The organism is Natronomonas sp. (assembly GCF_046483325.1).
Taxonomy (GTDB): domain Archaea; phylum Halobacteriota; class Halobacteria; order Halobacteriales; family Haloarculaceae; genus Natronomonas.
In genome coordinates this window covers 56,425-112,901 of sequence record NZ_JAWODL010000043.1, presented here as the reverse complement: position 1 = coordinate 112,901, position 56,477 = coordinate 56,425, and the positions used below count along the sequence as shown (strand labels likewise).

The 56,477-nt window shown below is 63.3% G+C and carries 55 protein-coding genes (2 of these 55 only partly in view); 25 read left to right on the top strand and 30 right to left on the bottom strand.

The genetic code is table 11. From position 1 onward, the window contains the following. Positions 1-350 carry the 5' portion of an IclR family transcriptional regulator gene (locus R6U53_RS13495; RefSeq protein ID WP_410322895.1) on the bottom strand. The gene continues 424 nt to the left of window position 1, outside the view, so the window shows 350 of its 774 coding nt (coding positions 1-350); its start codon is at positions 348-350; the stop codon falls past the left edge of the window. A gap of 113 nt (positions 351-463) precedes the next feature. Here R6U53_RS13495 and R6U53_RS13490 point away from each other — a divergent pair, with 113 nt between their 5' ends. Beyond that, complete coding sequence (locus R6U53_RS13490) at positions 464-1,024, top strand: MaoC family dehydratase (protein WP_410322894.1); 561 nt, start codon at positions 464-466, stop codon at positions 1,022-1,024. Then, positions 1,021-2,487: an acetyl-CoA hydrolase/transferase C-terminal domain-containing protein gene (locus tag R6U53_RS13485; protein ID WP_410322893.1), complete on the top strand. Its 1,467-nt coding sequence runs from the start codon at positions 1,021-1,023 to the stop codon at positions 2,485-2,487. Before R6U53_RS13490 ends, R6U53_RS13485 begins: the two co-directional genes overlap by 4 nt. 9 nt (positions 2,488-2,496) lie before the next feature. Here the strand turns inward: R6U53_RS13485 and R6U53_RS13480 are convergent, their stop codons facing one another. Both R6U53_RS13480 and R6U53_RS13475 read right to left on the bottom strand, forming a co-directional pair. After that, positions 2,497-3,438, bottom strand: coding sequence for a zinc-binding dehydrogenase (locus tag R6U53_RS13480; RefSeq protein ID WP_410322892.1), 942 nt, complete (start codon positions 3,436-3,438; stop codon positions 2,497-2,499). Next, positions 3,435-3,782: a cupin domain-containing protein gene (locus tag R6U53_RS13475; RefSeq protein WP_410322891.1), complete on the bottom strand. Its 348-nt coding sequence runs from the start codon at positions 3,780-3,782 to the stop codon at positions 3,435-3,437. The genes R6U53_RS13480 and R6U53_RS13475 overlap by 4 nt, the downstream gene beginning before the upstream one ends. 133 nt (positions 3,783-3,915) lie before the next feature. Between R6U53_RS13475 and R6U53_RS13470 the strand changes: the two genes are divergently transcribed. The 8 genes from R6U53_RS13470 to thsB all read left to right on the top strand — a co-directional run bounded on the left by R6U53_RS13470 (position 3,916) and on the right by thsB (position 13,104). Continuing rightward, on the top strand, positions 3,916-5,220 hold the full coding sequence (locus tag R6U53_RS13470) for a PotD/PotF family extracellular solute-binding protein (protein ID WP_410322890.1): 1,305 nt from the start codon (positions 3,916-3,918) through the stop codon (positions 5,218-5,220). Between the two features lie 70 nt (positions 5,221-5,290). After that, positions 5,291-6,052 (top strand): SDR family NAD(P)-dependent oxidoreductase, encoded by a 762-nt coding sequence (locus tag R6U53_RS13465; protein ID WP_410322889.1) that lies wholly within the window; start codon positions 5,291-5,293, stop codon positions 6,050-6,052. Between the two features lie 180 nt (positions 6,053-6,232). Continuing rightward, positions 6,233-7,288, top strand: a complete 1,056-nt coding sequence (locus R6U53_RS13460; RefSeq protein WP_410322888.1) for an ABC transporter ATP-binding protein — start codon at positions 6,233-6,235, stop codon at positions 7,286-7,288. Beyond that, the gene (locus R6U53_RS13455; protein ID WP_410322887.1) at positions 7,285-8,127 is read left to right on the top strand and encodes a sugar phosphate isomerase/epimerase family protein; all 843 of its coding nucleotides are present in this window, start codon (positions 7,285-7,287) and stop codon (positions 8,125-8,127) included. Before R6U53_RS13460 ends, R6U53_RS13455 begins: the two co-directional genes overlap by 4 nt. A gap of 116 nt (positions 8,128-8,243) precedes the next feature. Further along, positions 8,244-9,632, top strand: a complete 1,389-nt coding sequence (locus tag R6U53_RS13450; protein WP_410322886.1) for an MmgE/PrpD family protein — start codon at positions 8,244-8,246, stop codon at positions 9,630-9,632. A 113-nt stretch (positions 9,633-9,745) separates the two neighbouring features. Then, the gene (locus tag R6U53_RS13445; RefSeq protein WP_410322885.1) at positions 9,746-10,609 is read left to right on the top strand and encodes an ABC transporter permease; all 864 of its coding nucleotides are present in this window, start codon (positions 9,746-9,748) and stop codon (positions 10,607-10,609) included. Further along, positions 10,606-11,418 (top strand): ABC transporter permease, encoded by an 813-nt coding sequence (locus R6U53_RS13440; RefSeq protein ID WP_410322884.1) that lies wholly within the window; start codon positions 10,606-10,608, stop codon positions 11,416-11,418. Before R6U53_RS13445 ends, R6U53_RS13440 begins: the two co-directional genes overlap by 4 nt. 84 nt (positions 11,419-11,502) lie before the next feature. Then, positions 11,503-13,104: a thermosome subunit beta gene (thsB, locus tag R6U53_RS13435; RefSeq protein WP_410322883.1), complete on the top strand. Its 1,602-nt coding sequence runs from the start codon at positions 11,503-11,505 to the stop codon at positions 13,102-13,104. A 13-nt stretch (positions 13,105-13,117) separates the two neighbouring features. On the opposite strand, the gene R6U53_RS13430 is transcribed toward thsB, so the two are convergent. Next, positions 13,118-13,528, bottom strand: coding sequence for a VOC family protein (locus tag R6U53_RS13430; protein WP_410322882.1), 411 nt, complete (start codon positions 13,526-13,528; stop codon positions 13,118-13,120). Positions 13,529-13,746: 218 nt separating this feature from the next. Here R6U53_RS13430 and R6U53_RS13425 point away from each other — a divergent pair, with 218 nt between their 5' ends. Further along, entirely contained in the window at positions 13,747-14,952 is a 1,206-nt protein-coding gene (locus R6U53_RS13425; protein ID WP_410322881.1) for an acyl-CoA dehydrogenase family protein, read from the top strand. 12 nt (positions 14,953-14,964) lie between these two features. On the opposite strand, the gene R6U53_RS13420 is transcribed toward R6U53_RS13425, so the two are convergent. Next, the gene (locus R6U53_RS13420) at positions 14,965-15,954 is read right to left on the bottom strand and encodes an aminopeptidase (RefSeq protein WP_410322880.1); all 990 of its coding nucleotides are present in this window, start codon (positions 15,952-15,954) and stop codon (positions 14,965-14,967) included. A 37-nt stretch (positions 15,955-15,991) separates the two neighbouring features. Next, a complete protein-coding gene (locus tag R6U53_RS13415; protein ID WP_410322879.1) occupies positions 15,992-17,500 on the bottom strand; it encodes an amidase family protein in 1,509 nt (502 codons plus the stop codon). Positions 17,501-17,583: 83 nt separating this feature from the next. Between R6U53_RS13415 and R6U53_RS13410 the strand changes: the two genes are divergently transcribed. Then, complete coding sequence (locus R6U53_RS13410) at positions 17,584-18,939, top strand: MmgE/PrpD family protein (protein WP_410322878.1); 1,356 nt, start codon at positions 17,584-17,586, stop codon at positions 18,937-18,939. Between the two features lie 2 nt (positions 18,940-18,941). Here the strand turns inward: R6U53_RS13410 and R6U53_RS13405 are convergent, their stop codons facing one another. Both R6U53_RS13405 and R6U53_RS13400 read right to left on the bottom strand, forming a co-directional pair. Next, complete coding sequence (locus R6U53_RS13405) at positions 18,942-19,676, bottom strand: hypothetical protein (RefSeq protein ID WP_410322877.1); 735 nt, start codon at positions 19,674-19,676, stop codon at positions 18,942-18,944. 85 nt (positions 19,677-19,761) lie between these two features. Continuing rightward, positions 19,762-20,955, bottom strand: a complete 1,194-nt coding sequence (locus R6U53_RS13400) for an MFS transporter (protein ID WP_410322876.1) — start codon at positions 20,953-20,955, stop codon at positions 19,762-19,764. A gap of 125 nt (positions 20,956-21,080) precedes the next feature. Here R6U53_RS13400 and R6U53_RS13395 point away from each other — a divergent pair, with 125 nt between their 5' ends. The 4 genes from R6U53_RS13395 (at position 21,081) to R6U53_RS13380 (ending at position 23,713) form a co-directional block, all read left to right on the top strand. Beyond that, positions 21,081-21,494 (top strand): hypothetical protein, encoded by a 414-nt coding sequence (locus tag R6U53_RS13395; protein ID WP_410322875.1) that lies wholly within the window; start codon positions 21,081-21,083, stop codon positions 21,492-21,494. After that, positions 21,491-22,255, top strand: coding sequence for an SDR family NAD(P)-dependent oxidoreductase (locus tag R6U53_RS13390; RefSeq protein ID WP_410322874.1), 765 nt, complete (start codon positions 21,491-21,493; stop codon positions 22,253-22,255). The genes R6U53_RS13395 and R6U53_RS13390 overlap by 4 nt, the downstream gene beginning before the upstream one ends. A 303-nt stretch (positions 22,256-22,558) precedes the next feature. Further along, positions 22,559-22,732 carry a rubredoxin-like domain-containing protein gene (locus R6U53_RS13385; RefSeq protein ID WP_410322873.1) on the top strand — a complete coding sequence of 58 codons (174 nt, stop codon included), beginning with the start codon at positions 22,559-22,561 and terminating at the stop codon, positions 22,730-22,732. A gap of 84 nt (positions 22,733-22,816) precedes the next feature. Continuing rightward, on the top strand, positions 22,817-23,713 hold the full coding sequence (locus R6U53_RS13380) for a ketopantoate reductase family protein (protein WP_410322872.1): 897 nt from the start codon (positions 22,817-22,819) through the stop codon (positions 23,711-23,713). A gap of 7 nt (positions 23,714-23,720) precedes the next feature. Here R6U53_RS13380 and R6U53_RS13375 read toward each other — a convergent pair whose 3' ends face one another. The 6 genes from R6U53_RS13375 to R6U53_RS13350 form a co-directional block, all read right to left on the bottom strand. Beyond that, a complete protein-coding gene (locus tag R6U53_RS13375; RefSeq protein WP_410322871.1) occupies positions 23,721-25,394 on the bottom strand; it encodes a GMC family oxidoreductase in 1,674 nt (557 codons plus the stop codon). Then, a complete protein-coding gene (locus R6U53_RS13370; protein ID WP_410322870.1) occupies positions 25,391-25,996 on the bottom strand; it encodes a hypothetical protein in 606 nt (201 codons plus the stop codon). Before R6U53_RS13370 ends, R6U53_RS13375 begins: the two co-directional genes overlap by 4 nt. Next, positions 25,989-26,909: a hypothetical protein gene (locus R6U53_RS13365; RefSeq protein WP_410322869.1), complete on the bottom strand. Its 921-nt coding sequence runs from the start codon at positions 26,907-26,909 to the stop codon at positions 25,989-25,991. Before R6U53_RS13365 ends, R6U53_RS13370 begins: the two co-directional genes overlap by 8 nt. Before the next feature lie 139 nt (positions 26,910-27,048). Then, positions 27,049-28,500 (bottom strand): aldehyde dehydrogenase family protein, encoded by a 1,452-nt coding sequence (locus R6U53_RS13360; protein ID WP_410322868.1) that lies wholly within the window; start codon positions 28,498-28,500, stop codon positions 27,049-27,051. A gap of 69 nt (positions 28,501-28,569) precedes the next feature. Further along, entirely contained in the window at positions 28,570-29,733 is a 1,164-nt protein-coding gene (locus R6U53_RS13355; RefSeq protein ID WP_410322867.1) for an acyl-CoA dehydrogenase family protein, read from the bottom strand. Positions 29,734-29,804: 71 nt separating this feature from the next. After that, positions 29,805-30,218 (bottom strand): PaaI family thioesterase, encoded by a 414-nt coding sequence (locus R6U53_RS13350; protein WP_410322866.1) that lies wholly within the window; start codon positions 30,216-30,218, stop codon positions 29,805-29,807. Between the two features lie 108 nt (positions 30,219-30,326). On the opposite strand from R6U53_RS13350, the gene R6U53_RS13345 reads away from it, so the two are divergent. Then, the gene (locus tag R6U53_RS13345) at positions 30,327-31,085 is read left to right on the top strand and encodes an enoyl-CoA hydratase/isomerase family protein (RefSeq protein WP_410322865.1); all 759 of its coding nucleotides are present in this window, start codon (positions 30,327-30,329) and stop codon (positions 31,083-31,085) included. Between the two features lie 71 nt (positions 31,086-31,156). Continuing rightward, positions 31,157-31,558 (top strand): acyl-CoA thioesterase, encoded by a 402-nt coding sequence (locus R6U53_RS13340; protein WP_410322864.1) that lies wholly within the window; start codon positions 31,157-31,159, stop codon positions 31,556-31,558. Positions 31,559-31,575: 17 nt separating this feature from the next. Here the strand turns inward: R6U53_RS13340 and R6U53_RS13335 are convergent, their stop codons facing one another. Then, positions 31,576-32,505 (bottom strand): MaoC family dehydratase N-terminal domain-containing protein, encoded by a 930-nt coding sequence (locus R6U53_RS13335; protein WP_410322863.1) that lies wholly within the window; start codon positions 32,503-32,505, stop codon positions 31,576-31,578. Positions 32,506-32,529: 24 nt separating this feature from the next. Continuing rightward, positions 32,530-33,369 (bottom strand): MBL fold metallo-hydrolase, encoded by an 840-nt coding sequence (locus R6U53_RS13330; protein ID WP_410322862.1) that lies wholly within the window; start codon positions 33,367-33,369, stop codon positions 32,530-32,532. Between the two features lie 93 nt (positions 33,370-33,462). Here R6U53_RS13330 and R6U53_RS13325 point away from each other — a divergent pair, with 93 nt between their 5' ends. The 4 genes from R6U53_RS13325 to R6U53_RS13310 all read left to right on the top strand — a co-directional run bounded on the left by R6U53_RS13325 (position 33,463) and on the right by R6U53_RS13310 (position 37,097). Then, entirely contained in the window at positions 33,463-33,819 is a 357-nt protein-coding gene (locus R6U53_RS13325) for a nuclear transport factor 2 family protein (protein WP_410322861.1), read from the top strand. A 65-nt stretch (positions 33,820-33,884) separates the two neighbouring features. Next, positions 33,885-34,880, top strand: coding sequence for a TIGR03617 family F420-dependent LLM class oxidoreductase (locus R6U53_RS13320; RefSeq protein ID WP_410322860.1), 996 nt, complete (start codon positions 33,885-33,887; stop codon positions 34,878-34,880). A gap of 60 nt (positions 34,881-34,940) precedes the next feature. Further along, positions 34,941-35,336, top strand: coding sequence for a PaaI family thioesterase (locus tag R6U53_RS13315; RefSeq protein ID WP_410322859.1), 396 nt, complete (start codon positions 34,941-34,943; stop codon positions 35,334-35,336). Between the two features lie 87 nt (positions 35,337-35,423). After that, positions 35,424-37,097 (top strand): aldehyde ferredoxin oxidoreductase family protein, encoded by a 1,674-nt coding sequence (locus R6U53_RS13310; RefSeq protein WP_410322858.1) that lies wholly within the window; start codon positions 35,424-35,426, stop codon positions 37,095-37,097. Positions 37,098-37,110: 13 nt separating this feature from the next. On the opposite strand, the gene R6U53_RS13305 is transcribed toward R6U53_RS13310, so the two are convergent. Beyond that, entirely contained in the window at positions 37,111-38,244 is a 1,134-nt protein-coding gene (locus tag R6U53_RS13305; RefSeq protein WP_410322857.1) for an acyl-CoA dehydrogenase family protein, read from the bottom strand. 271 nt (positions 38,245-38,515) lie between these two features. Then, positions 38,516-39,919 (bottom strand): FAD-dependent tricarballylate dehydrogenase TcuA, encoded by a 1,404-nt coding sequence (tcuA, locus tag R6U53_RS13300; protein WP_410322856.1) that lies wholly within the window; start codon positions 39,917-39,919, stop codon positions 38,516-38,518. Positions 39,920-40,148: 229 nt separating this feature from the next. On the opposite strand from tcuA, the gene R6U53_RS13295 reads away from it, so the two are divergent. Beyond that, entirely contained in the window at positions 40,149-41,942 is a 1,794-nt protein-coding gene (locus R6U53_RS13295) for a hydantoinase B/oxoprolinase family protein (protein WP_410322855.1), read from the top strand. Then, positions 41,939-44,002 (top strand): hydantoinase/oxoprolinase family protein, encoded by a 2,064-nt coding sequence (locus R6U53_RS13290; protein ID WP_410322854.1) that lies wholly within the window; start codon positions 41,939-41,941, stop codon positions 44,000-44,002. The genes R6U53_RS13295 and R6U53_RS13290 overlap by 4 nt, the downstream gene beginning before the upstream one ends. Before the next feature lie 86 nt (positions 44,003-44,088). On the opposite strand, the gene R6U53_RS13285 is transcribed toward R6U53_RS13290, so the two are convergent. The 5 genes from R6U53_RS13285 to R6U53_RS13265 form a co-directional block, all read right to left on the bottom strand. After that, positions 44,089-44,982 (bottom strand): alpha/beta fold hydrolase, encoded by an 894-nt coding sequence (locus R6U53_RS13285; protein WP_410322853.1) that lies wholly within the window; start codon positions 44,980-44,982, stop codon positions 44,089-44,091. Continuing rightward, the gene (locus R6U53_RS13280) at positions 44,979-45,362 is read right to left on the bottom strand and encodes a hypothetical protein (protein ID WP_410322852.1); all 384 of its coding nucleotides are present in this window, start codon (positions 45,360-45,362) and stop codon (positions 44,979-44,981) included. The genes R6U53_RS13285 and R6U53_RS13280 overlap by 4 nt, the downstream gene beginning before the upstream one ends. Before the next feature lie 79 nt (positions 45,363-45,441). After that, a complete protein-coding gene (locus tag R6U53_RS13275; RefSeq protein ID WP_410322851.1) occupies positions 45,442-45,900 on the bottom strand; it encodes a MaoC family dehydratase in 459 nt (152 codons plus the stop codon). Positions 45,901-45,949: 49 nt separating this feature from the next. Continuing rightward, positions 45,950-46,732 (bottom strand): SDR family NAD(P)-dependent oxidoreductase, encoded by a 783-nt coding sequence (locus tag R6U53_RS13270; RefSeq protein WP_410322850.1) that lies wholly within the window; start codon positions 46,730-46,732, stop codon positions 45,950-45,952. Positions 46,733-47,154: 422 nt separating this feature from the next. Next, positions 47,155-48,249, bottom strand: a complete 1,095-nt coding sequence (locus tag R6U53_RS13265) for a zinc-binding dehydrogenase (protein ID WP_410322849.1) — start codon at positions 48,247-48,249, stop codon at positions 47,155-47,157. A 124-nt stretch (positions 48,250-48,373) separates the two neighbouring features. Between R6U53_RS13265 and R6U53_RS13260 the strand changes: the two genes are divergently transcribed. Beyond that, a complete protein-coding gene (locus R6U53_RS13260; RefSeq protein ID WP_410322848.1) occupies positions 48,374-49,810 on the top strand; it encodes an FAD-dependent oxidoreductase in 1,437 nt (478 codons plus the stop codon). A gap of 6 nt (positions 49,811-49,816) precedes the next feature. Here R6U53_RS13260 and R6U53_RS13255 read toward each other — a convergent pair whose 3' ends face one another. The 7 genes from R6U53_RS13255 to R6U53_RS13225 all read right to left on the bottom strand — a co-directional run. Then, positions 49,817-50,584 carry an MBL fold metallo-hydrolase gene (locus R6U53_RS13255; RefSeq protein ID WP_410322847.1) on the bottom strand — a complete coding sequence of 256 codons (768 nt, stop codon included), beginning with the start codon at positions 50,582-50,584 and terminating at the stop codon, positions 49,817-49,819. 50 nt (positions 50,585-50,634) lie between these two features. Further along, positions 50,635-51,795: an NAD(P)/FAD-dependent oxidoreductase gene (locus R6U53_RS13250; protein WP_410322846.1), complete on the bottom strand. Its 1,161-nt coding sequence runs from the start codon at positions 51,793-51,795 to the stop codon at positions 50,635-50,637. Between the two features lie 7 nt (positions 51,796-51,802). Next, entirely contained in the window at positions 51,803-52,933 is a 1,131-nt protein-coding gene (locus R6U53_RS13245) for an NAD(P)/FAD-dependent oxidoreductase (protein ID WP_410322845.1), read from the bottom strand. A gap of 49 nt (positions 52,934-52,982) precedes the next feature. Continuing rightward, on the bottom strand, positions 52,983-53,720 hold the full coding sequence (locus tag R6U53_RS13240) for a polysaccharide deacetylase family protein (RefSeq protein WP_410322844.1): 738 nt from the start codon (positions 53,718-53,720) through the stop codon (positions 52,983-52,985). Between the two features lie 84 nt (positions 53,721-53,804). Continuing rightward, positions 53,805-54,788 (bottom strand): LLM class flavin-dependent oxidoreductase, encoded by a 984-nt coding sequence (locus R6U53_RS13235; protein ID WP_410322843.1) that lies wholly within the window; start codon positions 54,786-54,788, stop codon positions 53,805-53,807. Positions 54,789-55,009: 221 nt separating this feature from the next. Beyond that, complete coding sequence (locus R6U53_RS13230) at positions 55,010-55,780, bottom strand: IclR family transcriptional regulator (RefSeq protein WP_410322842.1); 771 nt, start codon at positions 55,778-55,780, stop codon at positions 55,010-55,012. A gap of 403 nt (positions 55,781-56,183) precedes the next feature. After that, positions 56,184-56,477, bottom strand: partial view of a MaoC family dehydratase gene (locus R6U53_RS13225; protein ID WP_410322841.1) — the 3' portion only. It continues 261 nt past the right edge of the window; 294 of the gene's 555 nt are visible here — the last part of the coding sequence; its start codon lies beyond the right edge, outside the window; the stop codon is at positions 56,184-56,186.

Genomic DNA, 56,477 nt, shown 5'->3' with positions numbered 1-56,477 from the left:
TACACGCCCCGTCCGTGCTCCTCGACGATGAACTGCGAGCGCTCCTCGGTCTCCTCGGCGAGTTCGCGGACCTTTCGCTGGCTGATCTTGTACTCCGTCTTCCTGGATTTGGCGAACTCGCCCAACTCGAGAAACTTGAGACTGACGTGGTATTGATCGCCCTCACGGACGAGATACTCACAGCTTTCGAGGGTGTTCAGGTGAGCGTGTATCGAACTCTTGGCCATCCCGAGACGGGTGGCGATTTCGGAGACACCGCCACCGTCGAGTTGGTAAACGGCTTCGATCACGGAGAATACGGTCCGTGCGGATTTCACCTGCTTGGTACTCGGTTCCTCGTTTGCGTCCATGCTCGCCGATAACATCCCATCGATATTTAAAGTTCGCCCTTACCGAACAATCTGCGACCGAGCGACTCGGCCAAAGATTTATACACGCTCTCATCCCCAGTTCGGGCACCGATATGAGTAGCACACGTACTGAACGGCGGTTAGTCGGCGGGTGGCAAGGACGGTTCTACGAGGACTTCGAGGTCGGGGACGTGTACAAACACCCGTACGGTCGGACGATGACCGAGACGGACGACGTTTGGTTGACTAACCTGACGATGAACCTCAATCCGATGCATTTCAACGAGCCGTACGCGGCGGAGACGGAGTTCGGCGAGCGACTCGTCAACGGACTCGTTGTCATCGCGTTGGCGGTCGGGATGAGCGTCATCGATATCTCGCAGAACGCGACGGCGAACCTCGGCTACGACGACGTTCGCCATCACGCGCCGGTGTATCACGGCGACACGATCTTCGCCGAGAGCGAGGTGCTCGAAAAGCGCGAGAGCGGCTCCCGCGATCACGTCGGCATCGTCACTACTGGCCTCACCGCGTACAATCAAGAGGGCACAAAAGTGCTGTCTTTGAAGCGGACCAACATGATGCTCAAGCGAGCCGAGACGGACGTTTCGGCCGCGAGGCCGCCCGGATGGCCGGCGGGGGTCGGGACGCAGCCCGAGGACCTGGAGCCATGACCGCAGTTGCGGAGCGAGAACACGGCGATCTTCCGATCGTTTCCGCAGAAACCGCGTCCGAACACGTCCCTGATGACGGTATCGTCGTCGTAAGCGGCTTTGGTAGCGTCGGCTATCCGAAGTCGGTTCCACTGGCGCTGGCCGAATCCGACCGCGATCTCTCGTTGACGGTCATCAGCGGCGGCAGCGTCGGCGAGGAGATCGACGAGACGCTCGCGGACGCGGACGCGATCGCCCGACGGTTCCCGTATCAGGCCCGTTCCGGCACGCGAACGCGAATCAACGGCGGGGAGATGGCGTTTGCGGACGCCCACATCGCGAGTTTCGGGGATCGGGTCCGGGTTGGGGAGTTCGGAACCCCGGACGTTGCGATCGTCGAAGCGATCGCTGCTGGCCCCGACTGGCTCATACCGTCGACCTCGATCGGCCACACGCCCGCGTACGTCGCCGCCGCAGATCGGATCATCGTCGAACTCAACGAGGTACAGCCGCTATCGTTGCAGCATTTTCACGACGTGTACGTCCCAGATCCGCCACCGCACCGTGAGCCGATACAGCTTCGGCATCCGGCTGAACGGATCGGTTCACCGACGGTTTCGTTCGATTCGAAGAAACTCGTCGCCGCCGTCCGGACCGCTCGCCCCGACACGCCGTACACGTTTCGCGAGACGACTCCGGACGACGAATCCATCGCGGCGAAGCTGATCGGGTTCGTCGAGGGCGAACTGGAGCGAAACCCGTATCTCGACGAACGTCTCTGTCTCCAGTTCGGCGTCGGAAGCCTCGGTAACGCCCTCATGGGCGGGTTTGAAGATCTCGACGTTGGCGATCGAGATCTCATCTACTTCGGTGAGGTGATTCAGGACGGACTTCTCGACATGCTCGGTGCCGGTAAACTCGAAAGTGCCAGCGCCGCCTCGCTCGCGCTGTCGAAATCGCACCTCGAACGGTTGTTCGAGAATCCCGACGATTATGCTGACAACATCGTCGTTCGCAACGCCGACGTCTCGAACAACCCCGCGCTCATCGATCGTTTCGGGGTGATCGCTGTCAACAGCGCCCTCGAAATCGACCTCTACGGAAACGTCAACTCGACGCATATCGGTGGAAAACACCTGCAGAACGGCATCGGCGGTGGCGGCGACTTCAACCGAAACGCGCTGATAAGTATCACCGCGCTTTCCTCGGTCGCCTCCGGCGGAGAGATCCCGCGAATTGTTCCGATGGTCCCCCACGTCGATCACACGGAACACGACGTATCGGTCGTCATCACCGAACAGGGCGTCGCCGATCTTCGGGGTCTCTCGCCGCGCGAGCGGGCCGACGAACTCATCGAGAACTGCGCTCACCCTTCATATCGACCGGCGTTGCGGTCGTATCTCGATCGATCGGATCGGTCCGGCGGCCACGTCCCTCACGATCTCGACGAAGCGTTCTCGTCGCTGGAGAGACGCGAGTCCTGAGCGTCGACCCTACTCGACGGTCAACACTATTTTGCCGGTGACACCGCCGGCCTCAAGTTGTTCGTGTGCCTTCGCGACTTCCGAAAGCGAGTATTCCGAGTCGATCACCGGGACGATTTCGCCGCGCTCGATCAGCCGCCTGACTGCGGTTATCGTTTCGGTGGTCCGTTCGAGTGCCATGAACTCGACGCCGACGTTGTTCAGTTTCGCTTGCGGACCGATGTTTCCGGGATCGCCGACGATGTCGACCATTCGACCACCCGGGCGAATGACGGGCAGTGACTCCTCCAGCGTTCCGGCGCCGACTGTGTCGACAACGAGGTCGACACCGTCACCGGTCTCCGCATCGATCACGTCGACGAATGAATCCGAGCGATAGTCGATCGCTCGTTCGGCCCCGAGCGCTTCGGCCTGTTCGAGCGTCTCGGGACTCGCCGTCGCGTACACCTCCGCACCTGCGGCCGCCGCGACTTGGACGACTTGCTGGCCGACGCCGCCCGCGCCGTGTACGAGCACTCGGTCCCCGAGTTCGAGTCCACCGCGCTTTATCAGCGCGGCCCACGCAGTCGCGGCGACGACGGGCATCGCGGCGGCCTCCCCGTGTGACAGTTCGGGCGGCTTGTCGGCGACGATCTCCGCCGACACGACGTTGTACTCCGCGTAACACCCCTGAACGAACAGCTCCGGCGTGTAGAACACTTCGTCATCGATCTCGAACGAGTCGACGCCCGGGCCGACCGCATCGACCACGCCGGACGCATCGTAGCCGACCACGATCGGCGTCGCGATCCCCATCGAATCGCCCTCGCGCCTGACGCGACAATCCAGCGGATTGACCGATGTGGCGTGGACTCGAACCCTGAGCTCCCCCGGCCCCGGTTCGGGGACGGGGAGGTCGCGTTCCTCGAGCACGTCCGGGTCGCCGAACTCCGGGATAACCATGGCTCTCATTGCTCGTCCTCCGCGAAGGGCGCCGCGCCGCGCGGGGGACTAAACACGTCGATACCGATCACGACGTCGTCACCGCGATTTTCTAGCTGATGCGGTTCGTCCCCCGGAAGCCGGTAGGCGTCTCCCGCTTTCAGGATCCGGGTCTCACCGTCGGCAGTGAACGTCGCCTCGCCGCTGACTATGTAGCCGATCTGTTCGTGTGGATGGCTGTGCTCCGGTACGTGGCCGTTCGGTTCGATTCTAAACCGGAGTAGGTTGGTCTGTTCTCCCGTCAGCACCGCCGTATTGTGGACGCCGGAGACGACCTCCCGCTCTTCGAGATCGTCCGTGGATACTGTGTCCATGACAATTAATAACAGCCATCTAACCTATAGGTTGTGCTTTTCGTGGTGCCGAGCGGGCGTTTGTGGCACTCCGATTCCGAAAAGCTACACGAAATCATTTTATACTACTACACCCATGTTGGATTGTGGTAGCATGAAACAAAGCGACAAGATTCGGCGATATTCGGAGTACATGAGCCGTCGGCAGATGATGAAATACGGCGCCGCCGGTGGACTCGCGGCGATGCTCGCCGGCTGTACCGGTGATCCGGCGAACCCGGACGGTAACGGGAACGGTGGCAACGGTGGCGGCAACGGGAACGGCAACGGGAACGGCAACGGCGATGGAAACGGCGACGGCGACCGACCCGAACTCAGCCTCGCCGCACCCGTCATCGGCTTCCCCGACGAGGAACCGATCGGACAGAGCTACATGGACGAGTACGATGTAGAGCTTTCCCATCGAAATATCTCCGCGCAGCCGACGGAACTGATACAGCTCTTCGTTGCCGGCGACGGACAGGGCGAATTCGACGGAGTCTGGGCGAACGGTGGCGGGATGGAGGATCTCATGTACGGCGAGGACATCATCGTCCCGATCGACTCGGACGAGATCGACAACTGGGACAACGCCCGCGAGGAGTACACCGAGGGCGGCGTATATCGGGACACGCTCGAAAGCGACGGCGAACTCGTCGGCTCGCCGAGCAGCCAGAACTGCGATTCGGTCGCCCATAACCTCGACGAAGTCGAGGACGTCGACAGCTGGGGCGTCGTCTACGACGAGGAATGGGAGGGCCGAACCGCGGTCCTCGACGACTACGCGAACACACCCCACCACACGGCGATGTACCTCGACCAGAACAACATGGCGGACATCGAGGGATACACGTCCGATCCGACGCCGTACTCCGATCTGCGCCCCGAGGAACTCGAGGCGGTGATCGATTTCCTCATCGATAAAAAAGAGGCCGGACAGTTCCAGACGATCTGGTCGTCGTTCGGCAACATCGTCGAACAGCTCGTTAGCGGTGAAATCGTCGCCACCTACGCCTACGAACCCTCGGTCATCCAGGCTCGCAATCAGGGCGGGAACATCGGCTACCCGCCCCTCCGTGAGGGGAACTGGGAATGGAACGACCACTGGTTCATGACACAGGGAGCCACCGACCGTGGCCGCCAAGAGCAGTTCTACCAGCTCTGTGAATGGGCGCTTACTCCCGAAGTCGGTGCTCGCCTCCACGACACCCGGGGCTACGAATCCGGTTGCGACCGCGATACCGTCGTCGAATACATGGAGGACAACTGGGACGAAGAGCGCGTCCAGGACAACCTCGATTCGATGGAGGCGCGCCAAGAGCGCTACGACGCCAACGGCGACGTCATGGCGTGGAACAACCCGAATCCGACGGAACTCGATCTCTACTTGGACGAGTGGAACCGGTTCCTGAGCGCGTAAGTCCCACTATGGCACGATTTTTCTGTACGACGTGTCGGATAGCACCTCGGTTCGACGCGGTCGATCGTCTATGAACCTCGACGGTCGCGTCGCGTTCGTTACCGGGGGGAGTTCCGGAATCGGAAACGCGATTACGGCGACGCTTGGTCGAAGCGGTGCGGCGGTGGTCGTTGCCGATGTCCGCCGAGAACCCAAACTCGACGACGAGCGTTCGGTGTTCGACGCGCTCGACGAGGCCGGCGTCGATCACCTGTTCGTCGAAACGGACGTGAGCGATCCGGACGCCGTCGAGGAGGCGATCTCCGAAACCGTCGAGACGTTCGGCGGTCTGGATATTCTCGTGAACAACGCGGGCGTGTTTAGCCAGTACATGGCTCACGAAACGCCGATCGAGGCGTGGGATACGATGCTCGACGTGAACCTCCGCGGAACCTTTCTGTGCTGTCGGGAAGCGATCCCGCACCTCCGCGAGAGCGACAACGGGAAGATCGTCAACCTCTCGTCGGTCTCGGGATTGAAAGGGAGTAACAACAGCGCGGCCTACTGCGCGTCGAAGGGTGGTATTACCAATCTGACCCGTCAACTGGCGGTCGATTACGCCGCGGACGAAATCAATGTCAACGCCATCGCGCCGGGCGTCATCGAGACGGCCCAGAACGCTCACTGGCGAGCCACCGACGACGAACAGGTTCGACGATGGGAGCAGGAGACGCCGTGGCCGCGGTTCGGCAAGCCACAGGACGTCGGTGACGCGGCCCTGTTTCTCGCGAGCGATCGGAGCGATTTCGTCACGGGCCACATCCTGGTGGTCGACGGCGGGCGGTTCGCGTGATCGGTTCGCTCTCCCGGTCGCACCCATCCCGTTCGAGTCCTTTGGGTCCGTGTTCTACCTCCTCGAACTCCCGTCTACCGTTCGTCCCGTGACCGATATCCAGCGACGGGATGGCGGGGTCGAATCCCCGTCCCGTCGTAGACGATACAATTATATACCAATGTGTTCATCTCGATTACAATGCTAGAGATTGTGGATCTTACGAAGCGCTACGGGGACGTTATCGGCTGCGCCGACGTATCTTTGACCATCGAGGACGGCGAACTGTTCTCTATCGTCGGTCCCAGCGGATCCGGTAAGTCGACGCTTCTCCGCTGTATCGGCGGCCTCGAGGTTCCACAGAAGGGTCAGATCGTGATCGACGGCGAGGACATCACGGAGTCGAAGCCCTACCAACGCGATACCTCGATGGTGTTTCAGGATCTCGCGCTGTTTCCACACATGACCGTTCGCGAGAACATCGACTACGGGATGAAACGGCAGGAAGTTGCCAAGGACGTACGCAACGAACGGATCTCCGAGAACCTCTCGCTCGTCAGTCTCGACGGATACGCGGACCGAAAGATCAGCCAGCTCTCGGGCGGCGAACAACAGCGCGTTGCACTCGCCCGATCGCTCGCCGTCCAACCGACGATTCTCCTGCTTGACGAGCCGCTCGCCTCACTGGACCAACAGCTCCGTGTCGTCCTTCAGAACGAACTCTACGAACTGCAGCGTCGGCTCGGACAGACGATGGTCTACGTCACTCACGACCAGAACGTCGCGCTGTCGATCTCCGACCGTGTTGCGGTGATGAACGATGCGCACGTCGAGCAGGTCGGAACGCCGAGGGAGCTGTATCAGGACCCACAGACGCTCTTCGTCGCGAGCTTCATCGGCGATTCGAACATCTTCGACGGAACGGTCACTGCGGTCGACGGGCACCAAGCGAAAGTGAACTCCGGCGAGCACGACATCTGGGGACAGCAAATCGACGAGGTCAACGATAGCCAATCCGTGCGGATGGCGATCAAATCCGAGCGGCTGCGACTCAACGAGGGCGGCAACCACCGAAACGAGTTCGACGGCACGGTCGACCGCGTGGAGTATCGCGGCAACAACTCCAAGGTCCGAGTCGAGACGGAGTCCGGACTCAAACTCGAGGTCGTCACCGAGGATGCGAGCCTCTACGACATCGACGAGGACGTCGTCGTCAGCTGGGCCGAGGACGACTGCCGGATCTACGCGTCGGAATGAAGTACGGTATCTGCCACGAGCACTTCGCCGATCAGCCGTTCGATACCGCGATCGAACTCTTCGCTGATCTCGGCTACGATGGTGTGGAAATAACACCGTGGTCGGTCGTCGATGCAGTCGATTCGGCGGCAGACGACGAGCTCGCGGCGATACGTGAGGGGGTCGAGTCGGCTGGACTCGACGTTATCGGCGTCCCCAGAGTGTTCTCGGCGTCGGATACGGAGTACCACATCGGCCATCTCGACCCGGACGTGCGCGAGCGAACCGTCGCGTATCTCCGGGACGTGGTCGAGTTCTGCGCAGCCATCGGCGGCGGCCTCGTACTCTATGGCTCCCCCGTTCAACGCAACGTTCCCGACGGCGTTTCCCACGATCGGATCTACGAGAACACGCTCGACTCGTTCCGCGATCCGGCGCTTTTGGAACTGCTCGAATCGACCGACGTCGTCCTCTGCATGGAACCGATATCGCCGGGCTATTCGAACTTCATCACGAACACGGCGGCGGCGGTCGAGTTCGTCGAACGCGTCGAGCACCCCAAGGTCGGCGTCGCGCTCGATGGGTTTCACCTCGCCCGCGAGAACCGGTCCCCCTCCGACTGTCTTCGTGAGGCCGAGCCGTATCTGGCACACGTCCACAGCGACGGGGATACCGGACGTGGCGCCGCGGACGGCACGCTCGAGTACGGGCCGATCTTGGAGACGCTCTCGGAGATCGGATACGACGGGTATCTCTCCCTCGAGATCCACGAGTGCATCTTCGATGAGGTCTCCGAACCGCTCGACCCCGCACTCGTCGCCGAGGAAAGTCTGGAGTATCTGCGATCGCTTGCCGGATAAATTCGACCGCTCATCGTTGCGGATTCGCCTGCTTTTGTCGACGACACAGAGTGGTCGACGTCTGTCTAGGCGGTACGCTGGGGTATGTTTAAATAGGTCTCAACTGACTGTCGTGTATGGAGCTTTCGAGCACGCTTCTCGCCGAGTACGCGAACGAGATCGACTACGACGACCTGCCGCCGGACGTGATCGAAATGACCGAGCGACTCGTGTTGGATTCGCTCGGCTGCTGTATCGGCGCGTACACGTCGGAGCCGAGCAAGATCCTCCGGGAAGTCTACGGGGACCGATCGCCGGCTCCGGACGAGGCCGGCGCGACCGTCCTGTGTGACGGCTCGACGGTACCGGTCGAGTACGCCGCCTTGATAAACGGCCTGCTGGTCCGGTATCTCGATTACAACGATTGTTACATCAGCAGCACCTCCGTTTGTCATCCGAGCGACCACATCCCACCCCTGTTGGCGGTCGCAGAGGCCGAGGGTTCGACCGGTGAGGAACTCATCGAGGCGATCGTCCTCGCCTACGAGATCCAGTGTCGCGGCGTCGACACCGGCGTCGTCTGGAACAACGGCTTCGACTACGTCACCTGGGGGTTGTACTCGACGGCGGCGGCGGCGGGGAAACTCATGGGGCTCTCCGAGTCCGAACTCGTCAGCGCGATCGGAGTCGCGGGAACCTCGACGAACGGCCTGCTTCCGTCGCGACTCGGCGAGGTCTCTATGTGGAAGGGTGTCGCTCATCCCTACGTCTGTCACAGCGCGATTCAGGCGTGTCAGATGGCCCGGGCCGGATTGACTGGACCACCGGCCGTCTTCGAGGGCGAGGGCGGGTTCTTCGATACCGTCGCGGGCGGTCCGGTCGAGATCGACGAACTCGGCGGCCGCGACGGGGCTGACTATCGGGTCACCCGGACGAACATCAAACCGTTCGCCTGTGGGTACTTCATGCAATCGCCGATTACGGGTGTTCAGGAGATCGTCGAAGAACACGACATCGACCCGGAGACGATCACGGACATCGAGATCCGGACGTTCGATCAGGCGGTACAGGTACTCGCGAGCCCCGAAAAGTGGGATACCGAGAAACTCAACCGCGAGACTGCCGACCACAGCATCCCGTACGCCATCGCCGCCGCCATCGTCTTCGGCGACGTCTCTCCCCGCGAGTTTGCCCCCGACTGCCTGGCCGACGAGCGCGTTCACGAACTCATGGCGACGGTCTCGGTCGAGGCCGACGACGAACTGAACGAGTTCCGAGCAGAAAACGCCGGGTCGATCCCGTCGACGGCCCACGTAACCGCGAGCGGCGAGACTTACGGCGTTCGAACCGACTATCCGATCGGTCACGCCGAGCGCCCGATGTCGGACGAACGGCTCGAGCAAAAAGCGAGCGCCCAGGCCGACCCGTATCTGACTCGCGGGGCGATCGAGTCCGTGTTCGAGGATTGCTACGGACTGTCGGACCTGTCCGATCTGTCGGCGCTCGCGGATCGGACGCTCGTCTGATCGTCGCGTCCCGCAGCCCTCATCGAGTTCCCGCCTCGGACGACAAGTATATATGCCAACCCCGGAAAACGTGTGTACATGGTACCCACGTCGCAAGCTAGGGGGAGAGACACATGAACGAGACACGACTCAGAGAACTCGCCGGGTTCGCCGCCTACCGGGCCCCCGTGGTCGCGATTTCGCTTCTGTTCTACGTTCCGATCCTCGCGATCGTCGTCTTCAGCTTCTGGACCCGATCCGGGTTGTGGATGGAGCCGGCGCTCTCGCTCGATGCGTATCGGACGCTCTTTTCCGTGCAGGGCGCACAGCTCGTCCAATCGTTCCAGATCGGCATCCTCGTCGGCGTCATCGCGCTGGTGATGGCGTTCCCGATCGCGTATCTCGTCACGTTCGTCGCGTCGGATTTCCACCGGATGATCATCCTGAGCATCTTCGCGATCCCGTTTTTCGTGAGCATCTTCGTCAGGAACATCATGTGGATCCCGATCCTGGGCCGAAACGGTGTGGTCAACTCGACGCTCATAACGCTGGGTCTCATCGACGAGCCGCTCGGGTTTCTTCTGTTCTCCAACACGTCGCTCGTCATCGGCGCGCTGGCGGCGTTCATGCCGTTCGTTATCTTCACCGGCTGGTTGGCGATGCAGATGATCGACGAGGAGTTACTGCACGCCGCGTCCGACCTCGGTGCACGGCCGCTGACCGTGATCCGGACTATCGTCGTCCCCCTCTCCCTCGCCGGTCTGTCCGTCGGAGTGCTCTTCGTCATCGCCGCGTCGATGGGCGAGTCGATCTTCCCGCTCGTGCTCGGCGGTGCCGATGCGATCTCGATCGGACTCATGACTCAGCGGTCGTTCAGCCAGCTCAACGTCCCGCTCGCTGCCGCGGCGAACGTCATCTCGATCGGCGTTTACGTCCTCGCGCTCATCGCCGTCACGCGGTTCGTCGATCTCTCCGAACTGTTCGAGGTGCAACAATGAGCTCCTCGGCGTTCGGACGGCTGAACGACGTGTTCTCCGGTCCCGGCGCAGCCCAGCGGTTCAGACACCGCCTGCTGTATCTGTACCTGCTCTTGATTTTCGTGTTGGTGTTGGCTCCGGTCGCGATGATCCTGCCGATCGCGTTCGTCGCCGACTTCCAGATCCTCTTTCGGGAACAGTACATCAACGGAATCACCAACTCGTTCATTCTCGGGTTCACCGTGGCGATCCTCGCGACGGTCCTCTCGACCGCTGCCGCACGCTACTACCGACAGGTGAAGAACAAGAACGCGTACATACTCTTCATGTCGCTGCCGCTTTTCATTCCCGCCGATACGCACGCGGTGGCCGTCGCGGCGACGGCGCGCGAACTCGGAATCGGCCTGGGCTTTTGGACCCTCGTCGGCGCCCACCTGACGTACGTGTTCCCCTACGCGTTCTTGATGGTGCTGGCGACGATGGCCGGGCTCCCGAAGTCGCTCCTTGCGGCGGCCCAAGACCTCGGTGCGACCGGATTTAGGGCGTTCCGGGACGTCGAACTCCCCCTCGTCGCCGACGGCGTCATCTCGGCGTTCCTCGTCTCGTTCCTGCTGTCGTTCAACGAGGCGCCGCGGGCGCTGATACTCGGCGGTGCGGGCTTCGAGACGCTCTCGAGTCTGGTGTTGGCCTACTACGATTCGATCGGAATCACCATCGCACTGTACGGGATCAACGTCGTGATGACGCTGTTCGCGATCGTCGTGGTCGTGGGGATTTTGACTCTGGTTCTGTTGAAATCCCGACAGCGCGCCGCTGCCGCCGCCAACTGACCGGGATCGGTTCTCGATCGCCCCGTCGGTGGGCGATCGATCGTTCCCATCATGTTTATACAGCCGCACGCTCACGTGTTGATAATGACTCCCAATCGTGCTGGGGATCGCCGTCTTCATATAGCAAGCGGCGACTCATCCAGTCTCTCGGACCGGAGCGCCCGGCAGTACAACGTCATGGCTGCCCGCGCGATCACGCTGGCGGTCGGGACGACGCTCGGTCCGGGCGGACTCGACAAGATGCTCTCCGACAGTACCGGCGAGATCGTCGTGACAAACGACGGGGAAACGATTCTGAATTCGATGGAGGTCAGCAACCCGGCCGGTCGGCTCCTGATCGACATCGCTCAAGCGCAAGCGGAGGCGGTCGGTGATGGGACGACGACCGCGATCGTTCTTGGGGGTGTGCTCCTCGATAACGCCGACGAACTCATCGAGCGAGGGCTCCACCCCCGGTCCGTGATCGAGGGATACGAACGTGCGCGGGCACTCGCGGTCGATCGACTCGAGGAACTCGGCCGCGGGGTTGATCCAGATGACACACAGACGCTCCAAGCAGTCGCTGAAACGGCGCTGACGGGGAGTCTGGGCGACGATGACCGCGAACGGCTGGCCCGATTGCTCGTATCGGCAGTTCAGCGGACGGCAACCGACGGTCGGGTCTACCTCGACCGGATCGACACCGAACTCGAAGTCGGGCCATCGGTCGCGGAATCGGAGCTTTTCGATGGAGGAATATACGACCGTGAACTGCTTCACTCCGGCATGCCGGCGGAACTCTCCGAGGCTCGCGTTCTCTTGATGAAGGGTGAGGCAACGCTCGAACCGGACATCCCCGGTGATCGGCGATACACGTCGTTCCAGGTCGAAACACCGGGCGATCTTGACGCCGTCCACGCGATGGAAGACGAACACAGAGACGACAAGGTCGCTCGGATCATCGACGCCGGGGTCAACTGCGTGTTCTGTGAAAAGGGGATCGACGACGGATCGCAGGACCGCCTTGCCGAGGCCGGCATCCTCGCACTTCGACGGATCGACCCGTCGGATCTCCGATTCCTCCGCCACGTGTTGGGTGGATCGGTGTTGACGCACCTCGACGACATTCGCGAGACGGACATCGGGCGCGGGTCGATCGAACGCGCCACCGACGGTGAGCGGCTGTACGTCACCGGCGAGAACGGCGACGCGATGACCCTCTTCTTGCGGGCCCCGACAGGGATCTTAGCGGAGGAACTCGAACGGGGTGTCGACGATGCGCTTCGGTCGATCGAACGGACGGTCGTGGACGGTGCCGTCGTTCCCGGGGCCGGGGCGACGGAGATCGAACTGGCGCGGGCGCTCCGTGCGGGGGTTGCCGAGGCGGATGGTCGAGCGCAACTCGCCATCGAGGCGGCAGCCGACGCGGTCGAAATATTGCCGAGAACGATCGTAAAAAACGCGGGCGGAAACACGATCGACATCGTCGCCTCGCTTCGAGTCGAACACGACCGAGGATCGGCGTGGGCCGGCTGGGACGCCACGAACGGTCGAATCGTCGATACCGGTGACGAGGGTATCGTAGATGCGCTCTCGGTCAAGCGGCAGGCGATCAATTCGGCGATCGAAGCCGCCACGCTCATCCTCCGGATAGACGATATCATCACGGCAGGCGATCTCGAAGCGGTCCCCGACGACGAGGCGTAATCGTACGGGCCGCTCACTCGGCCGGCATACCGTTTCGCTCGACGAGTTCGACCTGGAGGCCGGCCGTGTGCCGCTCTTCGACAAAAATGACGCGAGCGTTCCCGATGCCGTCGATCGGTTCGTCGCTCTGGAAGGTGATTCCGTCCGCCCGCAGGCTCGCGACGGCTGAATCGATGTCGGAGACGCGATACGCAATGTGCTGATAGCCGTTACCGTGGCGTTCGAGGAACTCCTTCGACGGGCCGTCGCCGGTCGGTTCGAGAAACTCGAGATACACGCCGTCGAAGCCGATGAACACGGCGTGAATCCCGTACTCGTCGATGGTCTGTTCGAACGCCACCGGTATCCCTGCGGCCTCGTAGAACGCCGCGGCGGCGTCCGCGTTCCACGTCGGTGCGCCGATATGGTCGATCCCCTCGAACATCAGACCTCCCCCGTCGCCGCGTCGTTCGTGCGATTGCGTCGGTCACCGTCTCCGATCGGATTTGCCATCGGTACACTCATGTGTTCCTCTATCACACCCTTGGACGATTTGATATATAAAATAATGCACTAGATACGTGGTAGCTCCGCGGTCCTCGATGGAGACGGCCAGGGGCGCCCCTATAGCTTTATCCCGTCGCCTCCCCAACCAACGAACTGATGGTGTCCGTCGATACTGATACGGTACGGTTATCCGAGGAGCAGCGACTCGTCCAGCGGAGTATCCGGCAGATCTGCGACGACTTCGGCTCGGAGTACTGGCGCGAGAAGGATATCGAAGGCGAGTATCCACAGGAGTTCGTCGATGTCCTCTCCGAGGAGGGGTGGATGGGTGCGCTCGTCCCCGAGGAGTACGATGGCGCGGCCATGACCACGAAGGAGGTCGTCGTCATGATGGACGAGATCGCGGCCTCGGGCGGTGGATTCAGCGCCGCCCAGGCGATCCACGGGGGGATATACAACACGCCCCCGATAGTCAACTACGGCAGCGAGGAGATGAAATCCGAACTGCTCCCGAAGGTCGCCCGCGGCGAGGTGTCGATCCAGTCATTTGCGCTCACGGAGCCGAACGCGGGATCCGATTCGACGTCGATCGAAACGTTCGCCGAGAAAGACGGCGACGAATACGTTATCAACGGCCAGAAGATCTGGACCTCCCGCGTCGATGCGACCGACTACATCGTCGTCGTCGCCCGTACGACGCCGAAATCCGACGTCGAAAAGCGGACCCGCGGTATCTCGATGTTCCTCGTCGACAAGGAGGATGCCTTCGACCAGGGGGGTCTCGAAACGTCGGCGATTCCCAAGACCGCCAGCGGCTGTGTACACTCCTATGAGATGTGGTTCAAAGATCTCCGGATTCCGGAGGGGAACCTCATCGGCGAGGAGGGTAACGGATTCTATCAGGTGCTCGACGGACTCAACGAGGAGCGTCTCGTCATCGCGGCCGAGTGTGTCGGCCTGGGCGAAGCGGCGATCGAACGCGGCGTCGAGTACGCCAACGAGCGCGAGGTGTTCGGCAATCCGATCGGCGCGAACCAGGCCATCCAACATCCCCTCGCCGAAGCGTACGCCCGCGTCCAAGCGGCAAAGCAGATGACATTCGACGGCGCGGAGGCCGCCGAGGACGCCGAGAGCCAGGAAGTCGGTGCTCGCGCTAACATGGCGAAGTACCTCGCCTCGGAAGCCGCATTCAAGGCGGCCGACGCCGCAGTCCAGACCCACGGCGGGTTCGGCATCGCGACCGAGTACGACGTCGAGCGATATCTGCGCGAGGCGCGGCTGACGCGACTGGTTCCGATCACCCAGCAACTAATCCTGAACTACCTCGGAGAAACGGTGCTCGGGATGCCCCGTTCGTACTGAATTCCGAACGGGTTACCGGAGCTCCGTAGCGAGTTCGTGGATCGATTCGAGATCGACCGATCCGGCGTCGATTATCGTCTCGCCGTCGAGCGTGACGGTCGGATCGAGGACGACGCCGTCGAGGTGGATGTCGGATTGAACCGTCCCGCCGAGGCTCTCGTTGTCTCCGACCGCGAAGTGGACCGTGCCGAGGCGCTTTTTGTCCTCCGCGAGATTCCCGACGAGTCGTGCATCGGGATTCGTTCCGATGGCGAACTCGGCCATGTTCCCGGCGTTTTCGACGCCGTCGAGTCGTTCTCGGAGGTTCGCAGCCTCTGCCCCACCGCTGATCGACTGGACGACGCCGTGTTCGAACGTCAACTCGATCGGCCCGTCGAGAACGCCGATGCTGTCCATCGAGTAATCGATGACGACCGTTCCCTCCGCGCTTCCTTCGAGCGGCGAGGTCGGCGCTTCTCCCGGCGGGAGCGCGGAGAATCCGTAATCGTGGAAGAAGCCGTCGAGCGAGAACGCCGGACGACCGGTCAGATCCATCGTCACGTCGGTTCCCGTCGGGCTCTCGACGTGGGCGGATTCGGCGGCGTCGAGCACGTCGCGGACGGCTCCCGTCGTCTCCGCGAGCCACTCGTAGTCGGTGTTGATCCCGCCGTCGAGCATCAGGTCCTCCGTGACGCCGCGGACGATGACGATTCGGGCCCCCGCCTCTGCCGCCGCGAGCCGAGAGCGCGTGTGGGTGATCGAGTGGGTCGTGACGGTGAACACCACGTCGGCGGCCTTCATCGCCTCGGTTGCGGTCTCCGTCGGCTCGTTGCCGTGTGAGTCGGTCTTCGGCATGAATAGGAGATGGGCGTCAGCTCCGATCGCACGAGCGGCGGTGGCAAACGAGCGTGCGACGGAGTCCTTCTCGGCGTCCGCGAGCACCAGTACTTCCTCGTCCGCTTCGACCGTCGCCAGCTGTGAGACGATCCGCTGTGCGACGTTGCTGAGTTCTAGCTCTATCATCGGCCGCGAGAACGGGTTGATGGTACAAATAAGTTGGCTACGCGTCGGCGATTCGGCCCTCGAGGCCCGCCGCCTGCCGGAACAGGTGGCGTTCCCCGAATCGCTCGCCGAGCAACTGGAGGCCGACCGATAGCCCCCCGACCGTGCCGCAGGGGACGGTCATTGCGGGTAGTTTCGTGACGTTCGCGATCCGGGTGTTGGTGGTGATGCCGAATCCGGGATCGTCCGCGTCCTCGTGTTTCGGTGCGACGCCCGGCACCGTCGGCGAGACGATCGCATCGAGCTCCCCCGACGCGAACTGCGATTCGACGCGGTTTCTGAGCGCCGTTCGCGCGGCGAGCCCGCGACTGTAGTGGCGGCCGTCGTGTTCGGTGAGCAGTTGCGCCCCCGCGATGATCCGGCCGCGGTAAAACGAGTTCAACTCGCCGCTCGCGGCTTCGGCACGTCGCGCGAAGCCGACCTGATCGCGCGTCTCACCGCCGCCGCGACGAAGCGGAACGCCGCCGTCGCGCCAGTACTGGGCCAACTCCGGGTACGTGATGCAGTTTTTGATCGTGTCTACGAGGTCGGCTTCGGGGAGCGAAATATCGACGACGGTCGCGCCGGCCGCATCGAGGTCGTCGAGCGTTGCGGAGACGTGGTCGAGGACCGCCGTTTCGCCGTCCTCGAATGATTCGACAAGTCTACCGAGCGTCAGGTCAGCCGGGTCGATCGGATCGGCGGCGGCGTCCGCGTAGCCGCCGATCGTGTACTCGTCGTGACCTGCCGCAGCCATGCTCCCCGGATCGCGTTCGTGTTTCCCGGCGAGGGCGTCCAGACACGCCGCCGCCTCGGAGACGGTCCGCGCCAGAACGCCGACGTGATCGAGCGAGTACGTGTTCTCGATGACGCCCGCGATGGGGACGAGACCGTAGGTCGCCTTGGCGCCGACGAGTCCGCAGACGGCGGCTGGGGCCCGCACCGATCCGCCGGTGTCGGTTCCAAGGGCGATGTCGACTTGCCCGGCCGCCACCGCGGCCGCGCTCCCGCCAGACGATCCAGCGGGGTATCGGTCTGGGTCCATGGGATGGCGGATCTGTCCGTCGGCGGCCATCCCCCGGCCGCCACCGGCGAACTCGTCGAGGTTCGTCTTCGCGGTGATCGTCGCTCCCGCTTCAAGAAGCCGCGTGACGACGGGTGCGTCCTCGACCGGCGTGAACCCCTCCATGACCGCCGATCCACACTGCATCGGCACGCCCGCGACGGCGATGTTGTCCTTTATACCAACCGTCAGTCCCGAAAGCGCCCCGTCGTCGGTCGGCTCGATTTCGCACGCGGTCACGACCGCGTTGTAGGGGTCGAACTCCGCAGTCGGCTTCGACCAGCGCCGGTCGCCGGGAACGTCCGGGGCGTCGATCGGTATCTCGTACACCTCATCGAGTCCGTCGAGTCGGCGGTTCACCCGCCGTTTCAGGTCATCGAGCTCGCTGTCGCCAACGTCGATGCCGAACGCGGTCGCCAGTTCGGCGATCTCCGACGTCGATAGATCTCTCGTCGTCCGTCTCATGTGAACAGTGGTCGTCGACCCGAGTATTAAATCCCCCCGGGAACGGCGGTACTTCTAAGCCGCTCTGCGTGGTGGGGGTATGCATGTCCGAACAACTCAATCGCCCGCCGAACCCGTCCGAATCGATCGCGTCGTTCGTTTCGACGCTGTCCTTCGAAGACGTCCCCGAGGACGCCGTCCGGCTCGCCGAGCGGTGCTTCGTCGACACCGTCGGGGTGACGCTCGCCGGGGCGCGCGTCGGCGCGGGTGCGGCCGCGGCGGCCATCGCAGAACCGGGCGGGACGACCGTCCTCGGCCGGGACGAAACCGCCACGATGGCCGACGCGGCACTCGCCAACGGGACGGCGGGCCACGGCCTCGATTTCGACGATGTCTCGTGGGGGATGGACGGCCACCCGAGCGTCGCGTTGGTCGCGCCGGCGCTGGCTGTCGGCGAGCGACTGGACGCGACCGGCCGCGAACTGGTGACCGCGTTCGTCGCCGGCTTCGAAACCGAGTGTGCGATCGCCGCGCCGATCAGCCCGAGCCACTACGAGCACGGCTGGCACCCCACGTCGACGTTCGGCGTGTTCGGCGCCGCGGCAGTCTCGGCTTCGCTTTTGGGCTGCTCCGCCGAGGAGACCCATCACGCGTTGCACATCGCCGCGTCGATGGCGTCGGGACTCAAGCGGAACTTCGGATCGATGACGAAGCCGCTGCACGCCGGCCAGGCGGTTCGGTCCGGAATTACGGCAGCCCAACTCGCTGACGGCGGCTTCACCGCCGATTCGGCTGCGATCGCCGGTGACGACGGCTTCTGGGACATCTACGCCGGCGAAGATGGCGTCGATCCGGATGCCGGCCACGAGTTGGGATCGGAGTGGGCGATCCTCACCGAAGGCGTCCATATAAAAAAGTACCCGTGCTGTTATTTCACTCACACGAGCATCGCGAACGTGATCGATCTCGTCACCGAACACGACGTCGCGCCCGAGTCGGTCGAGTCGATCACGGTCCACGCCGCGGGTGGCGCGCTCGACGCGCTCGCACACGACGACCCGAGTACGGGTCTCGAAGCCAAGTTCTCGATGCCCTATACCGTCGCCTACGGCGTGGTCAATCGGCGCGTCGGCCTCGCCGCCTTCGAGGACGAACACGTCGACGACCCCGCAGTGCAGGCGGTCCGCGAGCGCGTCACCCTCGAATTGGACCCCGATCTCCACTACGACTCCCACGGGAGCCGGCTTCGACTCGAAACGACAGACGGCACTGTGTACGAGCAAACGAGGGAGAACCCCCCTGGGACCCACGAGAACCCGCTATCGATCCCCGAACTCCGAAAGAAGTACGAGATGTGCGCCGAGCGCGCGCTCTCGGAGACGGACGTGCAGGCGAGTCGGGAGGCGCTCGAGTCGCTCCGTGAACAGGATTCGACGCGAACGCTGCTCGCTCACCTGTAAGCTCAGACGGGGATATCCTGCTCGTCGCGGTCGATCCCGGTTATCCGTTTGCTCCCGATCGCTTCGATCGTCGCCGCAACGGCCGATAAAACGGGATGAGTGGTTTCGAGATCGCGGTAGAGGTACGCATCGAACAGGAGTGGATCGTCGAACGGCTTCGACGGCCGCTCCTCGAAGAGATATCGTTGGCGCTCTGTCGCGATCGATCCGCAGTTCGCCTCGAGACCATCGAGCGCTCGCCAGCCGTCGATCACGCGATCGATCGGCTGCTCGTGCGTCGAGCAACCGGGTGTCTCGACTAGTCGTTCGTGGATCCGGCGGAGGTCGCGCCGCGCCGTTTCGATCGACGAGCGCTCGCCGTCGAGAACGACGAGGAGGCCCTCCCGACGATTTCGAGCTTCCTCGGCAGCCGACAGCAGGTCGCGCTTCAGCCGTCCGGTCAACGCCTCGGTTTTTTCGAGTCGTTTGGCGAGCACCTCGCCGAGCTCGTTCGAGAGGTGCTCCTCGAGCGTCTCGTCGTAGGCACGTTCGCGCGCCACGGTCGCCATCACCGTGTCGTCGTAAGTCTCGACGACCGTCGTCGGATCCACGCGTTCGCCTCCCGCCGTTCGCGAGGCGATCGGCAGCGGGCGGAGTCGAGTTTCGAACCGATCGAACGCACCGCGTTCGCGCTCGATCGATTCGCGTTCGCGCTCGATGCGTTCGAGTGCACGGTCGATGGTTCTGAGATCGGACATGGTTGGTACTTTTCACTCCGCGATGGCTCACCTCGCCGAGCACAATCGTGTCACGGTTCCCCGTGAATACACTTAACAGTACCTCTCATATGGGTCGATTCCCGAGTCGTATAATTCGGACGAACACCGCCATGGAAACGAGAAAGCACACGCCAAGGCCCGCATACGCCGTGACGAACGAGGTCCACCCAGCGACGACGCCGACGTACGTCGGCCCGAGGCTCCCTGTCGCGTAGAAGATCGCCCGTGTGAGCCCGTAGTCCGCCCCCATCGTCTCGTCGGCGAGGACGCCGATCAGATCGGTCGTCATCACCGGCCAGAACGCGACCATCCCGAGCGCGAACAGTCCCGTCCCGAGCGCGAGTCCGACCACGCTCCGGACGCCGAGGAGGAGCGCGAGCCCCACCAGCCCGACGATGGGGGTGAACAGCCCGATGCGTCGGTGTCCGATTCGGTCGCCGAGCACCCCCACGACCGGACTGATGAGCAACCCGATCGCGAAGATGGACGCGAACGCGATGGTCGCTCCGGTCGGCGGGACGCCCAACTCGGTCTGCAGGAGCGTCGGAAAGAAACTGATGGTTCCCTGCCACAACAGCATGTTGAAACAAAAGAGCACGAGCAGATACCTGAGTTCGGTCGTAATGAAGACGCGACGGAACGATTCGATCGGCGCGAGTCGAACCCGCGTCACGGCGTACTCCGCGGACAACAGCCGGTGTAACAGCCACCCGGCGGCGAGCAAGCCAGCGATGGCGGGGATGAACGCCGAACGCCAGTTTCCGAGCGAAAGCGCAGCGATAGCGAGCCCCGCAGCCACCGCGCTGCCGACGTTGTAGGAGGCCGAAACGACGCCGTACGCGCGTCCTCGACCGGCGGCGAACAGATCCGCGACCGTCGCCATGCTCGTCGGCTCGTACAGCCCGATCCCGACCCCGATGAGCGCCAACGCGACGACGAACGCCGGGAAGGTCGGCGCGATCGCGGCCAGCCCGAGCCCGATCGACGCGGTGATCATCGCGGCCACCAACACCGGCCGCCGGCCGAGGCTATCGGAGAGTCGGCCGCCGGGATACATCGAGAGCGCAGCGCAGGCCCACATCGTGGTCAGCGCCGATCCTGCCGCCCCCGACGTGATCCCGTATTCGTCGATGATCGTCGGCAACAGCGGCGACACGATGAGTTGTCCCGCCAACAGCGCGACGGTGCCGAACGCGAGCGTCGCCAGCGCTCGACTCCGGTGTTCGTCCGCACTTCTATTCGCGTGGATCCCGGACACGACCACTGCTACGAACAACCCCCTGTTGAATGAACAGATACCGGCAACCCCGCCACCCCCCTGATTCGGATCTTCGAACTATCACGTGGGTAACGTTCATGCGGTGCGGATGAGTACCACTCGACATGCGAACGAAGCCGATCACCGACGAGGATAGAGAACTGATCGCCGAGGCCGAAGCACTGCTGAAGAAGCTCCACGTCCCCGGACGTCACCGCTGTAGTGCGGCTGTCAGGGCGTCGTCCGGGGAAATATACACAGGTATAAATTTGATCACGGGCGGACAGGCGGACGTTCACTCCGAACCCGTCGCGCTCGGGCGGGCGGTGATGGCAGGCGACGACGAGATCGAGACCAGCGTCGCGGTCATTTACCGTGACGACGATTCGAGTAATCCGATGGAGGTCGTCTCCGCGTGCGGTGTCTGTCGAGAGCTGTACGACACTTTCGCACCTGACGTCGATGTCGTCGTGCCGGGCGACGACGGACCGATCAAAGCGCCGCTGTCGGAGCTACTCCCGGCGAAGGGGACGCTGTGATCGACCTCGCCGACCGGACCGCCGTCGTGACCGGTGGCTCCTCGGGGATCGGCCGAGCGATCGCGATCGAACTCGCGTCGGCGGGCGCGACCGTCGTCGTCGCCGACATTCGCGAAACCCCACGATCCGGCCGCGACCCGACCGAATCGCGGATCGAGGAGACCGACGGGACGTACGCATTCGTCGAGACCGACGTCTCCGACCCCGACGCGGTGTCGACGCTCGTCGAGGCCACCGTCGATTCGTTCGGCGGCCTCGACGTGCTCGTCAACAACGCTGCCGTCCCGCCGCACGAGAACGACATCGAGTCGCTCTCTTTGGACGCGTGGCAGCGCATCCTCGATGTGAACCTCACCGGGGTGTATCTCTGCTCTCGGGCGGCTCTCCCGCACCTCCGCGAGAGCGAGGCACCGCGAATCATCAACGTCGCCTCACAGCTCGGGTTCGTCGGCATCGCGGGGCGGCCCGCCTACTGTGCGGCCAAGGCCGCGGTAATCAATCTCACCCGCCAGTTGGCGATCGAGTACGCCGACGTGCCGATCCTCGCGAACGCGATCTGTCCGGGGCTGATCGAGACCGCTCGGACGTGCGGGTTCCGGGACGACCCCGAGACGCGCGCACACTTCGATTCGGCGGTCCCGCTTCCGTACTTCGGGACGCCCGAGGACGTCGGACCGCTCGCCGCCTTCCTCGCGTCGGACCACGCCCGGTATATAAACGGCGAGTCGATCGTCGTGGACGGCGGCTATCTCGCGAAATGACTTAAAATTATACATAATCGCTGAATTATACTTTATATGATGGTATAATTTTATTTCGGCGGCTGAGGCGTCGGCGAGCATAATTTAAATAGTCTATAGAATAATCTTCTGATCCTTAACAATAACTTATATATTGATATCTTTATTTGCTTTTCAAATTCTTTGACCCAGTCTGAGACCAGTATGTATTCTTTCCTTCTATATTCATAATATATTATTGATATAGCTTTTGCGCTTGCATCTCCGCGCCGTCGCCACGAATCCTCCGACAAGGATATGCTCTGATACGACGTATCCACGCGTATGATCGCACCACCAATGACGAAAACGTCGCGAGCCGAGGACCGCTCCGGGGAGAAGACGCTCCTGTGGCGCTGTGGCGTCTGCGGCGAACTCGGTTCCCTCGAAAGCGTCCCGCCCGCCTGCCCGTCCTGTGGGGCTCCCGGCGAGGAGATCGGATACGTCGAGGAGGACTGATCGGACACACCGTAGCTCGCTCCTGTGAGTGGTGCGCTTCGGTCGAGTGGACAGCGTTTTGATCGACGGCGTCTTGGATCTCACATGGAGATCGTCGTCTTCGGCGCCGGAAGCCTCGGGAGCCTCCTCGGCGGGCTGCTCGAACGCGAACACGACGTGACGCTCGTCGGCCGGGATCAGCACGTGCGAGCTATCGACGAGCGCGGGCTTCGAATCTCCGGTACGATCGAAGCGACCGTCCGCCCGGCGGCGCGGTTTGCCCCACCCGAAGCGGCCGATCTCGCGATCGTGTGTGTGAAATCGTTCGACACCGCCGCCGCCGCGACCGCGCTCGCAGATTGCGATCTCGACGCTTGCCTCTCAGTCCAGAACGGGATGGGGAACGAACGGATACTCGCAGATCAACTCGACGCCCCCGTTCTCGCCGGCACCTGTTCGTACGGTGCCTTCCGGCCTTCTCCCGGAGAGGTACGCTGTACGGGCGTCGGGGAGGTCGCCCTTGGGCCGCGAACAGGTGGTTCGTCCGCGCTCGCCGACCGCGTCGGGGCGGCGTTCGAGCGCGCCGGGATCGTCACGTCGGTCGACGAGGACATGCCGGCGCGGCTCTGGGAGAAACTCGCGGTCAACGCGGGGATCAACGCGACGACCGCGCTGGCCCGGATCGACAACGGATCGGTGCTCGACGGCGACGCGTGGTCGATCGCGTCGGCGGCCGCCCGGGAGACCGCCGCGGTTGCCCGGCTCGAGGGTATCGACTTGCCGGATTCGGCGGCCGAACGGGCGGTTCGGACGGTGGCCGAGGCGACCGCGGAGAACACCTCCTCGATGCAGCAGGACGTGCTCGCCGACCGCCGGACCGAGATCGACGCGATCAACGGCTTCGTCGTCGACCGGGCGGGCGAACGGGGGGTCGAGGTTCCGGTTAACGGGACGCTCACCCGGTTGATTCGGACGTGGGAGATAGGTCGGGGCGTTCGGTAGCCGGGGGTCACAGCTTGGCGTCGATGTGGTCGGCCGTCTTGAGCGCGAGTGCAGCGATGGTCAGCGTCGGGTTGTTCGCCCCGCCGGTCGTGAACACGCTGGAGGAGGCGACCCAGAGGTTCCGGAGATCGTGCGTTCGACACTCGGCGTTCACGACGCTCGTCGAGGGGTCGGTCCCCATCCGAGTCGTCCCCATGTGGTGAGTGCTCATGCTTCTGTCGTCCAGCGTCGACTCGCCCGTTATCGCGGCTCCGAGTTCGTCCATGATCGACCGCTGTACGTCGAGGCAGTACTCCATGGTCCGCTTCGCGTGCGTTCCCTCGGAGAGATCGATCGACGGAACCGGCTGTCCGTAGCTGTCCGTCTTCGAGCGGTCCAGCGTCACCCGGTTGTCAGCCCGCGGGAGCATCTCGCCGGCGCCTCGGATCGAGATCGGATACGGGGGGCCAGCGGTCGTCGGCAGCGCCAACTCGTCGCCCAACCGGGTTTCATTGAACGGGTCGCCGGCCGTCTCGAAGAGCGTGTCCGCCGTTGGATTCCCCGCCACCTCGAGGAGCCTGCTCATCGTCGGCTTCTTGCTTTGCGCTCCGCCCCGGACACGCTTTGCGGTGTTCCCGAACGTGAGATGGAAGCTCCCGGGCGTCGGTTCGTCGTGGTCGTAAAACTGGTCCGATCGGCTGGACACCCACCCGATGTTGTTCTGCCGCGTGGGTTCGTCGAGCTCCGCGGACACGCTGACGTTCGGGTGATCCATGAGGTATCGGCCGACGGCACCGCTGGAGTTAGCCAGTCCGTCGGGGTGTTCCTTCGACTCCGACAGCAACAGCAGACGCGGCGTTTCGATTCCACCGCACGCGATGACGAACTCGTCGGCCGTCTGTCGGTGGCGCTCTCCGTCCGGCGTGGCGTACACGACCGCGTCGACGTGCTCGCCGGTCCGGTCGTGCTCTATCGAGAGTGCGGGTGCGCGATCAATGATCCGCGCGCCTTCGGTCTCCGCCTTCCGAACGTGCACGTCAGCGCTGTACCTCGCGCCGGTCGGACAGGCGTTACAGACTCCGTACCCCCGACATTCGGCCCGCTCGTCGTACGGCTCTGAATTGATCGCCTTCGGCTGTGAACTCATCGCGATCCCGAGTTCCTCACACGCCTCGGCGAACAGCGCATCCGAGTAGCTCGGCGGAAACGCCGCCTGCGGATACGGTTCCTCCCGCGGCGGTCCAAACGGGTTGTCGTCAGCCCCCGAGACGCCCATCTCACGCTCGGCGCGGGCGTAATACGGTCGGAGATCGGAGTAATCGATCGGCCAGTCGCTCGCCAGCCCGTACCGGGTGTCCATCTCGAAGTCCTTTTGATGAAGCCGTGGCGTATTCGCATCCCAGTGGAGCGACGTGCCACCGACCGCTTTCACCCGCGTCTCGTTCAATCGCGCGTATATATCGCCCGTCGAACTGTACCGATCCCGCGGCTCCTCGTGCCAAAACTCCATGCGATCGAAATCGGGACGCAGCCACTGTTCGAGTCGTCTTCGGTGATCCTCGAGGCTCAACCGTTTTCCGGCGTCGACATCGACGACGTCGTGGCCTTTCCGCGCGAGTGAGTAGGCTGTAAACGCGCCCGCTGGGCCGGAGCCGACGACGCAGACGTCCGCGTCCGACGGTCGCCGATCGATCTCGCTCATCGGCTCTCACCGCCGTCCGGCGCTCGTCGATACGCCCCACGCCCGCCGGGATACCCCGGGGGATTCTCGATCCCCGTCAGATCGCCGCTCACCGGCGAGGTCAAAAGCGCAAAGAGCAGATCGTTCAGGAGGTAAAATCGAATGCGCTCCGCCGCCGTCCCGTTCGGATTCGGATGTGCCTCGGTCACGCCCATCGAGCGCAGTACGTGCCTGCGTCGTTCGGGTGGGTGCGCCGAAATCCGGCTTCCGAACCGTGCCACCGCGTACCCGTCCACCGTTTCGATCGCAGATCGGACTCCGTCCATGTGTCCCGGCCGTGGTTCCGTGCGGCCGAACACGTGGTCTTCGATGAACGCTCGGTCGACCGACGCGGATGTCGGGTACACGGCCTCCGCGATCGCTCTCGCCGCCTCGACGTGTCGATCGGTCGTCGAGCCGTCGTGCGTCGCCCACTGCGATGCGTCCCCCGCAGATGGTTGGATTCCGTAGCCGTACCCCGCTGCCCCCACAGTCACGCCGCCGAGCGTCAGGAGCATCTCCCGTCTCGTCCGTGCTTCGGGGTTCCCCTCGCGCCCGCTCGAACCGTCGGCGTTTTCACTCATCGTATCGCCCCCGCTCGATCGACGTCCACGTGCTCCGATGGCCGGTGTACCACCACACCGCGAGGACGGCGATCGGTGCCGAAAGCAGCACCGCCAGTTCGCCGTATCGATAGACGCCGGCGAAGGCGGCGACGGCGACCGTCGAGAGCAACGAATCGGTACCCACGATTCCGACGACGTACTCGCCGAGTTGCTGTTCGGAGCCGAACAGTCCCAGATCGCGAGCGAGAATATCGAGCACCGTGATCCCGCCGAGCCATGCGGCACCGATCGCGAACAGTCCGGCCGCGGTCACCGTTGTCGGGTCGACCCGCAACAGTGCCCCGCCATCCGTCTCGGGACGGTCGGCGCTCTTCGACCGATCGGTGCCGACGAGGGACGTCCAGTCAAGCAGTTCGAACGCGAGCAGCATCACCGATCCGACCGCGACCGCGATCGCGACGCCGGGGAGCAACCTCCCGGTAGCGATGTAGACCGGCATCCCGTCTAGAGCCGTCGCGAGCCACGCCGTCACCCCTGTCGCGTATACGCCAGCGGTGACCATGATAAAGACGTACGAGAGTATCGACCGAGCCGTCCGACGCTGCCGGCTCATGAGCGGATATCGCGATTCCGGCGAGAGCCACGCGATCGACCCCGCGTACGCGACGATCCACGCCGAGACGATCAGTGTCCAGTATCCTGCGGCACCGTAGAACAGATCGTGGACGAGTACGCCGACTGCGCCACCGATCGCGATCGATACTACTCCGAGACCAGCGGCCATCGCGACTACGATCGCCGCCGCGTATCCCATCGGCACCGTCGTGTTCGCTGCGCCGGCCGCGAGGGCGAATCCCAACCCTACGTACAGTAACATCGACTCGGCGGCTATCCCCGGAACGACCGACTTCCCCCGGATGTACTCCCACATACATTCACGATAGCGCGATAGTTACATATCGTTAAATGTTTTATACCAGCCGGGGATACGGGCTTAATCGGCCGTTTAACGACTGATTATCGGCTTTCAGTTGGCACGTCTTCCGAGGATCCCAGCGAACGAACAGCGTTCACTCGATCCGGGCACAGACGTTCTTGATCTGGGTGTACTCCTCCAGCGCGGCGAGCCCCTTCGCCCGTCCGAGGCCGCTGTTCTTGTAGCCGCCGAACGGCGCTTCGATCCCGCTCGAGAACCACTCGTTGATATAGACGCCGCCGGCGTCGATATCCCGGGCGAACCGATGCGCTCGCCCGATGTCGTTCGTGAAGATACCGGAGACGAGGCCGTACTCGACGTCGTTCGCCAACTCGATCGCCTCCTGTTCGTCCGAGAACGTCAGCACCGACAGCACCGGTCCGAAGATCTCCTCGCGGGCGATTCGCATGTCCATCCCGACGCCGTCGAAGATCGTCGGCTCGATGAAGTAGCCCGTCCGGTCGACCGCTTCGCCGCCGATGAGCGGCTCACCCGCCTCTTCGCGCCCGATCTGGATGTATTCGAGGATGGACTCGTACTGTTCTTTCGACGTGATCGCCGCGATGTCCGGATCCTCGACGCCGGAGGCGATCGACAGCTCGTCGACGGCAGTGTGGAGCCGATCGAGGAATTCGTCGTGGACGTCCTCGTGCAACAGGAGCCGCGACCCCGACGAACAGACCTGCCCGGCGTTTCGACTGAAGATCGATTTGACCGTGCTCTCGACTGCACGATCGAGATCCGCGTCGGGATAGACGACGTTGGGATTCTTTCCGCCGAGTTCGAGATGCACCGGCTTCAGCCCCTCGAGGGCGGCTTTCCCGACCAGTCGACCGGTCGGGACTGATCCGGTGAACGTCACCTGCGCGACGTCGTCGTGCGCGACGAGCGGTTCGCCCGCGTCGGGCCCGAAGCCAGGAAGGACGTTGAAGACGCCCGCGGGTAGTCCGGCCTCGACTGCGAGTGCGCCGATCTCCAGCGCCGACAGCGGCGTCTGCTCGGCGGGTTTGGCGATGACCGTGTTCCCGGCGGCGAGGGCGGGCGCGAGCCCGCGTCCGAGGATGCCAACCGGGAAGTTCCAGGGAATGATGTGGGCGGTGACGCCGAGCGGTTCGTGGACGGTGTAGTCCACGTATTCATCGGAACGGGGAATGCTCTCGCCTTCGAGCTTGTCGGCCATCCCCGCGTAGTACGCGAAGTACTCCGCACACCGAAGCACGTCCGTTTTCGCCTGCGAAAGCGGCTTTCCGTTGTCGACGGTTTCGATCCACGCGAGCCGGTCCGCGTCCTCGCGGATCGCGTCAGCGATGTCCAACAGAATGCGCCCCCGTTCTCTCGCGGGGATGGACTGCCACTCGTCGAGTGCCGCTTTCGAGTTCGAGACGGCGGCGTCGACGTCTTCGGCGCCCGCCGCTGCGACCGTCGCGATTACCTCCTCGGTGGCCGGATCGATCGTCCCGAACGTCTCGGCGCCCGACGCCGCTACCCATTCGCCGTCGATGAACAACTCGTACTCGTCGGGAACCTGTTGGGGGGTTTCTGACATGGATCGTACAATCGGTCGAGGACATATCAATATTGGCGCCAGCTACGGATTCTGCGCCGCGATCACCGTTCACCCGTAGAGGTGATTGAGGATGACCTGTCGGTTGATCTCGTTCGTCCCCTCGTATATTTGGGTCCCTTTCGCCTCGCGCATGAAGCGTTCGACGGGGTAATCCGTCGAGTAGCCGACGCCGCCGTGTACCTGCACCGCTTCGGTCGTCACGTCCATCGCTACGTCGGTCGCGTACGTCTTGGCCTTCGCCGCTTCGAAACTCGCCTGTCGGCGCTCGCCTCGGTCCATCGTTCCGGCGGCTTGCATCGTCAACAGCCGCGCCGCGTCGATGTCCATACACATGTCGGCGATCTTGAAGCCCACCCCCTGGAAGGTCCGAATGGGGCGGTCGAACTGCTCGCGTTCGTCGGCGTATTGGCGGGCCGCCTCATAGGCACCCTGTGCCAGCCCGACGCCCTGGGCGGCGGTCCCGATCCGTCCGAGATCCAGCGCCGCCATCGCGTATTTGAACCCTTCGTCGAGTTCGCCGATCAAGTTCTCCTCCGGAAGACGGAGGCCGTGGTACTGGATCTCGCTTTCGACGCCGTAGTCACCCGCCATGCTCGGAATGTCGCGGACGAACTCGACGCCGTCGCGCTCGCCCGGCGTCTCCATCGGAATACCGAACAGGCTCAGATCGTGGCCGCCGTCGCCGGTCTTCGCGAGGACGACGATGAGGTCCGCGACCTCGCCGTAGGAGGTCCAGTGTTTGTGGCCGTCGATGACCCACTCGTCGCCGTCGCGCTCGGCCGTGGTTGTCGCGCGGGTCACGTCGCTCCCCGCGTCGGGTTCGGTCATCGAGAGCGCGCCGAGCAACTCGCCGGTCAAAAGCCCCGTCAACCACTCCTCGCGCTGCCGCTCCGTGCCCTGCTCGTAGATCGGGTTGCCGACGAGCGCCCACGAGACGTTCAACACGCCGGCCGGGTACTTCCAGACGCGCGAGAGTTCCTCTTGGATGACGGCCATCGCGCGGGCGTCGAGTTCCTCGCCCGTGCCGCCGTACTGTTCGGGGTACGGATATCCGTAATAACCGGCGTCGGCGATCGAATCGAGCACGTCGTGGGGAAACTCACCGGACTCGCGATAGCGTTCGATCTCGGGTTTAATCCGCTCCTCGGTGAACGCTCGAACCCCTTCGCGCAGCTTCTCGTGTTCGTCGGTTAACGCAAATTCGCGGTTCATGCGGTCGTGATCACTCACTCGAACACTCGTGACACGTCATGATAGACCCAGCGATCAGCCCCGTCTCCGCGCTATCCTCGGTCGAGATACAGCGAGACGCGCCCGACGGCGATCTCCTTTACCCCCTTCGGCGTCTCGGCGGTCACGTCGACGCGAACGACCCCGCGCGTTCGCCCCGACCGCACGACCGTCGCTTCGGCGGTCAAGTCGGCGGTCGCAGGCCGCAGATAGCTCACGTTCAACTCGGTCGAGGCGTGCGTCGTCTCCCGCGGGTTCTCGAGGGTCGTCCGAATCGCCGCGCCGCCGCCGTGGTCGATCAGCGTGGCGACGATGCCGCCCTGCATGACGCCGGTTCCCGGGTTCGCCAGCGATTCGTCGTACGGCAGTGAGAGTCTGACGTATCCTTCGCGCTGTGACTCCAGCGTGATGCCGAGATCCCGCAGGTGATCGTGGTTTTCGAGGAACCACTCGTTCGCGTCGGTCATGGGAGCCGTTCGGCGGGGCGATATTTGTGTTGCCCGATCGTTCGGGCGCGTCGACCCCGCTCCGACGCCGGGCGGAACACCGAAGTGGGTACCACCGAAACGGTCGTCATGGCATCCGACAACGTCCTCGTCGACCGGACCGACGGCCGCGTCGACATCACGCTGAACCGGCCGGGAAAATCGAACGCCATGACCGGCGGTATGTACGTCCGTCTCGGCGAGATATTCGATGAACTGGCCGACGAGGAGGTGTCCGTCGTCACGATTCGCGGCACCGAGGGGAACTTCTCCGCGGGCGTGGACATGTCCGACGTTCCCGAGTGGGCCGAGATGAATCCCCTCGACGTTCGCGATCTGCTCGAACCGGTCCACGAGGCGCTCCGAACCATCGAGTCGCTCGATGCGCCAGTCGTCGCCGCACTCGAAGGCCACGTTCTCGGCGGCGGGCTCGAACTCTCGGTGGCGTGTGACGTCCGCATCGCCGACACGACCGCGCAGTTCGGCCTTCCCGAGTCGACGATGGGCCTCGCGATGGACCTCGGCGGGGCGCAGAAACTCCCCGGTATGATCGGCGAGGGGATGACGAAGTACCTGATCATGACCGGCGAGTCGATCGACGCCGAGCGGGCCCACGAGGTCGGGCTGATCGAGGAACTCCACGAACCGGACGCCTTCGACGACGCCGTCGACGCCCTCGCCGAAACGCTGGCTTCGAAACCCGCCTACATTCACGGGCTCGCCAAACGGCAGGTCCACTCCGTCCGACCGCCGAACCTCGACGAGTCGATGCGGCAGGCGATCCACCACGCCATCGCGGCGTACCAAGAACCCGAGACGAAACGCCGCGTCGAGGAGTTCTTCGAGTAGCGCGATCGGCGGTTCCCGTCTTGATGACATTGGGGAGCAACACTAAGGTTCTCCCTCCGGCTACCGAACGTATGGTCTACGAGTTCGACTGGAAACTCCGAGCCGCCGACACGGATTTTTCGCGGCGTGTATACACCCCGGCGGTGCTCGATTACACGGTTCGCGCGATAAACCAACTCATGGAGGACATCGACCACTCCGCCTACCAGATTCAACAGCAGGACGGCCTGTTGTACCCGATCGCGCACGCCGAGGTCGAGTACCTCGAAGCGATACTGGTCGGCGATCTGGTCACGATCTCGCTTTCGCACACGATCGGCGGCTCTTCGATTACGTTCGAGGCGGTCGGTCGTCGTGACGGAGTGGACGTCTTCGAGGCGGAGGTGGTCGTCGTCTTCGTCGACGACTCCGACGGCAGTTCCGTTCCGGTTCCCGAGGAGGTCCGAACTCGGCTGGACTCCGGTGACTTCTAACCGCGGATCGACGCCCGTTATCGCTCCGGGTCGGCAACTGCGGTCGCGCTCCCCGAGAGGACGCGCCGCCCCTCCCGCGTCGTGGCGACGAGATCGATATCGACGAGCGGCGTCCCGCCGTCGGATCGCTCCTTCGCAATCGCCCCTGACACGACGACGGCTTCGCCCGGATTGACGATGTCATCGAACCGAGCCCGGTACTGTCGGATCGATCCGACGCCGAACCGATCGGTGAGAGGCCGCGAGGCGATGCCGGCGGTCAACATCCCCTGGGCGAACACCGTCTCGAAGCCGCACGATCGGGTGTACGGCTCGTCGAAGTGAAGCGGCGTGAAATCGCCGCTCGCGCCCGCGTATCTGACGAAATCCCGTCGGTCGAGGTCCTTCGAGACGAGTCTCAGATCCCCATCAGCGTCCGGCGTTTCGGTCTCCGGTGAATCGCTCGACTCGGCCAACACGTCCGCCCCCTCCGTCTCGATGTACGTGCTCCGAACCGTGACGATCGGTCGCCCCGATCGATCCTCGAAGACCTCTTCGATCTCTGCGAACGTCATCTCGCCGCCCCGTTCGCCCTCGTGGCGGCGCACGTCGGTGAGCGTGGCCGTCGCCGAGAGCACGTCGCCGACGACGGCCGGGGCGTGATACTCGTAGGCCTCCTCGCCGTGCAGCGTCGTCGTCGGATCCAATTCGAGCCCGAATCCGCGTGGCTCGACGAACTCCGGTGGCCGATAGCGTGGGAACTCCGCGATGCGGGTGAAGGTGAGCGGTGCCGGAACGTTCTCGAAGCCCCGTTCGCGAGCGATTTCCGCGTCCCGGTAGATCGGATTGTCGTCGCCGATCGCGGCCGCGAACTCCGCGACCTTTCCGGCTTCGATTCGTAGCCCCTCGGCGGTCCGAACGGACGTTCCGATCATCGATTCGCGCTCGTCGAACGTCTTTTTTGCCATGGTGTTCGGTCCCGTCACGCGAATTTAAATCGTCGTTTTCGTGAGCACTTCGGAGTCGCCGATCTCGTAGGAGCGAGCCTCCCCCCAGTCGGTCTCGACGATCTCGTACTCGCGCTCGCCCGCCGCGATCTCTCGAAGCCCGTCGAGTAACTCGTCTACGATCCCGAGGTCGTCCCCGGAAATCGGCTCGTTGTGGCTCGTCGCGAGGACGTCGAACGCGCCGTCGTCGCGCAGTTCCTTGAGGCGCGCCATCGAGTCGACGTAGGCTTCGAGATCGCAGTCCTCGAACATGATGTAGAGGTTGTGATCGAAGTGAATCACGTCGCCGCCGTAGAGGGTCTTCGTCGCCGGATCGAGGAGGCCGAAGTGGCCGGGCGCGTGGCCCGAAAATTCGATCACCTCGAGTGAGCGATCGCCGAGGTCGATCAGTCCGTCGGCGGGAAGCGGGTCGGCGTCGGCGGGGTCGATCGTGTGTTCGTCCGGGGCGAGATCGCCGGGGAGTTCGTTGCCGGCGTCGACCCACCGGTTCGTGAACTGCGTCGGGCGGTGGACGAACTCGTCGGAGAGGCTGTCGATTCGGATTCGGCCGTCCGGCGGGAGTTCGAGCGGGCTCACGAGCACGTCGTCGAACTGGCTGGCCGCGCCGATGTGGTCCCAGTGCGTGTGCGTGACGACGAGCGTTATCGGCGTGTCGACGAGGTCCGTGACCAATCCGCGGAGGTCCCCGACGCCCGCGCCGGCGTCGACGAGCACTGCCCGGTCCTCCCCTTCGATGAGAAACATTCCGTAATCGTCGGCTTCGAGTATGGAATAGCTTTTATCGGTGATTCGTGACACGTCGTACCACTCGTCGGTCGCATTCATACCGGACGTTCTCGATGGGGGATAAAAAAAGGGAACGTATGCGTTCCTCAACACACGGTTCATTTTAAGCCGCTGCGCGAAGATCGCTCTACCATGCCGACCGACACCAGAAACGAGCTGATCGACGCGTACTTCGCCGCACTGGACGAGACGGATCCCGAACTCGCCCGCCCGGCGCTTTCGGACGACTTCGTCTACGAATCGTTGGCCGGCCCGCTGGAGGGGTTCGACGGTCTGGCGGCCTACATCACCGACCACCGGTCCGTGACGGATTCGACCCACGACGTGCAGCGACGGATCCACGACGACGACGTTTCCGTGACCGCCGGCGTGGTGACGGGTACGGGTCCGGACGGCGACCCGGCAGAGGCGGCGTTCTGTGACGTGTTCGAGTTCGACGACGCCGACGAGGCGATCGAGCGGATCACCGTCTACATCAACGACTCATAGGTCGACCGGGTCGATTCGACGGCTTCCACGCCAACCTATTTTACACCACCGGCGGTACCACGTGTATGCGAATCGACGCGTACACGCCGTCGCCGGAGATCACGGAGATCGGTGACATCGCTGCCGCCGCCGAGCGAATGGGATTCGACGGCTTCTGGGTCACGGAGACGAAGCGCTCGCCCTACACGCTGTTGACGGCCGCCGGCTCACGAACCGACGACATCGATATCGGATCGGCCATCGCCGTGGCGTTCCCGCGAAGCCCGATGGTGACCGCCTACACCGCGAGGGACATCCAACAGCTCACCGGCGGTCGCTTGCTTCTCGGTCTCGGCGCACAGGTCAAAGGCCACATGGAGCGGCGCTTCTCGGTCGAGTTCGAGTGGGAGAAACCGGGCCCGCGCCTTCGTGAGTACGTCCAGGTGCTCAAACACCTGTGGGACGTCTGGGAATCGGGCGGGGAGGTCGACTTCCGCGGCGACTTCTACGAGATCACGCTCTGCCCGGAGGATTTCCGGCCGGAGCCGTCCGGCGACGCCCCGCCGGAGATCTACGTCGCCGGCGTCAACCCGTTCAACCTCAAACTCGCGGGCGATCTCTGTGACGGATTGCACATTCACCCGATCAACTCCCCCGAGTACATCGAGGAGGTCGTCGTTCCGAACGTCGAGAAGGGGGCGGCGATCGGCGATCGCGACCCCGACGAGGTGACGCTGTCCGCACAGACGTTCGCCATCACCGGACGGGGGGAGGAACGCGAGAAGGCCCGAGAAGCGGTCCGCCAGCAGATCGGCTTCTACGGCTCGACGCGGACGTATCGAACGATCTTCGACGTTCACGGCTGGGGCGACGTCTCCGATACGCTCCACGACCTCTCGACCGCGGGACGGTGGGACGAACTCGGCGAGCACGTCACAGACGAGATGCTCGAGGCGTTCAGCGTCGAAGCCGACTGGCCGGATCTCCGGGCGGCGCTGGAGGAGCGCTACGAGCACGTCGACCGCGTCTCGCTGTACACCCCGTTCGACGGCGGGGATCGGTGGCGACACCTCCTCGAGTGATCGATCTCCAGCCGGGGCGACGGAAACGATTTAACGTCCCGGGACGGGAGTTCGATACCGATGCCATCGAACCCGCCGGAGTTCATCAACGGAATGCCCATGACCGAGTTTCTCGGCATGGAGATCACCGACGCCGAAGACGGTCACGCGAGAGCCCGGCTTCCCTTTCGAGAGGAACTCACGTTCAACACCGGTCGATTCGTCACGATGCACGGTGCGGCGAGTTTCGCGCTCGCCGACAACGTGGGTGCCGCAGCCGTAATGTCGCAGTTCGAGGAAACACGCCCGGCGTTCACGATCGACCTGCGGATCGACTACCTCGCCGCGGCGACGAGCGATCTGACCGCCGAGGCGGAAGTGCTTCGATTCGGCGGCTCAGTCGCTGTCGCCGACATCATCGTCGAGGACGAGGAGGGTGAAGCGGTCGCCGTCGCACGGGGTAGCTTTCGGACCTGATAGACCGCGATCGGGGCGGCCACAGGGCGCCTACTGGATCTCGCCGTCGTATCAACATTTATCGGGTCGCGGAACGGAACCCCGTGTATGCTACACAATCCGAGCCCGCTGTTGACGGTCGACCTGGAGGGGTCGACGACCGTGGAGACGGATATCGAGGACGCTTCGAAGCGATACATCGGGGGACGTGGGCTCGCCACGAAGCTCGCTCACGACCGCACGCCCTTCGATGCCGACCCGCTCGGCCCGGAGAATCGGCTGATATTCACCACCGGTCCGATGCAGACCGCGACGATGAGCTTCACCGGCCGGATGAACTGTACGGCCGTTTCGCCGCTCACGGACGGGCTCGTCTCCTCGAACGCCGGTGGCTTCATGTCGCGGAACTTCGCCGACACGGGCTACGGCGCGATCGAGTTCACCGGTCGCGCCGACGAACTCACGATCGTCCACGTCACCGACGAGGCCGTCGAGTTCGAAGCGGTGCCCGACCTCGAGGGTGCGACCGTTCCCGAGACGGCCGCATACCTCGAATCCGAACACGGGATCGAGAGCGACAAGACGGCGATCGTCGGCCCGGCCGGCGAAAACGAGGTCCGGTTCGCCTCCATCATGACGACAGAGGAGCGCGCGTTCGGTCGCGGCGGGCTGGGCGCTGTCATGGGCTCGAAGAATCTCAAGGCGCTCACCGTCGAGGGCGACTCCCGCCCGGAGATCGAGATTCCAGCCACGCAAATGGAGATTCACCGCGAGGCGGCCACGGACGACCACATCATGAAACGCCAAGGGACCGTCGCCGTGATGGATCTCGCGAACGAAATCGACGGCCTCCCGTCGTACTACTTCTCCGAGCAGTCTTTCGAGGGCGTCGAGGGGATCAACGGCGACGCCGTAGAGATGAAAAAGTACAAGAAGGGGACCTGTTCGTCCTGTGCGTTCGCCTGCAAACTCCCGACGCGCGACGAGGAGCGCGGCGTCGAGACTGAGGGGCCCGAATTCGAGGTGGCGATGGCCTTCGGCTCCAACAGCGGCGTCGACGACATCGTCGACGTGATGATCTCGAACGAACTCTGCGACCGCTACGGGCTCGATTCGATCTCGGCCGGCAACACGATCGCCGCCTACCTCGACAGCGAGGACGAGTTCGGGAACACCGAACTCATCCACGATCTCGTCGAGAAGATCGCCCACCGCGATGGGATCGGCGACACGCTCGCGGAGGGGATCGATCGGGCGCACGAGGAGCTGGGCGTCGGGAACTGGTCGGTCAAGGGGATGGACTTCGCAGCCCACGAGGGCCGCGTCCTCCATGGGCAGGCGCTCTCATATGCCGTCGCGAATCGCGGTGCCGACCACATGTACGCGACCTTCTACTCAGTCGAGTACCCGCTCGTCGAGGCCAGCGAAGCGATGGAGCCGACGGGCATGGACGGCAAGGCCGAACGCCTCATCGAACGGGAGAACCTGATGGCGCTCAACGACAGCGGTATCGTCTGTAAGTTCTCCCGCGACTATATGAACCAAGAGCGATACGAGACGCTCTTCGGCGCGGACTTCGAGGACCTGCTCGACGTCGGCGCGCGGACCGTCACGCTCGAACGACACTTCAACAACCGGCGTGGCTTCGACGATTCGGACGATGTGCTTCCGTACGAGGTCCCCGAACTGGACCGCGGGATCGAGGAGTACTACGAGCTCCGGGGGTGGGACGACGGCGTCGTTCCCGACGAGGCACTGCCGGACGATCCGGTCGCGGCGTAGGATCCGAAAGCGGCTATTTCTCCCCGTAGACGGCATCAGCGAGCGTGTTTCGGTGCAGTTCGTTCGGCCCGCCGGCGATAGTCAACAGCCGCGCGTCCCGAAGGTACCGCTCGATGTCCTTCGAAGCCGTGTAGCCGACGCCGCCGTGGAGCTGGAGCGCCTCGTTCGTGACCTCGACGGCAGTTTCCGTCGCGTCTATCTTCGCCATCGCGAGTTCGCGTTTCGAGTCGCCGCCGCGATCGGCCAGATCAGCGGCCCGCAGCGTCAGCAATCGCGCGACATCGACGTTTCCGGCCATCTCCGCGACCCGCCATCGGACGCCCTGAAAGTCCCCGACCGACCGGCCGAACTGCTCGCGGTCGGCCGTGTACTCGATCGTATCCTCGAGGGCGGCCCTGGCGATCCCCACCGCTCTGGCGGGGACGTTGACGCCGTTGTAGACCGTTCCGCGCTCGATCGCGGCCGATCCGACCTCGCCGACGCGACGCTCGTCGGGCACTCGCACGTTCGAGAGCGTGACCCGCGGTGATTTGAGCGCTCGCGCGCCGAGGGTGTCCCAGACGTGGTCGACCTCGAACTCGTCGGACGGAACGAGAAAGGCGCTCACGTTTCGGGGCGCGTCGGCGTCGGGTCCGGTCTTCGCGTACGTGAGGACGTAGTCCGCGTCGAAGAAGTTCGTCACCCAGCGCTTGTGGCCGTCGATGACCCACTCGTCGCCGTCGTGCTCGGCGGTCGTCTCCATCCGGCTCTTGTCGCTGCCGGCGTCGTCCTCGGAGTAGCCGAGCGCGCCGACGGTGTCGTAGCTCGCCATCTCGGCGAGCAGTTCGTCTTTCAGTCCGTCGGTGCCGAACCGTTCGACGACCGTGGCGACCCCCAGATGCAACGCGAGCGCGCTCGCGACCGGCATCATGGCCGTCGAGAGCTCTTCGATCGCGATGACGAGTTCGACGAGCCCCGCCCCTTCCCCGCCGTACTCCTCGGGGAGAGTCAGCCCCGTCAATCCCATCTCGCCCAGGTCGTCGAGCACGCCGTCGGGGAACTCGCCGGTGCGGTCGCATTCGGCCGCGATCGGAGCGATCTCCTCGGCCGCGAACGACCGCACTTCCTCGCGCAGCGCCCGTTGAACGTCCGTCGGTTCGAATCGCATGTCGAGGGCTTCGCCGCCGCCCATGAAAAACGTGCGGGCGGATACGCTGGCCCCCGGCGACGCTGATCGTGACGACCGACCCCGATTCCGGGACGACGCTCGGGGAGGCCATCGAGCCCATGCGGACGACCCCCCCGACGCGGCGTCCGATGAGACGTATCCCTCCGAGGTCGATCGATCTGTCGTAATCGTGAAGCGGGTTATTCGACGACTCCCGACCTCCATGACGTCAGTAACGAGGGAAGAACGGAACCGCTCTCGGATCGATGTGTCAGTTCCGACGATCGTCAACCGCGTTTTCGGCGGCGATTTTCCCGAATACGGCGGCGTTCGTGAGGCCGGTCCCACCGGGGTAGTTCCCGTAGAACAGCCCGCCGGTCGCATTGCCCGCGCCGTACAGCCCCGGAATCGGATCGTCGCGGGTGTCGAGCACCTCGGCGTCCGTGTTGGTCGCGACGCCGCCGAAGGCGAACGTCATGCCGCCCGTGACCGGGTAGCCGGTGTACGGCGGCTCGTCGAGCGGGAGCGCCCAGTTCGACTTCGGGAGATCGAGCCCGTCGGTGGCGTTGCCGTCGAGGCTGTTCGCGTCGTAGCTGTCTGCGGCGTCCGGATCGCAGGCCGCGTTGTACGCCTCGACCGTCTCGACGGTCTTGTCGACCCTCTCGATCCCGAGGCGGTTCGCGAGCGATTCGATCGAATCGCCGGTGATAGCCCGCGAGGGCCCCATGTGTGCGACGTCGTCAACGACCTTCGAGTCGACGACGATGAACGCTTCGTGGTAGGGCTGTTCGAAGATCCGGCGGCCGAACTTCGCGTAAGTGTGCGCCCGAGAGTCCTGTCCCTCGTCGACGAACCGCTCGCCGTCGTGATTGATGATGAGCCCGTACTGGTAGCCGTCGATGCGGGTGATCCCGCCCTCGACGTCCGGCGACCCGGCGTCGATGAGCGCCATGTGCGCATCGCCCCACTCGCCGTCGGACTTCGCGCCGACGTCCATCGCGGCCTCGATCGCCTCGCCGGTGTTGTACCGGCTGCCGCGGACCTTCATGTTCCCGTAGCCGGGGCCGTAGTACCGGGTTCGTTTCTCCTTGCTGGACCCGTAGTCACCGGCGGCGAGAATGACGGCGTCGCCCTCGAAGCGCGTCGCCTCGCACCCGACCCTTGCGTCGACGCCGACGACGCGGCCGGCGTCGTTTCGGACGATCGAGCGGGCTTCGGCCTCGTAGAAGAACTCGCCGCCCTCGTCTTCGACCAACTCGACCAGCTCGTCGACGAACTGCTCGCCGTCGAGCCAGACGCGGCCCGCGGTGTAGCCGGGATGCGGCGCTTGATACTCCCAGTCGATGCCGTGCTCGGTCATCCACTCGAAGGTCTCCGCGGAGCCGTTCGCGACCTTGTCGGCGAGATCCGGGTCGGCCCGATAGTCGGTGACGTTCATGATGTCGGTGTAGAAGTCCGAACTCGTGTAATCGGGGACGTTGAACTCCACGTCGAGATCGATGTCCGCCGCGGGGATGCGGAACGATTCGGTGAATCGCGTGTGTCCGCCGCGGTGTTTCTTCGGCGACTTCTCGAGGATGCACACCGACGCGCCCAGTTCCGACGCCCGAAGCCCGGCCGTGAGTCCGGCGACGCCACAGCCGACGATGACGATGTCGTAGCGTTCTTCGTTCATGATCTCTTCCACCGCCGTTTGCGACGGATCGATATTGGGGATGTCACGTTGGGTATTGGACGCACCTCGCACACTTAACGGCTTCGTAGCCGGTGGACGTCGTCCCCCGACCGGCTCCACCAGCCGTGTAGTGTCGACGGCGTTGTCTCGGTGTATCGGATCCCGAACCTCCACCGGTAGACTGCGGTAAACAAAAGGATAAATACGACTATTGCTATCGTTCAGCAAGATGAACGCCGAACGAGGACCGAATGTAGATTATGGAATCGATCCGTTCGAAATGAGCGTGCTCTCGAAAAAATTCGAGATGGCCACCCGTGAAGTCTCACAGGTGCTGAAAAAGTCTGCCCGATCGGGCGTCATCGCACAGGCGAGAGACTTCTCGTCCGGCTTCACCCTCTTCGATGGACGCCAGTTCATGATCGATGAAGGACTCCCCGTGCACGCTGCGAATCTGCATTTAACGCCGGAATATATCCTTGAGCATTTCGACCATATCTCTCCCGGTGATTGTTTTCTCACCAATTCGCCGTACGCCGGCTCAACACACCACGCCGACTATACGCTATCCGTCCCGGTGTTTTATCAGGACGAACCGCTGTTTTGGGTGATAAACCGAGCCCACCAGGCCGATGTCGGTGCACCGGAACCAACGACGTACCCGGCCAAAGCAGAGAACATCTACCAAGAGGGTCCTCACTTCCCGGCTGTTCGTATTCAAGAAGACTTCGAGGATCGTACGGATATCGTCCGAATGATAGCACTCAACGTCCGTCTCGGTGAAACGCAGTGGCTCGGTGACTACCGGGGACAAGTTGCCGCAGTACGCAAAGGAGAAACGCGTCTCGAAGAGATCTGTGAGGAGTATGGCGTCGACCGAATCCGAGATTTCGTCGATGCGTGGCTCGAATACGGAAATCGAATGATGCGAAAGCACATCGCCGACCTTCCCGAACGGGATCTCGAATACTCGGCGTATCACGATCCGATCCCGGGCGCTCCAGATGGGGTCGAGGTTCGGGTGAAATTATCCATCGATCCGGACGCGGAACAAATATCGGTCGATCTCACGGAAAATATGGAAGCGGTTCCGTCGGGATTCAATCTCTCCGAAGCGACAACGACGGCCGCCGTGTATGCGGGTATTTTCAATAACCTCGACACGGATATCCCACACAATCACGGTGCCATCGAACCGATTCAGATCGAGATGGACGAGGGGAAAATAATCGGCAAACAGACGTATCCTGCCGGAACCGCGGTCGCGACCACCGAGGTCTGTCACGTGCTGATCAATGCGGTGCAGGCTGCCTTCGGTGAGCTCGGGGAGCCACACGGACTGAGCGAGGCGACGACCGGTATCCTCGACTATCCCGTGATTTCGGGGGTGGACTTTCGCCGCGACGACGAAGAGTATATCAATCAGATATTTCTCACTGCTGGCGGCGGACCGGCTGGCTTCGAGTACGACGGGTGGTTGACTTACACGTCGCCAGGCGGCGGTGCAGTTCCGAACCGCGACAGTATCGAACTCGACGAGGGGAAATTCCCGATCCTCGTCAGGAGGAGTGAACTTCGCCCCGATTCGGAAGGGGCAGGCAAGTGGCGCGGAGCCCCCGGATCGATCAACGTGATAGAACCTCGACAACGCTCGATGAACCTGGCGTACACGGGAAACCACCGCGATTCTCCCGCTCGCGGAATCCTCGGTGGCGGCGAGGCTGCGTTCTCACGGCTTCGGAAAATCACGGGCGACGGACGCGAAATCGACCTCCCGTATTTCGGCGTCGAGGCGATCGGGCCGAATGAGACGGTTGTAATCGAAGACTCCGGATCCGGTGGATACGGCGATCCGTTTTCCCGGGACCGCCGTCGAGTGCTGGCGGATGTCAAGAATGGGTTGATTAGCCCCGAACGAGCGCGTACGGCGTATGGCGTTGCGATTTCCGAAACCGAGACTCGATTCGAAATAGACGAGGAAACGACACGCTTGCTTCGCGACGAGCAGAGGGAAACGCGATGACGTATCGAATCTGCGTCGACGTAGGTGGAACGTTTACCGACCTGTATATCCGGAGCGACTCCGGTAACGCGGACTCGTTCAAGACGTCGACAACGCCGGAGGACTTTACTCGGGGGATCATCGACAGCGTCGAAAAAGTAGCAGACAGCTACGACGTGACTGTTCGGGAGCTACTCGCAGACACGGAGCAGTTCGTTCACGGAACGACGGTTTCGACCAACGCGATTATCGAGGGGACCACCCAGGAGACGGCGCTGATTACGACGGCGGGCTTCCGTGATATCCTCTGGCTTCGCCCTGAAATCGAAAAAAACACCTACGAGTGGCGTCCGTTTCCGGACCCGTTCGTGGCCAGGGAGTCGACGTACGGCGTTACCGAGCGAACGACTGCCGAGGGCGATATCGAAACGAAACTCGATGAAACACAGCTTCAGGATATCATCGAACAGATCCGCGACGACGACGTTACCGCCGTCGCAGTCTCGCTGTTGTGGTCGCATACGAACCCCGCTCACGAGAAACGGATCGGGGAACTGCTGGACGATCTCGCACCAGATGTACACTACGCGCTCAGTCACGAAGTCAATCCCACGATCCGGGAACACCGACGAACGTCTTCGACCGCGCTAGACGCCGCGGTGTACGAGCTGGTGAACTCCTATCTGTCACGTCTTTCGAACGAACTCCGGTCCCGAGGGTTCGAGGGCGATCCACTCATCATCACCGCAAACGGTGGGGTGATGGGAAGCGAGGAGGTCGCCGACAGGCCGATCTGGACCGTCGACGCTGGCCCCACGATGCTTCCCGTCGCCACCCGGCAATTGGCGACGAACGAACTCCATTCGAACGATGTTATCGCGCTCGATATGGGCGGCACCAGTCTGGATATGTGTGTCGTCACCGATGGATCGATCCCCCGTAGTACGGATGCGGTCGTCGGTGACCACTACATGCTCGGGATCGATAAAGTCGGGATAAAGAGTATCGGTTCCGGCGGCGGCTCTATCGCGTGGGTTGACGACGGGAATCTCCTTCGAGTCGGACCTGAAAGCGCCGGTGCCGATCCCGGGCCGGTGTGTTATCGCCACGGGAACGAATCGCCCACAGTCACCGATGCCGCACTCGTTCTCGGCTATTTGAACCCCGACTATTTTCTGGGTGGCGAGATGAAACTCGACCGACGAGAAGCCGAGCGAGCTATTCGAGAGCGCATCGGATCCAGACTGGGTCTGACCGCACTCGAAGCTGCTTACTCTATCTACGGAACCACGATCCAAGACATGGTAAACGGTATCAAAACCGTGACCATAGAACAGGGAATCGATCCACGGAACTACGTCCTCAGCGGAGGCGGCGGTGCGCTCGGAACGTTCGTGGTCGAACTTGCCCGTCAACTACAGATCGACGATATCGCGCTTCCGAAGGACGCTGGCGTCGTCAGTTCGATCGGTGGACTGTCCTCGGACATTCGCCGGGACTTCGTTTCGAGTGTCTTCACCGACAGCGAGCACTTCGACCACGACGGGGTCAACGGCACGCTCACCGAGCTCGAATCGGACGCTCGAGATTTCTTCGATCGGGCCGGAATCAAACAAGCGGAGCAGTCGCTGTCGTTTTACGCTGATGCTCGATATCCACAACAGATGGACGAACTTCAGATCGAGCTCCCGGCTTCACGGATCCGGACCGATGACGAACAGCGGCTTGTCGAGCGGTTCCACGACCGACACGATTCCACGTTCGGATACGCCATGCCCGAGGAGAGTGTCGAGTTTCTCAAATGGCGAGTCGATGCGAGGGGATCGACCGACGGTGGAGAATCGCTCTCAACGCCCGTTTCGTCGATGTCCGACGCCTCCGGTCCGGCACTATACTCCAAACGGGAGGCATACTTCGGACGGTCCTTGCTAGCCTGTCCCGCCTATCGCTCTGAGCGACTCACGACCGGTCGTTCGATCGAAGGCCCGGCGTTCATCGACGATCAAAACACCACGATAGTACTTCCACCGGATAGTGAGGCAACGATAACCGACGCAGGCAACTATCTCATCCGGACATAACGCCTTTGTTCTCGGTCAGTCTGAGGATCTCTTTCCCTCGGTTGGCCACTGCAATTTTCGCCTCGATCAACGTGCGGATCGGTTCGTTATTTCTCGACGATCTCGTCGGCGATCGGATACAGGTACTCGCGGAACGCCTCGGGATTTTCGACCGGCGGAAAGTGGCCCATCCCGTCCATGATCTCGATCGTCGCGCCGTCGATCCGCTCGGCCACGCGTTCTGTGTCCTCAGGTCGGCCGGAGAAGTCGTACTCGCCTGTCAGCAGGTACACGCCGCACTCGTCGGTGTCGATCTCCTCGACCCGCTCTCTGGCGTCCCACTCGCGGGCGTAAAAGTCGATGTCGCCGGCGTAGACGCCGTGGCCGGCCTGACTGTAGATCCACCACGTCTCGCGTTTGTTGTGCTCGGGACTTTGCGGGGCCTGCAACCCGAGGATCCACTCCGGTCTGAACACCTCCTGGTCGACCTTCGGGTGCGTGAGGATGTCCTGTAAGTCGTCGATGTAGCCCCGATCGCTCGGGACGAAGTCGGTCGTCTCGAGGCCGATCACCGCCCGCACCTCCTCGGCGTACGTGCTCGCCAACTCGAGGATGATCTCACCGCCCATCGAACAGCCCATCACGACCGGGTCCTCGAGTTCGAGCGTCCGCGCGAGGTGAACGATGAACCCCGCGTAGAAGTCCGTGGTGAGTTGATAATCGCGCTCCCACCACCGATCCGCCAGCGGCGGATAGCTCCGCCCGTGCCACGGCATGTCGAACGCGTAGATGGTGAACTGCTCGCGGAGCCGCTCGTCGCAGAGCAGGTGGCGGTACTCCCTCGAATCCGCACCCGCGGTGTGGAGTACGAGCAGCGGGATGTCGCCGTCTCCGGCGATCTCGTAGAACGTTCGGTAGGTCTCGTCGTCGTATTCGAGCCACACGTATCGTCCCTCGATCGGGTCGTGGTGGCCGTTCTCGACGTCCTCGCCGAGCGTCATCGGCGCACCTCACCGAACACGGCGACGAGATACTTCAGGGGTCGCCAGTGTTGGATCGCAGTCAACACGTCGCCCTCGATGGTCATGTCATGTTGGGTCCAGACGCTCCGGAGGTCGTTGTAGAACGGCGGCGGCGATTCCGAGAGGAACGTCTCCCAGGTGTCCATCGGGGCCCGCACGGCGACATCCCAACGCGAAAACGCCGTCGCGTCCCGGACCGATCGAACAGTTCCACCGCCGAGTTCGAACGCGTACGCGTCCTCGCCGAAATCGAAGCGAACGGTCGCATCGAACTCCCGGGCTATCCGCGCGAACTCCGCGTCGTCGTTCACCGTCGCCGCTACCGCCTGTGCCCATCCGTCGCTTGGAAACTCGGCCATGCTCGTCCCGTTCGAAACCGGTGGTAATAGTTCTCAGGGTCAGTCGTGACCGTCGCCCGATCGACGGCCGCCCCCGAGATCACTCGGCAGCCGATCGCCGCCGAACGATGTTGTAAGATCGCACTGTCATCACCTCGGTGTCGCCGGTGTAGATGTGTCGCTCGAACTCGACGTAGCCGCGGTTGTCGTGGCTCTCCGACAGCGTTTTTTCAATCACTTCGACCTCGACGCGGAGCGTCTCGCCCGGGCGAACCGGCTCGTGCCATCGGAGATCGTCCATCCCGATTCCGCCCATGTTCGCCAAGCCGTCGTCGCAGTTGACGAAATCGGTGACGAACAGCCGAACCGACAGACACAGCGTGTGGAGCCCGCTCGCGACGAGTTCGCCGAACACAGACTCCTTCGCGGCGTCTTCGTCGGTGTGAAACGGCTGTGGGTCGAACTGCTCGGCGAAGGTGATGATTTCGTCTTTCGTGACCGTGTACTCGCCCACCTCGTACCGGTCCCCGATCGACAGATCCTCGAAATATATCGTCATTGTCCGTCGTAGCGCCGTTCGAATATTGGTTCTTGGGGTCCCTTCCCGCTCAGATGATCTGGTAGCCGCCGTCGACGTAGAGTTGTTCGCCGGTCACGTAGGAGGCCGCGCCGCTACACAAAAACAGGGCAGCCGAGGCGATCTCCTCGGGTTCGGCGGCACGACCGAGCGGGACCGGCTTCATGATCTCTCCCGATTCGACGGCCTCCCGGACGCCTTCCGGCCCCGACGCCGAAAGCTGCGTCGCGGTGAATCCGGGCGCGATCGCGTTCACGCGAATGCCGTGCTCGGCGAGATCGAGGGCGGCCGTCCGGGTGATCATCCGAACCGCGCCCTTCGATGCGTCGTAGCTGATGTGGTCGTGCAGCGAGTGTTCGGAACTTATCGAGGCGGTGTTGAGAATCGCGCCTTCGACCTCCCGGTCGATCATGTCCGCGGCGGCGTACTGGCAACCCAAGAGGACGGCTCGTGCGTTGATCGCCTGAACGCGATCGTACTCCTCGGGCGTCGCTTCCAACAGCCCCTTACGGGCGATAATCCCGGCGTTGTTGACCATCACGTCTACCCCGCCGTAGTCGCGCGCCGCCTCGACGACCGACGCGATTCGGTCGGGATCGGAAACGTCCGTCTCGACGAACGCCGCGGTTCCGCCCGCGTCCTCGATCGCGACGTGGGTCGGATCGGAGCCACCTCCCGGTTCCGAGTCGACATCCGCGATCAGTACCGTCGCCCCGGCGTCCCCGAAGTCCCGTGCGATCCGCCGCCCGATGCCCGAGGTCCCGCCCGTGACGATCACGGTGTCCCCGTCGAAATCGTACGCTACCTTTGACATGTTCGGTGGGTCGTCGACGGGCGTATTAAACCTGCCTCCGCTTCCGACATCGACTATCCTGGCATCGGCCCGCCGGTATAATGAGCATCGTGTCCGAATATCTCGAACACGATGGTGAGGAAGTCGGACCGCACCCATAGGTTCGCTCCTCGGGCCGAGGCCGGACGGGTCTATGCCAACGAGCGACTCACAGGCGGCGTCGAAATCCTCTCTGACGGGTACGAACGGGCCCGTTTCGGCCTCGAGAACGTTTCGAGGTGATCGAGGGATACCCACGACGAAGGTCGTCCGTTCAAAAAATCGGTCGTTGGAACGGGCCTTACCGTCGTTTCCCGGGATTTCGTATCTCCGGGTATCCCGGACGATCCGCGCACTCGCGCGAACCGTTCACTGAGGCGAAACGCGTATCGCGTATCGCCCCCTCAGTGTGGCAGCAGCGTCGCCCGAGTGACCTCGCGGCTCTCGGAGCGTTCTAGCGCCTCCGAGACGTCGAGGAGGTCGAATTCCGTGTCGATCAGCCGGTCGTACGGGTAGTCCTCGGCGTGCTCGTCGAGGAACTCGAGGGCGAGTCGCAGATACCACGGATCGTACCGAACGACGGGCTGGATCTCGATCGCCCGCCGCGTGAGCAATCCGGGGTCGAACTCAGTGGTGTGGCCCGGGCTGACGTTACCGACCTCGAGGTACCGGCCGCCCCTTCTGACGAGGTGGATTCCCTCCGAAAAGGCCGGAGGCACGCCCGCGACCTCGATACCGACGTCGGCACCGACGCCGTCGGTCAGCTCCTTGACTCGATCGGCGCGCGCCTCGACGGTTTCGTACTCCCGGAAGTCGATCGTGTGATCGGCGCCGAACGCCTCGGCGCGCTCCAGTCGGCGATCGATCCCCTCGATCACGACCACGTTCGCGCCGCGCTCTTTCGCCACGGCGATGGCGTTGAGTCCGAGCCCGCCGGCCCCCTGAACGACGACCGTCTCGCCTTGGGAGAGATCGACCTTGTCGATCCCGAAGATCATCTGCGACAGCGCGCAGTTCGCGCCCGCGGCGACGTTCTCGTCCAACCCGTCGGGTATCTTGTAGAAGTACTGGTCGGGGTTGATGTAGTAGTGCGTCCCGAAGGTACCGTGGAAGTGCGGCGGCTCTTCGGGCGACTTAGACCAGTGTTTGTACGCGTTTTCACAGAGGTTGAACTGCCCGTTCTGACAGGCCGGACACTTTCGACACGTAATGAAGTACGCCGGGGCGACCAGATCGCCCGGTTCGATCGGATTTCCTGCGTAATCCGTCTCGACGCCCTCACCTATCTCTTCGACTCGACAGAGCGCCTCGTGCCCGAGCGCGCCGTCTTTGACCTCCGGGTGATGTCCCTTCCAGATGTGGAGTTCGGACCCGCAGACGTTCGCCCGCTCGACCTCCGTGAGCACCGCCCCGGGCTCCGGATCGGGGACGGGATACTCCTTGATCTGTACGTTCTCCGGCTCCACCATGTACGCCAACTTTCCGGTTCGTTCTGCCATGGTTCCCCGCTCGTAGCGTTCCCTATTCAACCTACTGCCGGCGGTCGGTGGCAGTCGATCTTGAGGATCGAACCGCTCGCGAGTCCGGGGCTACAGCTAAGTGTACTCGATGGATTGATGCGATATGACCCATCCGGATGCAGCGGAAACGACTGACGTGATCGTCGTCGGCGGCGGCGGAGCCGGACTCGCCGCCGCGCTGTCGGCGCGCGAACTCGGAGCCGACGTGCTCCTTCTCGAGCGCACCGGCGACCTCGGCGGTGCGACCGCGATGTCGATCGGGAGCTACTCGGCGACCGGAACCGAACTGCAGGCCGACGCAGGCATCAGAGATTCCGTCGACGCACACGTCGAGGACATCGGGAAGTTCGTCCGCCAAGCGATCGAGTCGCCGCGCCACCTGAACCTCGATCGACAGGGTGCTCTCCTGGAAAAAGACGACCTCGCTCTCCGTCGGGCGATGGTCGAACGCGGCGCCGAGACGTTCGAGTGGCTTCGCCAGCGGGGGTTGCGGTTCGACGGTCCCTACCCCGAACCGCCACACCGCGTCCCGCGAATGCACAACGTCCAACCCGATACGGAGGCGTACGCCGAGGTGCTGGGCGAGGCCGTCCGGGAGGCGGGCGTCGACGTTCGAACCGACACGACGGTCTCCGGTCTGTTGACCGATGGCGGCGAGGTCGCCGGTGTTCGAACGGAGGACGGCACCGAATTCGGATCTCTCGGCGGCGTCGTTCTCACAACTGGCGGATTCGTGGCCGACCGAGAACTCAGGCGGACGTTCACGACGGATCACCATGCGCCACAGGTCAGCGAGCACGGCTCCGGTGCGGGCCATCGGATGGCGAGAAACGTCGGTGCGAAACTCCGAAATATGGACCTGCAGTGGCTGTCGTTTCGGGTCGGCGAGCCGCTGTGGACGGAGCCGAGCGTCCCCGCGTTGACCGACGCCGGGGCGATCCTCACGGATGGAAACGGCCATCGGTACGTGAACGAACTCTCGGACTACGACCAGCTGTTCTCGTCGACCCACATGGTGATCGACGGTGCCTGCTATCTCGTCTTCGACGCCGACGTCGCCGACTCGTTCTCGTCGTGGCCCGACTACGTTTCGACCTTCCCGGGATCGGCGTACGCCTACGTCGACGACTACGCCGAAACCGAGTATCTGGTTTCGGCGGCCGATCCGGCTGCGCTGGCCGACGCGGCCGGGATGGTTCCCGAGACGCTCGTGGCGACGATCGATCGGTACAACGATGCGGCGACCGGCGAACGGGTCGATCGATACGGCCGGCCGGAGTTTTCGGCCCCGCTCGACTCGTCGTCTTACTACGCGCTCGGTCCGATCCGTCCCTACTCGCTCATCACCGACGGTGGGGTCGCAGTGAACACGCGCTCGGAAGCGCTCGACGCGGAAGGGTCGTCGATCGACGGGCTGTACGCTGCGGGCGACACGGCGGCCGGCCCGCTCCGGCTCGGTCACGGCCACCACCACCTGTGGCTGTTCACCTCCGGCCGGACGGCCGGCCGCGAGGCGGCAGAGCGTCTCGACGGCGCCTGATCGACGCTATTCGAAGGACTGTTTGGAGCCGATCCCGCGGACCCCGTCCGGGAGCGCTCGGACGTCCGCTCGATCGCTCCGGATGCCGACGTGCGTCTCGCTGTCCGCGCCGAGTTGAAGCCGAACCGTGAGATCGACGTCGCCGCAGGGGGCCGCTTCGCCCGAGTCGGTAACGTAGAACGGAACGTCGTGGCCGGGGACGACGAAATCGAGGCGTTCGGCCAGCATGTCCAGCGTCTCGCGACCGATTCCGTCGTCGTAGATCGTGAACGGGTTTCGCGTCTCGAACTCGCGGACGTTCTTCACCGCGTCGCCGGTCAGCCCGTAGGTCATCCCATCGTCGATGAGATACGAGACGTGGTGCTCGACGTGGCCGGGGGTGTGGACCGCGTCGATCCCGTCTAGCACCTCGCCCTCGGTGAATCTGACGACGTCGCGTCCATCCAGCAGCCCCGTGACCGACCGGGATGTCGCCCAGTCGAACTCGCCGTTCTCGACGCGGGCGATCTCCGGTTCGTAGACGTGTATCGTCGCGTTCGAGAACAGGTCGACGTTGTCGGCGTGATCGAAGTGGAGATGCGTCAACAACACGTCCGTGACGTCTGCCGGATCGACACCCGCGGTCTCGAGTGCGTCCGTGAGCATCGGTCGGCGTGCGAGTGAGCCCGTATCGACGACCGTCTCGCCGTCGATCAGAGCGACCGACGACTGCCCGAGGTAGCCCTCGTCCGTGCGCCCCGGTATTCCGCCCAAGAGGAGATCGATCGTGACCATACTCGACCGTCGGGCGGATTCTACAAATAACTTCGTGGCCGGTCGGAGCACTACCGTGCGCCGTGAGAGTCCGCGTACCCGTCGAACCGACCGATCGAAACGTCCGCGTAATACCCCGTTGGGTCGTCGTCGATGAGTTGTCTGGTGACGATATCACCGATCGCGGGCGCGTACTGAATCCCCCGCGAGTGCAGCGCCGCGATCGTGAATCCGGGCCTCTCGGTCCAGCCGATGATCGGGTTCCCATCGGGCGTCCGGGAGGTGTGGGCAACGTCCTCGTGAACCACTTCGGCGCCCGAGAGGACCGGCATAACTGTCTCTACCGATTCGAGCATCGAACATTTGATCGATTCGGAGACGCCGGGAGTGTCGTTCGGGTCGACCACGTCCGCGGCGGCGTAGGGGTCTTCGGCCGGCTCGGCGTGATACACCAGAACGCGGCCGTTCGGGCGGCCTCGGAACGTAACTCCGGTTTCGACGTGGCGAATCTTCGGGAGCGTCCGGGTGAGCGGTTCGGGCGGCTCCAACTCCAGCAGGTGGAGTCGTTGCTGTCGGACTGGAATCTCGACGCCAGCCATCGCGGCGACTGCATTGTTCCAGGGGCCGGCCGCACAGACGACGGTTCCCGTATGTCGTTCACCGTCGGCTATCGCACCCTCGACCTGACCGTCCCGTACTGTGATGTCCGTTATCGCTGTCCCGGTCGCGATGGTCGCTCCGGCGGCCGCTGCCCGGTCCGCGAAGGCGTGTACGAGCGATTCGGGGGAACGGAAGTAGCCACCGTTCGGGCGATACAGGGCGGACTCAATCGATTCCTCTCTGATCTCCGGGACGACGAGCACGTCCCGAAGCTCCGACCCCTCGACGCACTCAGAGGGTGATCCCATCGGGTGCTCGCCGGCTTGTGTGCGTTTGATCGTCTCGCGCCCCGCTTCGGTCGTCGCAACGTGGATGACCTCCGTCGGTTCGTACCGCATATCCGACGAGTCGGCCATGAATTCGTTGTACAGCCGCTTTCCGTACCGCTTCATCCGGACTTGCGTCTCGTCGGTACCGTACTGGCGGAGCCCGAGACTCGACTTTCCGGTCGTTTCGCCCCCCAGCGTATCGCCCTTCTCGAACAGCGTCACCGATACCCCGTCTCGCCGGCTCAGATGATAGGCGACGCTCACTCCGACGATTCCACCTCCGACGATCAACACCGAACCCATCCGTCGATCAGTCCTCCATCCAGTCGCCGTCGAACCGCGAAGGCGAGACGACGTCGGCGTAGTCGGGTGGCGTTTCGTCCGTGAGATTTGCTGTGATGACTCGACCGGTCGCCGGCGCAAGCTGGATCCCCTCGGAGTTGAACGCGACGATCGAGAAGCCGTCGACGGCCGTCGGTCCGACGATCGGGCGGCCGTCCGGCGTGAGCGATCTGATCCCGACCCACTCCTCGACGATCTCGGCGTCCAGAAGCGACGGGAGAAACCGTTCGATCGCGTCGGTCATTCCCGACCGAACTTCGTCCGGGACCGTATCCGGAACCGTCTCGGGTTCGTACTCGGTGCCCGCATCGGCGTAGCTTCCGGGGGAGTGGCCGACCAACACCGTCCCGTCCGGCTGGCCGAGGAAGTAGTACCCCGACGCGCCGTGTTTGATGTTGGGGAGTGGGTGGGGTAACTCGGTCGTCGGCTCCAATCGAGCGATCGGGGCGAGCGTGTGTCGAAGCGGGAGTTCGAGTCCGGCGAGTCGGCCGACCGCGAGGTTCCAGGGGCCGGCCGCACAGACGACCCGCGTCGTCGGACATCGTTCCTCCGCGGTACGAACCGCAGCCACGCCCCCGTCGTCGGTTTCGATGTCCGCGACCTCGGTGTTCGACAGGAACTCGACGCCGTTTTCCCGGGCGCGCTCGACGAATTCGTGAGTGAGTTCGACGGGGCTGAATACTCCGGCGTTCGGGTTGTACAGCGCACCCGTGACGGCGTCGGTTTCGAGTTCGGGAACGAGGGCGACGTCTTCGAGTTCCTCGCCCTCGAAGTACGCACCGGTCGGCGGTTCGGCCGCGCGTAACGGGGCCGCGTGCTCGTCGTCCGTCGCTACCTCGAACCGGCCGATAAGCTGGTGCCTCGGGTTCGCTCTCGGTTCGGACAGAAATCCGTTGTATAGTCGCATACCGTATCGCTTCATCGGATCGAGCGCCGAATCACCCATCTGCCGAAACACCGCGGTCGACCGCGCTGTCGTCTCCGCCCCGACGGCGTTTCGCTCGAACACCGTGATCGACGCATCGGTGCGTTCGCTGAGGTGATAGGCCACGCTGGCGCCCGCGATCCCACCGCCGACGATCGCTATCGTCTCGTCCATACGCGCGCTTCGGAACCGACGACAATAAACGGTGTCACTTCGTCCCAACCTACTGGATTCGGACGGGGCGGACGCAATCGAGGACGACGCCGGTGCCGCCGGTCGCCAACTGGTCGGCGACGGAGACCGGTTCGACGGCGGCGATCCATTCTCCGAAGGCGTCGAGGCCGTCGTGGTACTCCACGACCGGCGGATGAAACAGGAAGGGTGCCTCGCCGTCATCGGCTTCCGAACGGAGCTGCGCCATCGCCTCCTCCGGGTCGTCGTTCTCTAGTCGTCTCGTATCGAACGGGGTGACGGGATCGAGCACTTCAACACCGTCCGGGTCTCGCTCGGGACGGCCCAGTATCCAGTCGAATCCGACTTCCTCGATGGCCGTGACCGCGCCCTCGCTCACCTTCAAAAACGGCACGAAGAATCCGGTGGGCGTGATTCGAGTAGCGTCTTCGATGGCGGCCAGCCCTGTGGTGATGGCGTCGTGGGCGTCGTCGTAGGAGAGGTCCGCATAGGTGTGGTGGCGGTGGGAGTGAAACGCGATCTCGTGGCCCTCGGTATCGAGTGTGTCGATGATCTCGGCCTGTTCGTCGGCGTCACGGCCGAGGAAAGCGAAGCTTCCGGACGCGCCGTTGTCCGCAAGCGTCTCCGAGAGCGCCTCGAAGTCCTCCAGTTCGTACTCGGCGACGCAGAACCACGCCCGCCAGCGGTGTTCGTCCGGAATCGGACCGTCAGTAAAGAGGCTCAACCACGTTTCGAACTCCCGCAATGTCGGTATCTCGGCTTCGCGCATGATTCTCTCGTACCGAGGGCGGCGAAACTATTGATCCTTCCCCCGGACGACCGTTTCTTCGCTCTCGGTGAATGGCCACCCGAGCTAATCGAACGCCGGGATGACTTCGTCGCCGAACAGTTCGATCTGTTCGAGCACGGTCTCGTGGTCCATCCCGCTGTGGTGGAACCGTAGCGCGAGGTGATCGAGCGGGATGCGATCGCGCATCGCCTCGATCTGTTCGATCACCGCTTCGGGGGTACCGACGAAGAAGCGTTCCTCCGCCAGTTGCTCGAAGTCGCGAACGTCCTCGGGATCCAACAGCGGATGCGAAAACGCGCCGCTGTACTCCGCCGCGTACGACGTGTGCAGGTATTTTTCGCCGAGCTTGACGGCTTCCTCGTGGGTTTCGGCGATGACAGCTTCCCGCATGAGCGGGTGGTCGAGGTCGTCCCACGCGTTCTCGTCGTCGATATAGGCCCGCTGTTTCTCCTTGCGCACCGCGAGTTCGTCGAGGTCAGCGACCACACCCGGGACCCACGCGTCGCCGAAGTTCACCGATCGGCCGATCTGCTTGTCACCCCAGCCGCCGACCCAGATCGGCGGTCGTGGCTGTTGTATCGTCCGCGGCATCGGTTCCCATTCCTCGACCGAAAAGAACGGGGACTCGAAACTGATCGGCTCCTCCGAAGTGAAGAACTCGTCGAGGAACCGAATCCCCTCGATCATCCGCCCAGCGCGTTCTCCCATCGGAACGTCGAGCGCTTCGAACTCCTTTTCGACGTAGCCGAGGCTGACACCGAGGGTGAGGCGGCCGTTCGAAATGACGTCGAGCATCGCCGCCTGCTGGGCGACGTGCAACGGATGATACAGCGGCAGGATCAACACGGACGTGACGAGTTCCAAATTCGTCGCCGTCCCGACGCTTGCGAGGCGCATCAGCGGCGCCGGCCAGTAGTTGTCGTCTTCGGTCACTTGGTGATCGTTGACCCAACACGACTCGAAGCCGAGATCCTCGGCGGTTCGACACTGTTCGTCGACGCCCTCCCAGCTAGCGCCTCCTTCGGTCGGGAATATTCCGAACTTCATGGGCGCCGTTTCGGCCTCTCGTATTTATATTTAGTTGACGGTGCCGACGGAACGTGCCAGCTGTGACTGCGAGATGGACTATCAGTTAGACCGCGCGTGCCGGTGGTGGAATATCAGTTATCATAGGTTTTCGCATTTCGCAAATACTAACAAATTTAATTATGTTATCACATATAGCGGCTGACGGTCCCCATATCTAACAGTAGTAATGCTGTTCGGAACTACGCGTACTCGATTTCGAGTTCGAGTTCGTTCGCCGTCCCGAGAATAACGTTCGGGACCTCTTCGTGGAGCCGTTCGTCTTTCATTCGGTGGGTTGGACCGGACACACTCAGCGCGCCGATAACGGATCCGTCCGGTCCTCGAACCGGCGCTCCGGCCGCGCGAACGCCACGAAGCTGTTCCTCCTTGTTGAACGCGATGCCGTCCCGCGCTCTGATAGCGTCGAGCTCCTCGAACAGGACCTCGGGATCGGTGATCGTGTTGCTCGTCCGCCGCGGTAGCCCGTGTCGTTCGATGATCTCCTCGACGCGGCGTCGCGGAAGGGCCGCGAGAATCGCTTTTCCGGCCGCCGTCCGGTGCAACCCCAGCCGCCGTCCGTCGCGAGAGAACGTCTTCACTGCGTGTTTACCCGACTTCGTGTAGACGTAGACCCCCTGCCCGTGCTCTTCGACGATGAAGTGTGCGCGTCCCCCCGTTTCTTCGGCCAGTTGTTCGACCTTCGATTCGGCGAGCGAAAAGTACTCGTTGCTCTTTCGAACGTGTTCGCCGAGATCGAGAAACATCAATCCGAGCCGGTACGTGTCCCCGTCCTTGATGACGTATCCGGCGTCCTCGAGCGTCGCGAGATGGCTGTAAACGGTGCTCGCTGCGAGATCCATCTCCTCGGCGAGCTCGGTCACGCGGGCGCCACCGACGTCCTTGAGCGCCTCGATGACGCGAAGTGACGTCTCCGTCGTGGCGAGCGTTCGGCGGTTGGGGGTTGCTGCCATAGATGGCAAATACCGGCGGGCGATATATAAAATCCCCGCCTCGCGAATCGACATATCCCGTATCCGCGTCGAGAATCGGTCCGTATGCGCCAGACGCGGCCGGCTCGTCGGTTCGTCTTTCTGACTGTTCGTCTGTTGAAACGTCACATAGTCGTTCATTATATTCACTATAGTCCGTATACCTTGTATATCGGGCACATACTGGTGCTTCGTATGCTCCGCGTCGTCGAACGTCACGTTCTCTCGCGTCGCGAACTACGGGCGAATTTCCATTCGCGAGATGCGAAGACCGGGCGAGCGGCTGTCCCGAACGTTAACAACCTATAACGATCTATTCGGTTGTACTGTCCGCCCGTAGGCCCGAATATCGTTGATTCGTCGTGTGCGAACGACGAGTCGGGCGTTATACGTCCTCCGGTTGGGTGCCGATGCCCTCAAGCCAGCCGGTTGGCTGTTCGGGCGATGGCTGGGCGTACTCGCGTTTGAGCACCATCGGCGTCCGTTTCAACGAGAGCACTTTTTCATCGCGCTCGTTGTACGCGCGGAGTTCCGTCGTGACGATACCGACGTGGTCGCGGGAACTACTCTCGCGCTTTTCGAGCACCTCGCTCTCGGCGAAGATCGTGTCGCCGTGATACACCGGCGCGTGATGGCGGATATCGTCGTAGCCCAGGTTCGCCGTCGCGTTTTGGGTGAT

What these genes read in the sequence shown, in the direction of transcription:
- R6U53_RS13270 (WP_410322850.1), bottom strand. Translation starts at nt 46,732, where the DNA reads ATGTCAAAGGTAGCGTACGATTTCGACGGGGACACCGTGATCGTCACG.
- R6U53_RS13460 (WP_410322888.1), top strand. Translation starts at nt 6,233, where the DNA reads ATGCTAGAGATTGTGGATCTTACGAAGCGCTACGGGGACGTTATCGGC.
- R6U53_RS13480 (WP_410322892.1), bottom strand. Translation starts at nt 3,438, where the DNA reads ATGAGAGCCATGGTTATCCCGGAGTTCGGCGACCCGGACGTGCTCGAG.
- tcuA (WP_410322856.1), bottom strand. Translation starts at nt 39,919, where the DNA reads ATGAACGAAGAACGCTACGACATCGTCATCGTCGGCTGTGGCGTCGCC.
- R6U53_RS13235 (WP_410322843.1), bottom strand. Translation starts at nt 54,788, where the DNA reads ATGAAGTTCGGAATATTCCCGACCGAAGGAGGCGCTAGCTGGGAGGGC.
- R6U53_RS13430 (WP_410322882.1), bottom strand. Translation starts at nt 13,528, where the DNA reads ATGTTCGAGGGGATCGACCATATCGGCGCACCGACGTGGAACGCGGAC.
- R6U53_RS13250 (WP_410322846.1), bottom strand. Translation starts at nt 51,795, where the DNA reads ATGGGTTCGGTGTTGATCGTCGGAGGTGGAATCGTCGGAGTGAGCGTC.
- R6U53_RS13380 (WP_410322872.1), top strand. Translation starts at nt 22,817, where the DNA reads ATGGAGATCGTCGTCTTCGGCGCCGGAAGCCTCGGGAGCCTCCTCGGC.
- R6U53_RS13405 (WP_410322877.1), bottom strand. Translation starts at nt 19,676, where the DNA reads ATGTCCGATCTCAGAACCATCGACCGTGCACTCGAACGCATCGAGCGC.
- R6U53_RS13420 (WP_410322880.1), bottom strand. Translation starts at nt 15,954, where the DNA reads ATGATAGAGCTAGAACTCAGCAACGTCGCACAGCGGATCGTCTCACAG.
- R6U53_RS13410 (WP_410322878.1), top strand. Translation starts at nt 17,584, where the DNA reads ATGTCCGAACAACTCAATCGCCCGCCGAACCCGTCCGAATCGATCGCG.
- R6U53_RS13275 (WP_410322851.1), bottom strand. Translation starts at nt 45,900, where the DNA reads ATGACGATATATTTCGAGGATCTGTCGATCGGGGACCGGTACGAGGTG.
- R6U53_RS13425 (WP_410322881.1), top strand. Translation starts at nt 13,747, where the DNA reads ATGGTGTCCGTCGATACTGATACGGTACGGTTATCCGAGGAGCAGCGA.
- R6U53_RS13415 (WP_410322879.1), bottom strand. Translation starts at nt 17,500, where the DNA reads ATGAGACGGACGACGAGAGATCTATCGACGTCGGAGATCGCCGAACTG.
- R6U53_RS13350 (WP_410322866.1), bottom strand. Translation starts at nt 30,218, where the DNA reads ATGACCGACGCGAACGAGTGGTTCCTCGAAAACCACGATCACCTGCGG.
- R6U53_RS13315 (WP_410322859.1), top strand. Translation starts at nt 34,941, where the DNA reads ATGCCATCGAACCCGCCGGAGTTCATCAACGGAATGCCCATGACCGAG.
- R6U53_RS13295 (WP_410322855.1), top strand. Translation starts at nt 40,149, where the DNA reads ATGAACGCCGAACGAGGACCGAATGTAGATTATGGAATCGATCCGTTC.
- R6U53_RS13255 (WP_410322847.1), bottom strand. Translation starts at nt 50,584, where the DNA reads ATGGTCACGATCGATCTCCTCTTGGGCGGAATACCGGGGCGCACGGAC.
- R6U53_RS13470 (WP_410322890.1), top strand. Translation starts at nt 3,916, where the DNA reads ATGAAACAAAGCGACAAGATTCGGCGATATTCGGAGTACATGAGCCGT.
- R6U53_RS13395 (WP_410322875.1), top strand. Translation starts at nt 21,081, where the DNA reads ATGCGAACGAAGCCGATCACCGACGAGGATAGAGAACTGATCGCCGAG.
- R6U53_RS13385 (WP_410322873.1), top strand. Translation starts at nt 22,559, where the DNA reads ATGATCGCACCACCAATGACGAAAACGTCGCGAGCCGAGGACCGCTCC.
- R6U53_RS13265 (WP_410322849.1), bottom strand. Translation starts at nt 48,249, where the DNA reads ATGGCAGAACGAACCGGAAAGTTGGCGTACATGGTGGAGCCGGAGAAC.
- R6U53_RS13230 (WP_410322842.1), bottom strand. Translation starts at nt 55,780, where the DNA reads ATGGCAGCAACCCCCAACCGCCGAACGCTCGCCACGACGGAGACGTCA.
- R6U53_RS13305 (WP_410322857.1), bottom strand. Translation starts at nt 38,244, where the DNA reads ATGCGATTCGAACCGACGGACGTTCAACGGGCGCTGCGCGAGGAAGTG.
- R6U53_RS13355 (WP_410322867.1), bottom strand. Translation starts at nt 29,733, where the DNA reads ATGAACCGCGAATTTGCGTTAACCGACGAACACGAGAAGCTGCGCGAA.
- R6U53_RS13365 (WP_410322869.1), bottom strand. Translation starts at nt 26,909, where the DNA reads ATGTGGGAGTACATCCGGGGGAAGTCGGTCGTTCCGGGGATAGCCGCC.
- R6U53_RS13240 (WP_410322844.1), bottom strand. Translation starts at nt 53,720, where the DNA reads ATGCGCGAAGCCGAGATACCGACATTGCGGGAGTTCGAAACGTGGTTG.
- R6U53_RS13320 (WP_410322860.1), top strand. Translation starts at nt 33,885, where the DNA reads ATGCGAATCGACGCGTACACGCCGTCGCCGGAGATCACGGAGATCGGT.
- R6U53_RS13485 (WP_410322893.1), top strand. Translation starts at nt 1,021, where the DNA reads ATGACCGCAGTTGCGGAGCGAGAACACGGCGATCTTCCGATCGTTTCC.
- R6U53_RS13290 (WP_410322854.1), top strand. Translation starts at nt 41,939, where the DNA reads ATGACGTATCGAATCTGCGTCGACGTAGGTGGAACGTTTACCGACCTG.
- R6U53_RS13325 (WP_410322861.1), top strand. Translation starts at nt 33,463, where the DNA reads ATGCCGACCGACACCAGAAACGAGCTGATCGACGCGTACTTCGCCGCA.
- R6U53_RS13340 (WP_410322864.1), top strand. Translation starts at nt 31,157, where the DNA reads ATGGTCTACGAGTTCGACTGGAAACTCCGAGCCGCCGACACGGATTTT.
- R6U53_RS13375 (WP_410322871.1), bottom strand. Translation starts at nt 25,394, where the DNA reads ATGAGCGAGATCGATCGGCGACCGTCGGACGCGGACGTCTGCGTCGTC.
- R6U53_RS13450 (WP_410322886.1), top strand. Translation starts at nt 8,244, where the DNA reads ATGGAGCTTTCGAGCACGCTTCTCGCCGAGTACGCGAACGAGATCGAC.
- R6U53_RS13310 (WP_410322858.1), top strand. Translation starts at nt 35,424, where the DNA reads ATGCTACACAATCCGAGCCCGCTGTTGACGGTCGACCTGGAGGGGTCG.
- R6U53_RS13280 (WP_410322852.1), bottom strand. Translation starts at nt 45,362, where the DNA reads ATGGCCGAGTTTCCAAGCGACGGATGGGCACAGGCGGTAGCGGCGACG.
- R6U53_RS13245 (WP_410322845.1), bottom strand. Translation starts at nt 52,933, where the DNA reads ATGGACGAGACGATAGCGATCGTCGGCGGTGGGATCGCGGGCGCCAGC.
- R6U53_RS13285 (WP_410322853.1), bottom strand. Translation starts at nt 44,982, where the DNA reads ATGACGCTCGGCGAGGACGTCGAGAACGGCCACCACGACCCGATCGAG.
- R6U53_RS13330 (WP_410322862.1), bottom strand. Translation starts at nt 33,369, where the DNA reads ATGAATGCGACCGACGAGTGGTACGACGTGTCACGAATCACCGATAAA.
- R6U53_RS13260 (WP_410322848.1), top strand. Translation starts at nt 48,374, where the DNA reads ATGACCCATCCGGATGCAGCGGAAACGACTGACGTGATCGTCGTCGGC.
- R6U53_RS13445 (WP_410322885.1), top strand. Translation starts at nt 9,746, where the DNA reads ATGAACGAGACACGACTCAGAGAACTCGCCGGGTTCGCCGCCTACCGG.
- R6U53_RS13335 (WP_410322863.1), bottom strand. Translation starts at nt 32,505, where the DNA reads ATGGCAAAAAAGACGTTCGACGAGCGCGAATCGATGATCGGAACGTCC.
- thsB (WP_410322883.1), top strand. Translation starts at nt 11,503, where the DNA reads ATGACTCCCAATCGTGCTGGGGATCGCCGTCTTCATATAGCAAGCGGC.
- R6U53_RS13465 (WP_410322889.1), top strand. Translation starts at nt 5,291, where the DNA reads ATGAACCTCGACGGTCGCGTCGCGTTCGTTACCGGGGGGAGTTCCGGA.
- R6U53_RS13490 (WP_410322894.1), top strand. Translation starts at nt 464, where the DNA reads ATGAGTAGCACACGTACTGAACGGCGGTTAGTCGGCGGGTGGCAAGGA.
- R6U53_RS13360 (WP_410322868.1), bottom strand. Translation starts at nt 28,500, where the DNA reads ATGTCAGAAACCCCCCAACAGGTTCCCGACGAGTACGAGTTGTTCATC.
- R6U53_RS13440 (WP_410322884.1), top strand. Translation starts at nt 10,606, where the DNA reads ATGAGCTCCTCGGCGTTCGGACGGCTGAACGACGTGTTCTCCGGTCCC.
- R6U53_RS13345 (WP_410322865.1), top strand. Translation starts at nt 30,327, where the DNA reads ATGGCATCCGACAACGTCCTCGTCGACCGGACCGACGGCCGCGTCGAC.
- R6U53_RS13455 (WP_410322887.1), top strand. Translation starts at nt 7,285, where the DNA reads ATGAAGTACGGTATCTGCCACGAGCACTTCGCCGATCAGCCGTTCGAT.
- R6U53_RS13475 (WP_410322891.1), bottom strand. Translation starts at nt 3,782, where the DNA reads ATGGACACAGTATCCACGGACGATCTCGAAGAGCGGGAGGTCGTCTCC.
- R6U53_RS13370 (WP_410322870.1), bottom strand. Translation starts at nt 25,996, where the DNA reads ATGAGTGAAAACGCCGACGGTTCGAGCGGGCGCGAGGGGAACCCCGAA.